The organism is Anaeromonas frigoriresistens (genome assembly GCF_016820655.1).
Lineage (GTDB): Bacteria > Bacillota > Clostridia > Tissierellales > SIT17 > Anaeromonas > Anaeromonas frigoriresistens.
Map to the genome: position 1 here is coordinate 55,354 of NZ_WSFT01000029.1, position 46,724 is coordinate 102,077.

44 protein-coding genes are annotated in these 46,724 nt (G+C 30.3%); 32 read left to right on the forward strand and 12 right to left on the reverse strand.

Features of this window, described 5'->3' with window-relative positions; genetic code table 11:
• Window positions 1–147: 147 nt before the first annotated feature.
• Window positions 148–2,109: a copper-translocating P-type ATPase gene (locus GOQ27_RS07215; RefSeq protein WP_203366171.1), complete on the forward strand. Its 1,962-nt coding sequence runs from the start codon at window positions 148–150 to the stop codon at window positions 2,107–2,109.
• A gap of 38 nt (window positions 2,110–2,147) precedes the next feature.
• Here the strand turns inward: GOQ27_RS07215 and GOQ27_RS07220 are convergent, their stop codons facing one another.
• The 4 genes from GOQ27_RS07220 to GOQ27_RS17095 are packed head-to-tail and all read right to left on the reverse strand — an operon-like array spanning window position 2,148 to window position 3,482.
• Window positions 2,148–2,591: a hypothetical protein gene (locus GOQ27_RS07220; protein WP_203366172.1), complete on the reverse strand. Its 444-nt coding sequence runs from the start codon at window positions 2,589–2,591 to the stop codon at window positions 2,148–2,150.
• Window positions 2,592–2,611: 20 nt separating this feature from the next.
• Entirely contained in the window at window positions 2,612–2,896 is a 285-nt protein-coding gene (locus tag GOQ27_RS07225) for a DUF2933 domain-containing protein (RefSeq protein ID WP_203366173.1), read from the reverse strand.
• 20 nt (window positions 2,897–2,916) lie between these two features.
• Window positions 2,917–3,309, reverse strand: coding sequence for a NusG domain II-containing protein (locus GOQ27_RS07230; protein WP_203366174.1), 393 nt, complete (start codon window positions 3,307–3,309; stop codon window positions 2,917–2,919).
• Window positions 3,310–3,347: 38 nt separating this feature from the next.
• Window positions 3,348–3,482 carry an LDCC motif putative metal-binding protein gene (locus tag GOQ27_RS17095; RefSeq protein ID WP_252187771.1) on the reverse strand — a complete coding sequence of 45 codons (135 nt, stop codon included), beginning with the start codon at window positions 3,480–3,482 and terminating at the stop codon, window positions 3,348–3,350.
• 442 nt (window positions 3,483–3,924) lie between these two features.
• Between GOQ27_RS17095 and GOQ27_RS07235 the strand changes: the two genes are divergently transcribed.
• The 3 genes from GOQ27_RS07235 (at window position 3,925) to GOQ27_RS07245 (ending at window position 7,517) form a co-directional block, all read left to right on the forward strand.
• On the forward strand, window positions 3,925–5,319 hold the full coding sequence (locus GOQ27_RS07235) for an ATP-binding protein (protein WP_203366175.1): 1,395 nt from the start codon (window positions 3,925–3,927) through the stop codon (window positions 5,317–5,319).
• Between the two features lie 16 nt (window positions 5,320–5,335).
• Complete coding sequence (locus GOQ27_RS07240; RefSeq protein ID WP_425475010.1) at window positions 5,336–6,691, forward strand: sigma-54-dependent transcriptional regulator; 1,356 nt, start codon at window positions 5,336–5,338, stop codon at window positions 6,689–6,691.
• A gap of 79 nt (window positions 6,692–6,770) precedes the next feature.
• The gene (locus tag GOQ27_RS07245; protein ID WP_203366177.1) at window positions 6,771–7,517 is read left to right on the forward strand and encodes a tRNA threonylcarbamoyladenosine dehydratase; all 747 of its coding nucleotides are present in this window, start codon (window positions 6,771–6,773) and stop codon (window positions 7,515–7,517) included.
• A 231-nt stretch (window positions 7,518–7,748) separates the two neighbouring features.
• On the opposite strand, the gene GOQ27_RS07250 is transcribed toward GOQ27_RS07245, so the two are convergent.
• Both GOQ27_RS07250 and GOQ27_RS07255 read right to left on the reverse strand, forming a co-directional pair.
• Complete coding sequence (locus tag GOQ27_RS07250) at window positions 7,749–8,063, reverse strand: hypothetical protein (RefSeq protein ID WP_203366178.1); 315 nt, start codon at window positions 8,061–8,063, stop codon at window positions 7,749–7,751.
• Window positions 8,064–8,109: 46 nt separating this feature from the next.
• Entirely contained in the window at window positions 8,110–9,546 is a 1,437-nt protein-coding gene (locus tag GOQ27_RS07255) for a recombinase family protein (RefSeq protein WP_203366179.1), read from the reverse strand.
• A gap of 142 nt (window positions 9,547–9,688) precedes the next feature.
• On the opposite strand from GOQ27_RS07255, the gene GOQ27_RS07260 reads away from it, so the two are divergent.
• Window positions 9,689–10,222: a hypothetical protein gene (locus GOQ27_RS07260; RefSeq protein ID WP_203366180.1), complete on the forward strand. Its 534-nt coding sequence runs from the start codon at window positions 9,689–9,691 to the stop codon at window positions 10,220–10,222.
• Window positions 10,223–10,278: 56 nt separating this feature from the next.
• On the forward strand, window positions 10,279–10,578 hold the full coding sequence (locus tag GOQ27_RS07265) for a DUF3784 domain-containing protein (protein ID WP_203366181.1): 300 nt from the start codon (window positions 10,279–10,281) through the stop codon (window positions 10,576–10,578).
• A 92-nt stretch (window positions 10,579–10,670) separates the two neighbouring features.
• Here GOQ27_RS07265 and GOQ27_RS07270 read toward each other — a convergent pair whose 3' ends face one another.
• The 3 genes from GOQ27_RS07270 to GOQ27_RS07280 are packed head-to-tail and all read right to left on the reverse strand — an operon-like array spanning window position 10,671 to window position 11,343.
• Window positions 10,671–10,859, reverse strand: a complete 189-nt coding sequence (locus GOQ27_RS07270) for a manganese catalase family protein (protein WP_203366182.1) — start codon at window positions 10,857–10,859, stop codon at window positions 10,671–10,673.
• 13 nt (window positions 10,860–10,872) lie between these two features.
• Complete coding sequence (locus tag GOQ27_RS07275; RefSeq protein ID WP_203366183.1) at window positions 10,873–11,142, reverse strand: spore coat protein CotJB; 270 nt, start codon at window positions 11,140–11,142, stop codon at window positions 10,873–10,875.
• 18 nt (window positions 11,143–11,160) lie between these two features.
• Complete coding sequence (locus GOQ27_RS07280; protein WP_203366184.1) at window positions 11,161–11,343, reverse strand: spore coat associated protein CotJA; 183 nt, start codon at window positions 11,341–11,343, stop codon at window positions 11,161–11,163.
• 119 nt (window positions 11,344–11,462) lie between these two features.
• Between GOQ27_RS07280 and GOQ27_RS07285 the strand changes: the two genes are divergently transcribed.
• Window positions 11,463–12,302, forward strand: coding sequence for a DMT family transporter (locus GOQ27_RS07285; protein WP_203366185.1), 840 nt, complete (start codon window positions 11,463–11,465; stop codon window positions 12,300–12,302).
• Window positions 12,303–12,310: 8 nt separating this feature from the next.
• Here the strand turns inward: GOQ27_RS07285 and GOQ27_RS07290 are convergent, their stop codons facing one another.
• Window positions 12,311–12,652, reverse strand: a complete 342-nt coding sequence (locus tag GOQ27_RS07290; RefSeq protein WP_203366186.1) for a hypothetical protein — start codon at window positions 12,650–12,652, stop codon at window positions 12,311–12,313.
• A 2-nt stretch (window positions 12,653–12,654) separates the two neighbouring features.
• A complete protein-coding gene (locus tag GOQ27_RS07295) occupies window positions 12,655–13,932 on the reverse strand; it encodes a DUF1576 domain-containing protein (RefSeq protein WP_252187772.1) in 1,278 nt (425 codons plus the stop codon).
• A gap of 219 nt (window positions 13,933–14,151) precedes the next feature.
• Between GOQ27_RS07295 and GOQ27_RS07300 the strand changes: the two genes are divergently transcribed.
• The 4 genes from GOQ27_RS07300 (at window position 14,152) to GOQ27_RS07315 (ending at window position 19,232) form a co-directional block, all read left to right on the forward strand.
• Window positions 14,152–14,433, forward strand: a complete 282-nt coding sequence (locus tag GOQ27_RS07300; RefSeq protein ID WP_203366187.1) for an ArsR/SmtB family transcription factor — start codon at window positions 14,152–14,154, stop codon at window positions 14,431–14,433.
• Window positions 14,434–14,547: 114 nt separating this feature from the next.
• Window positions 14,548–17,046 (forward strand): DsrE/DsrF/DrsH-like family protein, encoded by a 2,499-nt coding sequence (locus tag GOQ27_RS07305; protein WP_203366188.1) that lies wholly within the window; start codon window positions 14,548–14,550, stop codon window positions 17,044–17,046.
• A gap of 155 nt (window positions 17,047–17,201) precedes the next feature.
• Entirely contained in the window at window positions 17,202–18,566 is a 1,365-nt protein-coding gene (locus GOQ27_RS07310) for a sensor domain-containing diguanylate cyclase (protein ID WP_203366189.1), read from the forward strand.
• 114 nt (window positions 18,567–18,680) lie between these two features.
• Complete coding sequence (locus GOQ27_RS07315; protein ID WP_425475011.1) at window positions 18,681–19,232, forward strand: rubrerythrin family protein; 552 nt, start codon at window positions 18,681–18,683, stop codon at window positions 19,230–19,232.
• Window positions 19,233–19,249: 17 nt separating this feature from the next.
• Here GOQ27_RS07315 and GOQ27_RS17460 read toward each other — a convergent pair whose 3' ends face one another.
• A complete protein-coding gene (locus GOQ27_RS17460) occupies window positions 19,250–20,383 on the reverse strand; it encodes a SpoIIE family protein phosphatase (RefSeq protein ID WP_203366191.1) in 1,134 nt (377 codons plus the stop codon).
• Between the two features lie 175 nt (window positions 20,384–20,558).
• Here GOQ27_RS17460 and GOQ27_RS07325 point away from each other — a divergent pair, with 175 nt between their 5' ends.
• The 21 genes from GOQ27_RS07325 to GOQ27_RS07425 all read left to right on the forward strand — a co-directional run.
• On the forward strand, window positions 20,559–22,544 hold the full coding sequence (locus GOQ27_RS07325; protein WP_203366192.1) for a PAS domain S-box protein: 1,986 nt from the start codon (window positions 20,559–20,561) through the stop codon (window positions 22,542–22,544).
• Window positions 22,545–22,590: 46 nt separating this feature from the next.
• Entirely contained in the window at window positions 22,591–24,501 is a 1,911-nt protein-coding gene (abc-f, locus tag GOQ27_RS07330; protein ID WP_203366193.1) for a ribosomal protection-like ABC-F family protein, read from the forward strand.
• A gap of 122 nt (window positions 24,502–24,623) precedes the next feature.
• Window positions 24,624–26,318 (forward strand): MASE3 domain-containing protein, encoded by a 1,695-nt coding sequence (locus GOQ27_RS07335; protein ID WP_203366194.1) that lies wholly within the window; start codon window positions 24,624–24,626, stop codon window positions 26,316–26,318.
• Window positions 26,319–26,397: 79 nt separating this feature from the next.
• Complete coding sequence (locus GOQ27_RS07340; RefSeq protein WP_203366195.1) at window positions 26,398–27,105, forward strand: PrsW family intramembrane metalloprotease; 708 nt, start codon at window positions 26,398–26,400, stop codon at window positions 27,103–27,105.
• 56 nt (window positions 27,106–27,161) lie between these two features.
• On the forward strand, window positions 27,162–28,382 hold the full coding sequence (locus GOQ27_RS07345) for a CapA family protein (protein WP_203366196.1): 1,221 nt from the start codon (window positions 27,162–27,164) through the stop codon (window positions 28,380–28,382).
• A 183-nt stretch (window positions 28,383–28,565) separates the two neighbouring features.
• A complete protein-coding gene (gene cdaA / locus GOQ27_RS07350) occupies window positions 28,566–29,408 on the forward strand; it encodes a diadenylate cyclase CdaA (RefSeq protein WP_203366197.1) in 843 nt (280 codons plus the stop codon).
• Window positions 29,383–30,651, forward strand: coding sequence for a CdaR family protein (locus GOQ27_RS07355; protein WP_203366198.1), 1,269 nt, complete (start codon window positions 29,383–29,385; stop codon window positions 30,649–30,651). Before cdaA ends, GOQ27_RS07355 begins: the two co-directional genes overlap by 26 nt.
• A 19-nt stretch (window positions 30,652–30,670) precedes the next feature.
• Entirely contained in the window at window positions 30,671–32,386 is a 1,716-nt protein-coding gene (locus tag GOQ27_RS07360) for a sigma-54 interaction domain-containing protein (RefSeq protein WP_203366199.1), read from the forward strand.
• Window positions 32,387–32,658: 272 nt separating this feature from the next.
• A complete protein-coding gene (gene buk / locus GOQ27_RS07365) occupies window positions 32,659–33,750 on the forward strand; it encodes a butyrate kinase (protein ID WP_203366200.1) in 1,092 nt (363 codons plus the stop codon).
• Window positions 33,743–34,648, forward strand: coding sequence for a phosphate butyryltransferase (gene ptb, locus GOQ27_RS07370; protein WP_203366201.1), 906 nt, complete (start codon window positions 33,743–33,745; stop codon window positions 34,646–34,648). Before buk (GOQ27_RS07365) ends, ptb begins: the two co-directional genes overlap by 8 nt.
• Window positions 34,649–34,663: 15 nt before the next feature.
• Window positions 34,664–35,740 (forward strand): butyrate kinase, encoded by a 1,077-nt coding sequence (buk, locus tag GOQ27_RS07375; RefSeq protein WP_203366202.1) that lies wholly within the window; start codon window positions 34,664–34,666, stop codon window positions 35,738–35,740.
• A gap of 19 nt (window positions 35,741–35,759) precedes the next feature.
• Window positions 35,760–36,434, forward strand: a complete 675-nt coding sequence (locus GOQ27_RS07380; protein ID WP_203366203.1) for a nucleotide-binding protein — start codon at window positions 35,760–35,762, stop codon at window positions 36,432–36,434.
• Window positions 36,435–36,490: 56 nt separating this feature from the next.
• Window positions 36,491–36,721, forward strand: coding sequence for a 4Fe-4S dicluster domain-containing protein (locus GOQ27_RS07385; RefSeq protein WP_203366204.1), 231 nt, complete (start codon window positions 36,491–36,493; stop codon window positions 36,719–36,721).
• A gap of 15 nt (window positions 36,722–36,736) precedes the next feature.
• A complete protein-coding gene (locus GOQ27_RS07390; protein WP_203366205.1) occupies window positions 36,737–37,798 on the forward strand; it encodes a 3-methyl-2-oxobutanoate dehydrogenase subunit VorB in 1,062 nt (353 codons plus the stop codon).
• Entirely contained in the window at window positions 37,798–38,544 is a 747-nt protein-coding gene (locus GOQ27_RS07395; RefSeq protein ID WP_203366206.1) for a thiamine pyrophosphate-dependent enzyme, read from the forward strand. The genes GOQ27_RS07390 and GOQ27_RS07395 overlap by 1 nt, the downstream gene beginning before the upstream one ends.
• 1 nt (window position 38,545) lies before the next feature.
• Complete coding sequence (locus tag GOQ27_RS07400; protein ID WP_203366207.1) at window positions 38,546–39,082, forward strand: 2-oxoacid:ferredoxin oxidoreductase subunit gamma family protein; 537 nt, start codon at window positions 38,546–38,548, stop codon at window positions 39,080–39,082.
• Window positions 39,083–39,438: 356 nt separating this feature from the next.
• Complete coding sequence (locus GOQ27_RS07405; protein ID WP_203366208.1) at window positions 39,439–40,335, forward strand: YitT family protein; 897 nt, start codon at window positions 39,439–39,441, stop codon at window positions 40,333–40,335.
• Between the two features lie 406 nt (window positions 40,336–40,741).
• Entirely contained in the window at window positions 40,742–42,088 is a 1,347-nt protein-coding gene (gene glmM, locus GOQ27_RS07410) for a phosphoglucosamine mutase (protein ID WP_203366209.1), read from the forward strand.
• Between the two features lie 323 nt (window positions 42,089–42,411).
• Window positions 42,412–44,238 (forward strand): glutamine--fructose-6-phosphate transaminase (isomerizing), encoded by a 1,827-nt coding sequence (gene glmS / locus GOQ27_RS07415; protein WP_203366214.1) that lies wholly within the window; start codon window positions 42,412–42,414, stop codon window positions 44,236–44,238.
• A gap of 948 nt (window positions 44,239–45,186) precedes the next feature.
• Complete coding sequence (locus GOQ27_RS07420; protein WP_252187773.1) at window positions 45,187–46,122, forward strand: tyrosine-type recombinase/integrase; 936 nt, start codon at window positions 45,187–45,189, stop codon at window positions 46,120–46,122.
• A 140-nt stretch (window positions 46,123–46,262) separates the two neighbouring features.
• Window positions 46,263–46,724 (forward strand): uracil-DNA glycosylase family protein (locus tag GOQ27_RS07425; protein ID WP_203366210.1); only part of this gene is annotated, 462 nt, incomplete at its 3' end.

Genomic DNA, 46,724 nt, shown 5'->3' on the forward strand with positions numbered 1-46,724 from the left:
GGCTCCAAACTTGATTTGTTTATATCAAAGGAACTAAGGGTAAAAATCCTATATAGAAGTATTTACATAAAGTAAGAATAAAAAACAAAAGATATGATTAGATATTTTATAATTATTATAAACTTTTATATTAAGGAGTGTGATTGAATGAATAGTGAAAATGATCATCATGATCATCACAAAATGATGATTGAAGACTTTAAGAAAAGATTTTATATTTCATTGATTGTTACAATACCAATACTTATACTTTCACCTATGATTCAAGAGTGGGTAAATATAAGCGTAGATTTTACTGGTAGTAAATATATATTATTTGCTTTAGCTACCTTTATTTATTTTTATGGAGGATGGCCATTTTTAACAGGATTTATAGATGAGATCAAGATAAAGAAACCCGGGATGATGACCTTGATAGCTATGGCAATATCTGTAGCCTATCTATATAGTAGTGCAACGGTCTTTGGGTTGGAAGGTAATGACTTCTTTTGGGAGTTAGCCACCCTTGTTGACATAATGTTACTTGGACACTGGATCGAAATGAAATCTGTATTAAGTGCATCCAAAGCCCTTGATAAATTAGCGGAATTAATGCCAGATGAAGCCCATCTATTTAAAGACGGTGATGTGGTAGATGTGGATGTAAAGGAATTAAATTCAGGAGATAAAATATTAATAAAACCGGGAGAAAAAATTCCCGCTGATGGAACTATTGTAAAAGGGAGTAGTTATATAAATGAATCCATGTTAACAGGAGAGTCTAAACCTGTAGAGAAGAATAAGGGTGATGAGTTAATAGGTGGTTCAGTTAATGGTGAAGGTTCTCTAGAGGTAAAGGTAGAAAATTTAGGAGAAGATTCTTATCTATCTAAGGTAATTAATATGGTAAAACAAGCTCAAGAATCTAAATCAAAAACTCAGAACCTTGCAGATAGAGCAGCCTTTTGGCTTACTATAATTGCTTTAACACTAGGTTTTGCTACCCTTATTGTTTGGCTATTTTTAGGAAGAAGTTTTACTTTTGCGATTGCTAGAATGGCAACTGTAATGGTAATTACTTGTCCTCATGCATTAGGTCTAGCAACTCCCCTAGTAGTTGCCACTTCTACAGCTTTGTCGGCTAAAAATGGACTGCTTATAAGAAATAGAACAGCGTTTGAGAATTCAAGAAAAATTGATACTATCGTATTTGATAAAACAGGAACATTAACTCTAGGAGAGTTTGGTGTAAATTTTATAGAAATATTTAATGAAAATTATGATGAACAGAGAGTTATTCAATTAGCGTCAGCCTTAGAAAATAACTCAGAACACCCCATTGCTACTGGAATTATAAGAAAAGCTAAGGAAATGGATATAGAACCTTTAGATATGAATGATTTTCAAGCTATGAAAGGTAAAGGTGTAAAGGGGAAAATAGAGAATAAGGATGTTATGGTAGTAAGTCCTGGATATCTCAAAAATAATGACATATCTCTTCCTTCTGATTTACCAGATCATGATATATCTACTAATGTATTTTTACTAGTAAATGATGAGTTAATCGCAGCTATAGGTCTTGCTGATAAAATTAGAGAAGAATCCTACGAAGCTATCGAATCCTTAAAAGAACAAGGAATAAAATGTTGGATGTTAACGGGAGATAATGAAAAAACAGCTGCTCAGGTATCAAAGGAGTTAAATTTAGATGGTTATTTTGCAGAGGTTCTACCGGATGAAAAACAAGATAAAATAAAAGAATTACAAGAAGATAAAAAGTATGTAGCCATGACCGGAGATGGAGTAAATGATGCACCTGCTTTAGCTCAAGCCGATGTAGGTATCGCTATAGGCTCTGGAACAGATGTAGCTGCTGAAACTGCCGACATAATTCTAGTCAATAGTAATCCTCAAGATGTAGTGTCTCTAATTAAATTTGGTAAAGCTACTTATAAGAAGATGATTCAGAACCTTATATGGGCTACTGGATACAATGTAATTGCCATCCCATTAGCAGCTGGAGTACTTTATAGTGTAGGTATAGTAATATCACCAGCAGTTGGAGCAATACTAATGTCCTTAAGTACAGTGATAGTAGCAATTAATGCCAAGCTTTTGAAAGTAAACTAATATAATACCCTCTGGAATTTATTCCAGAGGGTATTATATTAGAAACTATTCATCATAGAAGAGGTATTTTCATCATTTCCATGACAAGCTTCAGCACCACCCATGGAATTATGCATCTCAATCATTTGATCTTTATCCATAGTTTCCATCATACTTGCCATATGTTCATAGCCACTTTCTTTCATGATTTGAGTCATTTTCTCATAGTCTTCATCAGTTAAATTATTCATGAAATCATCTACTACTTCATAGTTTTTCTTTTCTAGAGCTTTGGCTACATCTTTATATCCATTTTTTCTCATAATTTTTAGCATATCTTTATAATTAGACTTTTGATCTTTAGATTGCAGATTTTCTTCGACTTTTTCATTGCTTATAATATTATTTGCTAATGTTTTTTCTTCATCTCCATATACAAAGCCGCTTAGAACTCCTATTGCTAATAAACCAACAATAAAGAATACGATACCTTTTTTCTTCATATTTATTACTCCTTTATATTTTATTTTTGTCCTTCTAACTCTTTATTTTCTCTATTACCATGGCAACCACCAGAATTTCCATTTCTCATCATTACTACCATCATTCCAATATGAAGTAAAGGACAAAGTAATAGGATAAAGGTTGCCCCTATAGACTCTGTAAATCCTAGCAATGGTAAAGAAATGGCTAATACAATTGGTATTAGACAACATAACATCATCATTTTTCCATGTTTTTTCTTATGTTTACCATCATTATTAGTTTGATTTTCTTCATGACAGGATGTACTTTGATTATCTTTCATTGATATTCCCCTTTCAATTTTTAAAATGATACTTCATCAATATCTGTTTTATTTACTTCTTTAAAATTCTCTATATTAATTGAGATTTTATTAGGGAGACATACTATTGTTTCATAGCGGTTATTAATCCACCCTGTTTCTGAACAAATTTTTTCAGGACAAAACAATTCATCCATTTCTAGCATTCTAATCTTTCCATCTTTTATCTGTAGATAACCTAACTCATTCTTAAATTTAAATTCAATAGTTTTGTCTGTGGTATCTTCTATTAATAGTTTTTTTATTACTTCTTTATCTATTTGAACAATAACATATTTTTTACTCGAAGTAGAATTTAAGTTATTAATAAACATATTGATAAAAAGAGCTAAAGTTAGAATAATAAAAATTATTAATATATCACCTTTTTTCATAGGTAGGTCCTACTTTCTAATAATAAACTCAGTATTATTTATTTCTTCTTACTTTTAGAATAAGAACCATTGCTTTGCTGATTTACTTCACAACAATCCATTCTTCCTGATCCGAAATTTTCTTTATTTGTATCAGCTAATTTTTCAAGAAATTTTTTAAACCATTTTTTCACTTCTAATCTCTCCTTTAATTCTATTTATATCTTTATATATTATTAATGCAATCTGTATGCCAAATATAGATTTAGTTAAACTAAATCTAAAAAAATAAAAGGAATGATACTTGTAACCTCATAGTAAAAGTAGCACAGTCAGTATTAGGATATAAAACTGTAAGTATGATGAAGTATTAAAAGATAGAGATATGTAGCATATGGTACTGTGGATGTAGCATATACTACAGTTAAGTTTATTCGATTTTTAATTATTAGGTAAATATAAGATTTTAAAACTTGGTATATATATTGCAAGTTTATATAATAACATTAATAGTCCCCCTTGGAATATATGGGTAAGCTAGCGAGAACTTATCGCTAGCTATTTTTTTATTATGATAAAATATAATTAAGAAATAATAAAGATATAATTTAAAATTTTTATTAAGGATGGATTAATATGAAACTTAACGAAGATAAAAGGGATATACTTTTTATAGGCATTAATATTTTAATTATTACATTTCTTCACTATTTTACTGTCTCAACCCATTGGGGTATACATGACTTTTATAGAAGGCTATATTATATTCCAATTATAGTTGCAGCTTTTAGATTTAGATTAAAAGGAGGCTTAATTACCTCAATTATTGTATCTAGTGTATATGCTCCTCATATATTTATATATTTTAATGATATAGATATAGCTATATTAAATCAGATTTTAGAAATTTTCATGTTTTTAATAGTTGGAGTAATAACAGGATATTTGGTTGAATCAGATTTTAAGAAAAAAGTTATGTTGGAGTTACAAATTAAGAAACTAATTGGGTTAGAGAATTATACAAGGAATATTTTAGACAGTATAACCAATGTGGTGATTGCAGTAGATAATGATTTGAATATCAAATCTGTCAACAAAGAAGGTAAGAATCTTTTCTATTCAGATAATAAGAACGAAAAATTAAATGAAATTTTTACTGATTATAAAGAGGTTAATGAAAAATTGAAGGACGTTATTAAGTATAATAAGAAGTATTTAAGTATTGAAACTCAATGTAAGTCTGAGTGGGGTGAAATTCTATATGTAAAGCTACTAGCATATCCTTTGCGTAATATTGCAGGTGATATTGAAGGTCTAGTTATTGTACTAGAGGATATATCTGAAATCAGAAAATTAGAAAACCAAATAAGAAGAGCAGAGAAACTCTCTGCAGTGGGAGAACTTGCCTCAGGAGTTGCCCATGAAATAAGAAATCCATTAGGAATAATAAAAACAATATCTCAAACTCTTTACAGTGAAGTTAAAGATGAAGATATGAAAGAAGGACTAGGCATTATTAGTCAAGAAATAGATAGAGCAAATTTAGTTATTCAAGGCTTATTAAACTTTGCAAAGCCTGGAATGAAGGAAGTCAAATTATTTAATATCAAAGAACTAATAAAAGAGGTTGTTTTGATTATTAGAAAATATGCTGAACAGCATAATGTAAGACTTAATCTTGAATCTCAAATAAATCCTCAAGTATTAATAGATAAAGATAATTTAAAACAATCTTTTATAAATATTATATTCAATGCAATACAAGCTATGCCTAAGGGTGGAAAACTAGATATTGAAGTCACCATTGATAAGGGTTGGGTAAAAACTACTTTTTATGATACAGGAGTAGGAATTCCAGAGAAAAAGTTAGAAAAAATATTTGAACCATTTTATACTACAAAGGATACTGGAACTGGATTAGGATTATCAATTACTCATAGAATAATAGAAGAACATAAGGGATATATAGAAGTGGAAAGTGAATTAAACAAAGGAACAATAGTTCATATTTATTTACCCCTTAAAGGTTAGAAGGGAGAGTTGTATGATGAAAAGAATTTTAATAGCAGATGATGAAAGAAATATGGTATGGGCTCTTAAAAGAGCATTAAAAGATGAAGACTATCAAGTGATATCATCAGAAAATGGTGAAGAAGCAATAGGAATAATAAAACAATCTGAACCTGATTTAGTACTGTTAGATATGAGAATGCCCAAAATGAATGGTATGGAAGCATTAAAGAATATTAAAAGAATTAATAAAGATATTCCGGTGATTATGATAACAGCCCATGGAACAATGGGAAGTGCTATTGAAGCTATGAAAATAGGAGCTTTAGATTACATATCTAAGCCTTTTGATGTAGAGGAATTAAAGATAATAATACGAAAAGCTTTAGATATTAGAGATATGACAAGACAAATAGAGTTTCTTACTGATGAATTACGAAATGAAACGGGAAAAGAAATTATTGGTGAGAGTAATAATATGAAACAAGTGTTAGATATCGTAAACAGGGTAGCTACAAGTAATGCAACGGTATTGATAACAGGAGAAAGTGGTACAGGGAAGGAATTGATAGCTAATGCAATTCATTATACTAGTGATAGAGCAAAAATGCCCTATATAAAAGTGAATTGTGGAGCTCTTCCAGAGAATCTCCTTGAGAGTGAATTGTTTGGTCATGAGAAAGGATCATTTACAGGAGCTATTAGTAAGAAATTAGGTAGATTTGAAAGAGCTGATGGTGGAACTATATTTTTAGATGAAATTGGAGAAATAAGTCTTTCTATGCAAGTGAAGTTATTAAGAGTACTTCAAGAAAAAGAACTAGAAAGAGTTGGAGGAACAGAAACCATAAAAGTTGATGTTAGAGTTCTTGCAGCAACTAATAAAGATCTTGAAGAAATGATCAGAGAGGGTAGTTTTAGAGAGGATTTATATTATAGACTTAATGTTATACCTCTAGAATTACCTCCTCTTAGGGATAGAAAAAATGATATTCCTTTACTGGTTCAATACTTTTTAGATAAATATTGTAAAGAAATAGGGAGAAGTAAAATGGAGATAACTGAGGGTGCCTTAGAAATTTTAACTAAATATCAATGGAAAGGTAACATAAGAGAACTTGAAAATATTATAGAAAGACTTGTAATATTAAGCAGAAGTAATATAATAACTAAAAGAGATTTACCAAAAGAGTTAATATCTTCTGATAATCATCCAGTAGAATATACGTTACCCGAAGAAGGTATAAATTTGGATAAAGTAGAAAAGAGCCTTATAATTCAAGCACTAGAGAAGGTGAATTTCAATCAAACACAAGCTGCCAAACTACTGGGTATCTCTAGGCATACCTTGCTTTATAGAATAGATAAACATAGTATTAGAAATGAAAAATAATAGAAGATTATAAATATAGCTGTTTATATACTAAACTACCAAAAAAATAATAATTTTAAAATAGCATAGGAGTGATGACATGTTACATGAATTTTCAAGAACAGAAATGGTTATAGGAACTGAAGGGTTAAATAAATTAAGAAATAGTACAGTGGCAGTATTTGGTATAGGTGGAGTAGGGACATTTGCAGTAGAAGGACTAGTAAGAAGTGGAGTAGGAAAGTTTATATTAGTAGATGATGACGATGTTTGTCTTACTAATATTAACAGACAAATTCATGCCACACTGAAAACAGTTGGTAAACCAAAGGTAGAAGTTATGAAGGAAAGAATACAAGAAATAAATCCTAAAGTGGAGGTTATAACTTTCCAAGAATTGTATAATAGTGAAAGTGCAGAGAGACTTTTATCAGAAGACTATGACTATGTAATTGACGCTATAGATATGGTTTCTGCGAAACTTGATTTGATAGAGAGATGCAATAAAATGGGTATCCCAGTTATCAGTAGTATGGGAGCAGGAAATAAATTGAATCCTACTATGCTAGAAGTTGCTGATATATATGATACTTCTACTTGCCCACTTGCAAGAGTAATGAGAAAGGAATTAAGAAGAAAAGGAATAGATAAACTGAAAGTAATTTACTCAAAGGAGAAGCCAATTGAGCCAAAGGTAGTAGAAGGAGACTGTAAGACTAATTGCATATGTCCTAATAAAGATAGAACCTGTGTGGAAAGAAGACAAATTCCAGGGAGCACCTCCTTTGTTCCATCAGTAGCAGGACTTATAATTGCTTCAGAAGTAGTTAAGGATATTATAAAATAATAAGGGCTATAATTTTTTAGTTTTATTTAGGGCTAGTATTTTATAAGAAAAAAGCATTTACGATGATTGAAACATATATAAAGAATAATTAAAGGTCAAGTCCTCGCTTGACCTTATTTCTTTTGTTTTTTTTCTCGTTCTTTGATTATAATTCTTTCGATGATTTCATAAATGATTTTATAAGCATCCATAGTAATATATATGATTTTGATAAATAAGCTATGAGTATAATTAAGATTTTCCTCTGATTTGATTTTGATCTGCAATTATCTTTAATGCTTGATATTCATCATAGTCTAATTCCATTACAAAGGAACATTGGGGACAACTAATATAATATCTAGTTTTTCTAGGTACAAGTAGTCTGAAGAAATTTTTATTTCCTTCATAAACTTTCTTTTTATGAATAAGATAGGAATGATTTTGACCACAACCTTCACAAGTAGGATTTATTCTATCCAATAAAGGAGATTCTTTTATTTGATTAATTAAAGCTGTTCCTTGTGATGTTGGTTTACTATGATCCTTATTATAGAATTCTTTCATATTAGAATGTCCTCCTTATAGTTTAATATTAAATAATTCACTTACATTATAAAATATCCTTCCATTTAATAGAGATATCATCATTCTTGATATATATTTTATCAATAAAGTCTTTTAATAAAATCCTTTTCTCTTCAAAATTAGCTTCTTTCCATATAAGGTCTATTTTATCAATATATTCTAATATTTCATCTAAACCTATATTAGTGGTACTAACTATAGGTTTGCAATTTTTTTGTAGAGTTTTTTGAATTTTGTCTTTATCTTTGTAGAGAGGCTCAATTCTCTGTGAAAGTTCAATAGATGGTATATGTTCATATTGATAGAGATTCATAAGTTTCGAGATTTGATTTTCTATAGATTTGATCTTATCCTTTAATATCTTTGTATCTACAGATTGAGTTTTAGATTTTTGATGTTTATTATGAATATTAATTAGTTTATTTCTATCAAGATGAATATTTTTGAAATTACTTATAATATATTCATCCACTTTCTCCATTGGTATATGCTTTCCTGGGCAGTCTGGATCTTTTATCATGTAAGTTGGAGTACCAGATGAGGAATAGCAAATATAATAATAATGTTTTGGACCATTTTTATACCTAGTAATCCAAGTTCCTTTCATTCTAGCACCACAATATCCACACCAGATCATACCTCCTAATAGATACTTAGAGCTAGGAAAGGAATTAGTACTTCGCTTCTTTATCAAGATTTGTGTTTCATCATATAGTTTTTCATTAACTATACCTTTATGATTTCCTGGGTAAACTTCTCCTTTATATTTTATAAATCCCTTATATACAGGATTAGTTAATATTCTTTTAATGGCATTAATATGCCACATACCACCATTTTTCTTTCTATAGCCTTGGGCATTAAGTATATCTGCAATTTTTTTATATCCTTTGCCCTCCCCATAAAGGTGAAATATTTCTTTAATTTGTAGGGCTTCATATTCATCTACTTTTAATTCTTCCTTATCCTCTAAATATATATACCCAGTAGGTACATGGGCGCCTCCACGCCATAGACCTTCTTTAGCTCGGCGCTCTTTACCAAGTTTAGCTCTTTGCTTTATAGTTTCTCTTTCAAGTTGTGCAAATACACTAAGTATTCCTATCATAGCTTTTCCAAAGGGACTTGTGGTATCAAATGCTTCCAACAGACTTACGAAGTCTACATTTTTATTGAGGAACTCATCTTCTATGAGATGTAGGGTATCTTTCTGACTTCTAGAGAGACGATCTAGTTTATAAACTAGAACAATATCGAAATTATCTAAATTATCTAGGAGTTCTTTAAGGGCAGGTCTATTTATGTTACCTCCAGAAAACCCACCATCTATATATACATCATAAATTGACCAATTTTTAGCTGTACAGTAAGCTAGAAGTTTATCTTTTTGAGCAGGTATAGAGTAACCTTCTTTAGCTTGTTCTTGAGTAGAAACACGAATATATATAGCTACTTTTTTCATGGTACCACCTCTATATAACTTATATGAGAAACAGAAATAAAATAGACGAGGTCTTAATATTTTCTCTTTAATATATTTACATATAATGGGTTCATTGATAATATATACTTAAATGAAATATCATACATAGAGGGGGATGAATATGTTCAAAAAAGTTCTTGTGTTGATTGCAATTTTATCTTTACTATTGATGGGATGTGATGATTTAGATTCTACAAATTCACAAACAACTGACTCAGATGATGACGAAATTTACACTATTGATCTTTTAGAATTAAGTGAAGAAGAGATGGGAATCTACGATGAATTTAAGAAGAATTATGATGAATCTGAGCTCAAAGGGGTAGAGCCACTATCAATATGCAAGATGTATTTACATGCTGGATATAATAAAGATTATGAAACCCAGTATGAACTATATATTAAAGATGAAGAATATGTTCAATGGTCTAAGGAAGAAGACATGGAATTCCCAGAGAAGGATAGAATGAAGTCATATGAGGAATTCCAAAGTGTAGAGAATTTAAAAGTAGACATTACGGAACAAAAACATGCAAATATTAATTGGGACCATCCTGAAGAGGTTGATTCAGATGGAAAGCCTTATAGATTTGGTTTTAATCTTGTGAAAAATAAAGATGGAATATGGAAAGTTCATTTTATGCCATTACAGTAATGAGTAAAATTCATATTAGAGTTAAAGGATAAATCACTACAAAGGAGTTGGAGCTCTTGTTTCTTATCAATATTATATTTACGTTAGTTGGTGGAGTATTTATAATTTTAGGGTATTTGATATGGATTAATAAAAGCCTATGGTTAATAGCAGGCTATGATGAAAGAAAAGTATTAGATAAAGATGGACTTGCAAAATATGAAGGATTACATCTATTTATTATGGGGATTTTTGTTATAGCAATTTCTATATTAGGATTAATTTTTAATAAGAGTAATATAATATGGCAAACAATATTAATATTATTGATGAGTATAAAAATGGCTGTTGGCTATAAGAATTTTCAAAAAAAGTAGGCTTAAATAAGTATTAAATATATAACACTTAGATTATTTTTATCTAAGTGTTTTTGTATTGAATTTATTAAAATTTAACAGAAATAATAAAACTATGAAGAGTAGAAATAAAAACCAACAACCTGATCCGTTGGTACAGTCCACCTTTGAGTTAAATATCTAATACCTGCTGATAACTCACCATCTGCTCCTCCAAATTGTTCTATTATTAAAGCAGCTAGAGCAGGATTACAGGAGTCTACTCTTACAGGATATTGTATTTTTTTTTCATAAATCCACATAAACTAACCTCCTTTAATCATAACGACATTTTTCATACTCGATATCCCAAGGCCAAGGACCTTGTATATATTCCCATGGACACATGGACATACCAGTATAAGTTAATGGTCCATACTTTGAACTATAAAGTGTAGTTAAATCTTTATATTTTTTAGATAGTGTATTATGAAGCATTAATGCTCTTTCATCAGTAGGGTGAGTATCTAGATAAAGGTTAGTCTCTACTAAAGAGAAACCTACTTCCATTAAATCTTGTAATAATTTCATTTGATTAGAGTCCATTAAAACACCTCCAGCAATCTAACATTTTTTCTTTTTATCATATACTTTATATGGCTTATATAATTCAGGGAATATAGTGCCTTTGCATAAACCTTCACCAGGCTCATAAACCTTACACATTTTTTGATAAGGAACATAAGCATGGGCTAATTCGTACTCAGGACATTTATATTCATTTTCAGGATACATTTTCTTATCCATATAAACCCTCCTTCAAACTTTCTATTCACTATATAGTACGTAGATTTATAGATTACTGTGATAAAAATATAATCTTGAGGCATAAATTTCTGTTATTATATATAAAGAGGTGATTAAATATGATGAATGGATATTTTATGGTAATAATTTCAATGTTGATTTGGGGAAGTATAGGTGTTTTTGTGAGATATATAGATTTAGATTCTGAATTGATAGTGTTTTATAGAGTACTTATTGCTGGGATTTCAATACTCTTAATTAAAGGAAAAGTATTTATAGAAAATAGAAGGGATATTCTAGGGAAGGAATACTTTTTATTAGGAGTAGGAGGAATATTTTTATCCCTAAATTGGTTATTTTTCTTTAAGGCCATAAAGGTTACCACTATATCTTCGGCTACACTAAGTTATTATACAGCTCCTGTATTAGTTACGGTAATGAGCATTTTTATTTTAAAAGAGAAGATAAAGATTAAAGAGATATTTGCCGTTTTATTAAGCTTCATAGGAATAATAATAATGGTTTCAGGGCCTAATATGCTATCTTCTGAAGCCACATCAATAGGAATAGGATATGGATTAACTGCTGCAGTATTTTATGGGCTAGTAACCATAACTGGGAAATTATTAGAAAATGTATCTTCATATTCTATAGTACTTATACAAACTCTTGTGGCATCTTTATTTTTTATGCCTTTTATAAATGATTTTCATGTGATAAATATTAAGAATTTCATATTATTATTAGTTGTTGGATTAGTGCATACCTCTTTAGCTTTGACATTATATTTTGAAGGTATAAAAAAAATAAGGGTTCAATCTATAGGAGTTTTATCCTATATTGACCCTCTTAGTGCAGTACTATTTGCTTTTATATTTTTTCAAGAGATACCTAGTATTATGACAATTGTAGGAGGTATCCTTATACTAATATCTACTTATATAGTAATAAATAAATAAATAAATAATTATTTATATCTATATAGAGTTAATTTTAATGAGTTTTCTTCGAACACTATATCAGCTTTATCTACCATCATACCAACTATACTCAATTCTGAATCATGATCTGACTCACCTGTTAATTCCCAGTAAAATTCTTCCATTTCAGCTTGTCTAGGGCAATTAAGTAATTTTTCTAGACGAGATACTTTTTTATTACTATAGTCTAAGTTATCCATTTCTAATATTATTTTGAAATGATCTTTATTATTCTCTACAGACATATTCATAAGTTTTGCACCATGTAATAGACAGAATGTAGATAATTCATCAATAATTTTGCTGATTTTTTTTATTTCATGATTCAATATTAATCCTCCTTTGAAAATGCATCAAGTATTGGAACAAGTACAGAGGCAACGATACCTCCAGAGAAACCATTATTATATAAATTTACTCCTCCATGGAGAGATCCAATATTCATAACTACTGAAAGATGGATAAATCCACTAATAAATCCAGCAAAGACACCATATTCTCCTGCTATAGGAGCTAAGGTTGTGCCGAATAGACCTGCTATAATTACTAAGGTAGAGTCCACATCCCATATATTTATAAACCCAGCTGTCAGTACTCCTAGTAGAACAGGTATAGTATTTTTAGGGTGTTTACCAAAGGCAGAAAATCCTATTATCGTTAATATACCACCGACGATAGGTCCGTTAATTGCTCCATCAGATATTATAACATATAAAATCGAAATTAGTCCCATAATACCCATATTTATAAAAGTATTTCCTATGCCAATAAGCATAACGAAGTCTGTAACTAGTCTTCCAGAAAATTCAAAGATGTCTAAGAATCCTTTGAAAGATTTGTTGTTTAAGAAATAACCAATAACAAACAAAATAATGCTAAATGAGATTAAAATATATTTTAAAATATTATGATACTCATGGGATAATATTAATTGAGTATTTACATCCATACCAAAACCTCTTAGTACAGAAATTAATATAGTGCCAATAAAACCTGCTGTAAATCCTACATTATATATATTGTACCCATCATGAGCTCTAACTAAATGGGCTGACAAAGGAGTTACTACAAATCCTATTACAGTACCAAACAGAATTCCAAGAGCTAGACCTTGTTGAATAGGAAGTCCTAATCCAAAGGATAACTGACTTACAATTGGAGATAGAGCGGTGGCAAACATAGTGATATACAATACACTTCTATAGCTTCGTTTTTGATACCTTGAATATAAATATGTTCCCAAATATATCGGCCATACATTAAATATGTTTTTACCAAAAAATGCAAAACCAGCTACTATAAATACTCCAGCAATAGCAGTACCATTTATAGGTACTTTAAGTTTATGGAGCAGGTAGATATTAAAGAAACTAAGAATAGCTGAATTTATAAAGGTAGCACCAATCCCACCAATAACCAAGTAATCGGTTAATAATAAATCTTCACTTAGTACTATATTATAAAGGCCACTTAGTATTTGATTTATGTCATCTAAAATGAATCCCAATATAAACATTGTAATAGGTAATATTAATAAAACATATTTCTTTATTGAATTCTCTGATTTATCTACATTACAATATAGATTTTTCACAAAATCTTTCTTCAACGGGTCACCTCCGAAATTTTATTTTTAATTATTTTTTACCATATGAATAATTTGTATGTGGAATACTAAAAGATAAGAGTAAATAGACAGGTTTTTAATGTAAACACTTTTTTTATTTTACCACATTCGATAAAAAAATAAAATAATTTATAATAAATCCTTGATAAATTTACGATTATATCGTAAAATCATAATATAACGATTTTAGGAGAGTTTAGAATGAATATTGATAAAATAGATTTATTTAATGAAAAATCAGAAGTATTAAAAGCTTTAGCCCATCCTATCAGATTGTGCATTGTACAAGGTTTAATAGAGGAAGAGGGAAGAAACGTAACTACAATGCAAAACTGCTTGAATGCTCCTCAGTCTACAGTATCTCAGCACTTAAGTAAGCTAAAAGCTGCAGGTATTATAGAAGGTAGAAGAAAGGGTACAGAAATCAATTACTATGTAGTAAATGAAGATGCGAAAAAAATAATTAGTTCTATTTTAGATTAGTAATTGGATTGATTTAAGGGCGAAATAATTTCACATGTTTAAATATGTATTTATTTTAACAAAATAATCGTATAATTATAATATATTGATATAACGTTATAGGAGGGATTGTATATGTCAAAGAAAGTGCTAATAGTCGGAGGGGTTGCTGGTGGAGCTAGTACCGCTGCAAGACTTAGAAGAATGGATGAAAACTCAGAAATAATCATGTTTGAAAGGGGAGAATATATCTCCTTTGCAAACTGTGGATTACCATATTATATAGGTGGAACTATTGAAGAGAGAAATGCTTTATTACTTCAAACCCCAGAGGCTATGAATGCAAGGTTCAATATTGATGTTAGAGTTAATAATGAAGTCTTAAGTATTAATAAAGATAAGAAGGAAGTTATAGTTAAAGATCTAAAGGAAAATAAAGAATATAGAGAGTCTTATGATGTATTAGTACTTTCGCCAGGGTCAACTCCATTAAGGCCTCCAATTAAAGGTATAGATGCATCAAATATCTTCACATTATGGAATATACCAGATACTGATAGAATAAAGGGATATGTGGATGAGAAGAAGCCTAAAAGAGCAACTGTTATAGGTGGAGGATTTATAGGTCTTGAAATGGCTGAAAATCTACATGATAGAGGATTAGATGTTTCAATAGTTGAGATGGCAGATCAAGTTATGGCACCAATTGACTATGAGATGGCTCAAATAGCTCATAATCATATAAGAAGTAAAGATGTAAATCTAGTATTAGAAGATGGAGTTAAGGAATTTAAACAAAACAATGATGGATCTACTACTGTTGTATTACAAAGTGGTAAAGAAATAGTATCAGATATTATTATTCTTTCAATTGGTATAAGACCAAACTCTTCTTTAGCTAAAGTAGCTGATCTAGAAATGAATAAAAGAGGCGGAATAATAGTAGATGAGTATCTAAGAACTTCCGATAAGAGTATATATGCTTTAGGAGATGCTATTGAAGTTATTGACTTTAACACTAAAGATAAAACAATGGTTCCTTTAGCAGGGCCAGCTAATAAGCAAGGAAGAATAGCTGCTAATAATATTGCAGGTAGAGAAGAGGCATATAAAGGAACTCAAGGAACTTCAATTGCTAAGGTATTTGACTTAACAGTTGCTAATACTGGTATAAATGAAAAGACACTTAAGAGAAATGGAAAGAGATATAGAGAAGATTACTTTACTTCTATAATTCATTCAAAATCAAATGCTGGATATTATCCTGGAGCTATACCTATGACAATAAAACTTATTTTTGATAAGGATGGTAAAGTATTAGGTTCTCAAATAGTTGGGTATACTGGAGTAGATAAGAGAATAGATGTATTAGCTACTGCAATTAGATTTAATAGTACAGTGTATGACTTAAAAGAACTTGAATTAGCCTATGCACCACCATATTCGTCAGCAAAAGATCCAGTTAATATGGCAGGATTTACAGCTGAAAATATTCTAAAGGGAGATGTAGATGTTATCCATTGGCATGAAATGAAAGATCTAGATATGGATAAAACTATAATCCTTGATGTAAGAGAAGCTATAGAGAGAGAACTAGGATATGTAAAAGGCTCAATAAATATAGAGGTAAATGAATTAAGAAATAGATTAGATGAGCTAGATAAAGATAAACTTATAGTAATATATTGTGCAATCGGAGTTAGAGGATATATCGCTACTAGAATATTAAAACAAAATGGATTTAATAATGTTAAGAACTTAAGTGGTGGATATACAACATATAGCTGCATGTTCTGTCAAGAAGATGGAGATATGTGTGGAGGACATACGTGTGATGCAGAAGTTGAGTATGATGAAGCAGGAAATCCGGAGCATATAGAAGATATTCATCAAGAAGAAATTGGAGAGACAGTAAAACTTAATGCTTGTGGTCTACAATGTCCAGGGCCAATAATGCAAGTATTTAAGAAAATGAAAGAAATGAAGGATGGAGATGTATTAGAAGTAGAAGCTACAGATCCAGGTTTCATGTCAGATATAAAAACATGGTGTAAAAGAACAGGAAATACTCTTATTAGTACTGAAAAAAGAGATAAATCTTTTGCAGCAATAATAAGAAAAGGTGTGAAGAATAAACCTACTACAGCACCAGTGGCTAATCCAAGAGAAGATAAGAGTATGGTAGTATTTAGTGGAGATTTAGATAAAGCTATTGCTTCATTCATTATAGCTAATGGTGCAGCAGCAATGGGAAGAAAGGTAACAATGTTCTTTACATTCTGGGGACTTAACGTCTTAAGAAAACATGACAAAATAAATGTAAATAAAGGATTCATGGATAAAATGTTTGGAGCTATGATGCCAAGAGGTAGTAGAAGATTAGGATTATCTAGAATGAACATGGCTGGTATGGGTTCAAAGATGATAAGAAGAGTAATGCAAGATAAAAACATAGATTCATTAGAAGATTTAATCTTAAAGGCTCAAGAAAATGGAGTAAGAATAGTAGCTTGTGCTATGAGTATGGATGTTATGGGAATCACAGAAGAAGAATTAATTGATGGAGTAGAAATGGGTGGAGTTGCAAACTACCTAGGAGCAGCAGAAGAATCAGATGTAAATCTATTTATATAACTTTTAAAACTGGTGATAATATCACCAGTTTTTTTATTATTCATTATAAAACTTATTTTTTAAAAATTTGTTACACGCTTTATGAAATGGGTAGAAATAACTATATAAAAATAGGAATAATTACCTAATAAATCTACTTTGGAGCGAAAAAAACTATGGATATAAAAATAGAACAACTAAACAAACAGGGAACTTCTTATAAAAAAATAATAAAAAGTGGAGTTTTACTTTTTATTGTTTTACTTGGATTTGTGTATACTTCATTTACAAACTACTTATTTTTTCATACTTTAGCTGAACTTTTTACTGTTATTATAGGTATGTCTATAGGAATAATAGCGATAAATACTCATAAAATATCTAAGACTCAATATTTTACTTTTTTAGGTTTGAGTTATAGCTTTGTTGCAGGTTTTGATATATTACATACATTGACATATGAAGGTATAGGCATATTTGACTATGGTCTTAATGTTACTGCTCAATTATGGTTAATTGCTAGATATATACAGGGGATATCTCTTCTAGTATCATTTTTATTCATAAAATATAAGTTTAATATAAGAGTATTTATGGTCTTATATGTATCTGCTAGTATATTAGCTTTATCTAGTGTGTTTGTAAGTGAGAGTTTTCCCATCACATTATTGGATGGGGGAGGTATGACAAGGTTTAAAGTAATTAGTGAACTTATTATTACTGTATTTTTAATATTAAGTATAATACTGATGGTAAAGTTTAAGAATTTTTTTCATAAAGATGTATATATATTATTGATTTGTTCTATGATTACTATGGTCATTTCTGAATTGTTTTTTGTTTCTTATAGTAGTATTCAGGATGATTTTAATATGCTTGGACATATCTTTAAGACAATATCTTTTTATCTATTATATAAGTCTATTAATGGTATAAATTTAAAACAACCCTATAAATCACTTTTTTATCAATTGAGCCAATATAATATAGAACTTAAAAGAAAGTCTCTACAATTAGAAATAGCAAATCAAAAATTGAAAGTATTAAGCTTAAAAGATTCCTTGACTGGATTATATAATAGGTCTTATTTTGAAGAGGAGATTAAATTAATGGAAGATATGGATTATGAAACGTTAATAGTTTTGATTGCAGATTTAGATGGACTTAAACGAGTAAATGATACCTTGGGACATCATATAGGAGATAAATATATAAAAGAATCAGCTGCTATTTTAAAAAAAACATTGAGATCAGATGATATACTAGCCAGGATTGGAGGAGATGAATTTGCTATTATACTATATGATTTCAATGAAAATGAGATGGAAAAATTAGTAGAGAGAATTAGGGAATCAATAGAGAAATTTAATCTTAATTTCAATAAATTTGAAATAAGTATATCATTAGGTTGGGATATTACAAGGAAAGGGGAAAAAACAGTTTTAGAAGTAATGAAGAAAGCTGATTCTAATATGTATGCAGATAAAATAAAGCATAAAAACAAATCATCAAGGCTCTCTAGAAGTTTATATACATCTTAATGTTGGGATGTTTTTCTAAAAAACACAAAGATTTTTAATATTATTGTTTCATAATAATATATTGGGGTAAATTTTTATTGGCAAGATATCATATATAAAGGGAGGATGTTAATTATGAATGAGATGACAGCAGCTAATCTTAGATCTGCTTTTGGAGGAGAATCAAAAGCACATATGAGATATAAAGTATGGGCTACAAAAGCTGAGAAGGAAGGTTTTCCAAATGTTGCTAGATTATTTACAGCGGTAGCATATGCTGAAGAAGTACATGCATCAAATCATTTTAATGCATTAGGGGATGAAAAAGGAGAATATTTAGTTGCATCTATGGCAGGGTTTGGAGTATCTGATACTTCACAACATCTAGAATGGGCTGCAGAAGGAGAACATTTTGAAATTCATCAGATGTATCCTGCATATCTTGAAGTAGCAAAGATGCAAGGAGAAAAATCTGCAATAAGATCAATGCATTATGCTATTGAAGCAGAAAAAATCCATGAAAAATTATATATTGAGGCTAAAAAATCAGTTGATAATGGAGAAGACTATGATATAGAAGATGTACATATTTGTGATGTATGTGGATATACCGCTATAGATGGAGTACCAGATGTATGTCCAATCTGTGGAGCTAAAAAAGAAAAATTCACATCGTTTATAAAGTAAAGAAGTAAGGGACTCCCTTACTTCTTTTTTATTGTTAATATCGCTATATCATCATTCTTAGCTTTATTCATCGTAAGTCGTTCTAATATCTTGTTAATAAATCTCACTGGGGTTGGAGAGAGTAAACTCTCGTAAGAATGTAAATAATTCATTACAGTATCAATGCTATGCATTGATTTAGATCTCTCATAAAGACCATCAGTATATAAGAATATCAAGTCTTCAGATTCTATATTAACTTTGGAATCATGAAAGGTTGTATCTGAAGAGATACCCATTAGGGTATCATTTCTTTTTAAAAAAGAAGCTTCTTTTTTAGACTTTTTATATAGTATAGGATAAGGGTGGCCGGCAGAAGAATAAATAAGTTCATCATTATGTATCGTTCCAACAAATATAGAAAATATAATTTCATTATACTTTTCCATCATACTACAATATGTAGCATTCATAGATTCTAATAAATCTTTTGGAGATAGGTCATAGGTTGCTAATTGATTAAATAGAGCTTTTACCATAAAAGATACCATAGCAGAAGCTACTCCATGGCCCATTATATCAGCTATCATAAACCAAGTTTTGTCTTTAATAGTTATGGTGTCATAACAATCTCCGCCCAATCCAGTAGAAGGTAAGTACTTCCCATAGACTTCGACATTATCATCAGTTTTATGGTTAAACATTAAAGAGTTTTGTAGAATTTTAGCTAAATCAATTTCTTCTTTATTTATTTTATCTTTAGTTAATAGATATTTTTTATGAGTATAGTATTCCAGTGCATTTTTAATTTTAATAGGTATAAAAAAATCAATATCTTCTGATTTTAATGGTTTTATAAAATAATCCATAGCTCCTATTTCTAGAGTCTTTTTAATTACATCTTTATTACTAATGCCAGAGTGAACAATTACAGGAATATCTTTATGATTTTCACTGGATTTAATTTCAGATAATACTTCTAATCCATCTTTTTTAGGTAAAGCCAAATCAAGGATGACTAGATCAATATCATTATTATAGATAACTTTTAGAGCTTTAATTCCGTCATCTGCTTTATAAATATTTATATCTTTTAGTGTAGAACTAACTATTGCCGATATCAACTCAACATTTCTAGGTAAATCATCTACTATAAGGATATTTCTTTTCACTAAATTTACCCCCCAATTTAATTTTATGGTGTATATACAGCCTTATTCATATGGTATAATTAATTTAAGAATCAGATATATTCAGAAAATTATGTCGAATATATCTTAATTATAGCACTTAAATAATGTTTAATAAATATCATTATTTAGTGTATTTATTTTAGGGGGTGTATGAATGGAATTATTGAAATTGAACATTCAAAAGGATATACCTAAAATTGAAAAAGAAGTACTAAAGGGTTATGAGTTAATCCCTGATCCTATATTAATTCATGCAGGTGAAGAGATTATCTACTGTAACAATGCATTTATTCAGTTCTTTGAATTTAAAAATAAGAATAATGCTATGAGATATCGAATAATATCACTTATTCATCCCGATAGTGTTGAAGAAATTCTAAGACTTAATGATGAAATAACATTTAATAAAGTTGAGCCTCTAATAGAATTAAAAGTGAATACAATAAACGGTAATGAGAAAAAAGTAGAAATTCATAGAAATATGATATCAATTAATGGGAGAATAGCTACATTAGAAGTGTTAAGAGATATTACATCAAGAGCTTACTTAGATGATTATATTAAAAAAAATGAAGAAAAATATAGAAATATGTTAGAGAATTTACCCCTAGCTGTTATAAGGTTTCAAGACAATATAATCACATATGCAAATCAAGCGGCTGTTGAATTATATGGATTTAATAGCCCTAATGAACTTATAAATATGCCTATGAGTACCTTTAAACATCCTGATTATGAAAATGAATATTTAAAGAGAAGAAAAGCACTATTAGATGGAAAAAAAATTAATCCTATAAAAGAAGTTAAGATAATAAGGATAGATGGAAAGGTTTTGGATGTGGAGATTGTATCTAGTATTATTGAAAGTGAATACGGGCAAGAATTTATAATGTTAGTTAGAGATGTAACTGATAGAAATCGACTAAATGAAAAATTACAAGAAGTACAAAATCGATTCAATGCAATTACAGAGAGTACTAGTGATTGTATTATTGTTCATAGGGATTTTAAAATAGAATATGTAAATAACAATATGCTCAATTTATTGGGTTATGAAAATAAGGAAGATCTTATAGGGAGAGGAATAGAATATATAGTACCTAAAGAATACCTTAAAACTATAAAAGAAAGATTAGAAAATGAATATGTTAATGGTATAGACTATAAAAATACTCAATCAAAGGTGATATCTTCTACTGGAGAGATAATAAATTTAGTTATTTCTACAATACAATTTGATTTGAATAATAAACCAGCTACTATGGTAGTTGCTAACAGGATTGATAAGCAAGAGATATTAAAATTAGCTAGTGAACTAGAAGAAAAAGAAGAAGAATTAAAGCGACTTAATAGTTTTAATAAATCTAAATCAGAATTTTTTGCTGTTATGTCCCATGAATTAAAGACTCCTCTAAATGTAAACCTTAGCACAATTCAACTTTTAGATTTATATATGAATAATGATCTATGGGAAGATAAGTTTGAGAGTATCAAGAAGCATCTCTATACTCTAAAGAAAAATTGTTTTAGACAATTAAAGATAGTAAATAATTCTATCGATATATCAAAAGTTTCTTTAAATGATTTTGAAACAAGATTCAAATATTATGATATTGTGGATATATTAATACAAATAGTAAACACGATAAATCATACTATACACTATAAAGAAATTAAGACTTGTTTTAATACCACATTTAATAAGAAGATAGTAAAAATAGATCCCAATGTTATACAAAAGGTAGTGTTAAATCTGATATCAAATGCTTACAAAGTAAGCAAAGAAAAGGACATAGTAAATGTTACATTAACAGAAGTAGGTGGACAGGCTATTATTACTGTGGAAGATAATGGTCCAGGAATATCTGAAGAATATGTAGATAGTATATTTGAACCTTTTTCCCAAATGGGTTCTATACTTACTAGACCCCATGAAGGAGTTGGGCTAGGATTATCCTTAGTGAAGTCATTACTTGAAATACACGGTGGTAAATTAGATATTCAAACAAATATAGGATTAGGAAGTAGATTTTCAGTTATACTACCTAAAGAAGATTTCAAGATTAAAGTCTTGAATCTTAATAAACATGAAGTAGAAAAACAGATAGTCCAAGTGAATTTTTCTGATCTATTTCTATAATAAAGGTCTTACTTTATCCCTAGTCCTTTTTAGTGGAGGTAAAAATATGATAGATATAAGTGTAAATAATATAGAAAAGTATTTTGGAGTACATAAAGTTTTAAATGGAGTTTCCTTTGAGGTGAATACAGGAGATAGGGTTGCCATAATAGGAGAAAATGGTTCAGGAAAGACCACCCTATTTAAAATATTAAATAAAGAGGAAAACTATGATAACGGAGCTATACATACAAGAAAGGATATAAAAGTTGGTTATTTAAGTCAGATTCCTCAATATGAAGACAACACTAAGGTCAAAGATGTATTATATTTAGCTTTTAATGAAGTATTAGATATAAAAAAACAATTAGATAAAATTCAGTATAGTATGGTAAAGGCTAAAGAGGAGGAATTAGATAGGTTAGTAACAAAATATGGTGAATTACAGAATAAATTTGAATTTCTAGGTGGATACAGAATAGAAGATAAAATAAACAGAGTTACTACTGGACTTAATATGAATGATGATTTTTTAGAATGTGACTTTAACCAATTAAGTGGTGGAGAAAAGACTAAGGTAATGTTAGCCCAGATATTAATAATAAATCCGGATATATTATTATTAGATGAGCCTACAAATCATCTAGATATTCAATCTGTAGAGTGGCTAGAAGAATATATTAAAGATTATGATGGATCTGTTCTAATAATCTCTCATGATAGATATTTTTTAGATAGAACAGTAACAAAGGTACTAGAATTAGATAGAGGAATTATAAAAGAATACATAGGTAATTATACAGGCTATATAGAAGAAAAAGAAAAATTTCTTGAAATCCAAATGAATCAATATCAAAATCAACAAAAAAAGATAAAACAGATGGAAGAAGCTGTAAAACGCTTTAGAGATTGGGGAGATAGAGCTGATAGTGAGGCTTTCTTTAAAAAAGCTAGAAATATGGAGAAAAGAATTGAAAGAATGGATAAAGTTGATAAACCACTAAAAAATAAAAAGAAAATATCTCTTAATTTTGACTCTGTTCATAGATCTGGAAAAGATGTTTTAGTTGGAGAAAATATATGCAAATCCTTTGACGGAGATATTATATTAAATAATATAGATTTCAAAGTGTATTTTGGTGAAAAAATAGGACTCTTAGGAGATAATGGCAGCGGTAAATCCACATTATTCAAAATTATTATGGGGGAATATGCAGAAGATTCAGGAATTCTTAATATAGGAAGTAGAGTAAAAATAGGATATTTATCACAGGAACCAGTGTTTGAGGGAGAAGAAAAAAGTCTTTTAGATTTTATAAGGTATGATTTTAATATAGGAGAAGAAGAAACTAGACGGATATTAGCCTCATTCAATTTTATAGGAGATGATGTATATAAGACAATATCAACATTATCTGGAGGAGAGAGGATAAGGCTAAGACTATGTCAGTTAATGAATACGGAGACAAATCTTCTATTGTTAGATGAACCTACAAATCATTTGGATATTCCATCTAGAGAAAAATTAGAAAAATCTTTAATAGAATTTGATGGAACTATATTCTTTATATCCCATGATAGATACTTCATTAATAAATTAGCCGAGAAAATATTACATATATATAATAAGAAAATAATCGAATATGTGGGGGATTATGAATATTATAGGATGAAAAGAAAGGATCTAGAGGATAAGGAAGTTGTAAGTAAAGCTGTTATTAATGAGAAAACAGCAGAAATTAAAAAAGCAACAAGTAAATCTAAACCTAGTAAAAACAAGATAAAAAAAGTTAAAGAGTTAGAAGAAAATATACTAAAATTAGAAACTGTAATAAAAGATAAAGAACATCAAATGAGTAATAATGGCTCAAATATTGATGTTTTAGGGGAATTGTTTAAAGAAAAAGAAAACTTTATAAAGCAATTAGATGAAATAATGGAAGAATGGCTAATTCTAAAGGAAGAAATTGAAGGGTAAAGTTCTATTATTCGAAATAGGTCTGTTGATATTATTCATAATCTGATATAATATAACATAATAAACGAAAATATAATATTAAAATTGTAAATACGACAGGAACCCACAAAAGGGGTGTGATTATGATTAATAAAAGAGTGTCTGATTTTAGGTTAAATAAAGACTATTTCCAATTAATATATACTCTTATTTTTGGTATAGCTGCTATATCATTAGTGAGTTTCACTAATTTTTTTCATCTAGTATTAGATAAAGAGCTGTTTTTAGTGTTTCATACATTACTAGAAATATCTAGTGTTTTGATAGCTTTTTCTATATTTTTAGCACTGTATAATATATATGATTATTCTGATAGAATAAGAAATATTATATTTGCTAATACATTTTTTATAGTAGGTGTTCTAGATACGTTTCATTTATTATCCTATAAGGGAATGCCAGATTTTATAACCACAAATATAGCACAGAAGGCTACTGCTTATTGGATATTTTCTAGACTTATTATGGCTTTAGGAATACTTTTAGCATCACTATTTTCCGATGAAACAAGAACGGATTTAAATAAGAAATACTTTCTTTTAGTAAGTGTTATTATTTCAGTAGGTTTAGGATATTTAATAGTTTATGAGAATAATATTATTCCAGCTTTATTTGTTGAGGGATCTGGACTTACAATGACAAAGATTGTTTTAGAATATATAATTACCTTATTATTCATTATATCCATACTGTTAATTGGAAAAAGAAATGCTAGAGTTTCTCATAAATTAAATATAACTATGATATCAGCCTTAATACTTTCAGTATTTTCAGAAGTGATGTTTACCGCATATATAAATGTCCATGATGGTATTAACGTATTGGGACATGTATTTAAGACTTTATCTTATTTTATTATTTTTAAGGTTCTATTTATTGAAAATATAAGAGACCCTTATATGAGAGTTTCGAAAATGAGAGAAGACCTTAAATCTTATGTGGACAAGCTAGAAGGTGCAGTTAAGGAAAAGACTGAAGAAATGGCAATTACTAATTACAAATTAAAAGACATGAATAATCGAATGCTTAATGAATTGGAGTCTGCTAAGCAAATTCAAATGGCCCTTATTCCTAAAAAAGATGTAAAACATCTAGGGGTTGAATTTAACTCTGATTATATTCCTTGTGGAAAATTAAGTGGAGATTTTTATAAATACTTTAAAATAGATGATAAGCATGTAGGTATGTTTCTTATTGATGTATCTGGACATGGAGTATCTTCAGCAATGCTAACAATTTTCGCTGACAGAGTATTAACTCCATTTGATGATGAGGTAGATAAAGACTTTTATTTAAATCCAGGAGAAGTATTAAAAGATTTCTATGAAGTATTTAACGAATCTGATTTTCCTGATGAGACCCATATGGTGCTAGTATATTCAGTATTAAATATAGAAACTAATGAATTTGTTTATTCTTCAGCAGGGCATAACTGTAAACCTATCCATATTAAGAATAATGGTGAAGTAGAAATACTTGAACTTAAAGATGGATTCCCTATATGTAAATTAGGTGATGTATTTGTTCCAGAGTTTACAAACCAAAAAATCAATCTAAGTAAGGGAGATAGAATATTACTCTATACTGATGGGGTTATTGAAATACAAAACAAGGATAAAGAACAGTATGGTATAGAGAGGCTATTAGAATTAACAACAAGAAAGAAATACCTAACTTCTAGAGGGATACTGAATAAAATATCGGATGATTTAAATAGATTTAGAGGAAAAATTGACATTGATGATGATATAACAATGTTTATTATGAATATAGACTAAAAGCAGAACCTATTGTTCTGCTTTTTTGGTATACAAATAAATAGAAGTGACAATAATATCTCCTGATAGGGGTGATATATTGTTTATTAGAATTTTGATTATAGCTATTACACCAGCTATATCTATTGGTCTAGCTGTATATTTAACTGATAGATATGATAGAGAACCAATTAGTTTGTTAGCTAAATCCTTTGTAGGTGGAATGATAATAGTATTACCTACTATAATTGTAGAAAGGTTATTAGTACGATTTAATATATTTGGAGGAGTTTTAGGGATTTTATATACTGCTTTTATAGTAGCAGGTTTTACAGAAGAATACTTTAAACGTTATACTGTATTAAAGGTCGCCTATCATAAAGAAGATTTTGATGAGAAATTAGATGGTATAGTCTACTCTGTATTTGTATCATTAGGCTTAGCTACGGTGGAAAATATAATGTATCTATTAAGATTTAGTAATTTCAATCCCTATGTAGGTTTATATAGGGGAGTTCTATCTGTACCAGCACATGCTGTATTTGGAGTTACAATGGGGTACTATCTTTCTTTAGCAAAGTTTTCAACATCGGAAACTGAAGAAAAGAAAAATATAAGAAAAGCGTTATATATGCCACTTGTACTTCATGGGATATTTAATTTTATTCTTATGCTAGGGATACCACAAACTACTTTGATATTTATTCCCTATGTATTTTATTTATGGAAAACCAATCAAAAGAAACTTAATAAATATATTTATGAGTCAAAGGTCAATTTTTTAGATAAGGATAATTTTGATAATTGAAATAGTGATAGGGTATATGAAATAATACAATTAAACTAATAAAGTGGGGGATTAATTTGAAGAGGTTAATTACGAGTATTTTTATAATAATTTTTATAGTTCTAGGAGTATTTATAGGATCTTCATTTATAGATAATTATTTTGATGATGATATAGTAGAAGATAGTGACAATATACAAGATGAACCTAAAGATGAAGAAGATGACATAGTGATAGAGGAAAAGCCCGAGTATTCTTTTCTTTCATTATCAGCAACAGGAGATATAATGTTTCATAGCAGTCAATATAAAGCGGCTTATGACTCTAGTACTGGTGAATATGATTTTAAAGAAGTATTTGAGCCTGTAAAAAAACATCTTGAACAGGCAGATATTGCTATTGGAAATTTTGAAACGACTACAGCTGGGGATGAGTATGGTATAACTAGTTATCCTTCCTTTAATAGTCCCACGTCAACTATGGAGGCTATAAAGTATGCAGGATACGATATATTAGCTACAGCAAATAATCACTCAGTAGATACTGGAAGAAAAGGTATAGTTAACACAATAGATAATATTAAAAATAATGATTTAGATTATGTTGGGACAAGTAAAGATCCTGGAGTAAGATTTTTATTAAAAGAAGAAAATGGTATAGTTTTATCCTTTTTGTCTTATACCTATGGTTTAAATGGAAACGAGAGTAGATTAACGGCAGAAGAACTAACATATATGGTTAATTTGATTGATGAAGAAAAGATAAAAGAAGATATAGAGAAGGCGAAAAATGTATCGGATAAAGTAGTTGTATTTATTCACTGGGGAAATGAATATAATAGAGAACCTAGCACATTTCAAATGGAATTAGCAGATAAAATGTTTGAGTGGGGAGCAGATGTGATATTAGGTAGTCATCCTCATGTGATCCAACGATCAGAAATGATTAAAAAGGATGGAGAAGATAAATTTATTATTTATTCCATGGGGAACTTTATATCAAATCAAAGAAGAGAGACTTTACCTTCTACTATGAATAATATTTATACTGAAGATGGAGTAATTGTAAATATAGACTTTAAGAAAAATTTAGATACAGAAGAGGTAATAATAGATAAAGTTAATTATATACCTACATGGGTCCATAAATATTCCGCAGCAGGTAAAAATGAATTTAGAATTCTTCCTGTACCAGATTATGTAGAAAATGAAGAATTATCCAGTGTTGTAAGGGATAAATTGAGAAATTCTTATACTCATACTATGGAGTTAATGGAAGAAGTTGAAATAGTAGAATAATAGATTTTAAAAACTGAGGTATCACTGAGATACCTCAGTTTTATTAAATTAATTAACAATTAATAATATTTAATCGACTTTTGAGGTTTTAAAAGAATCCTTAATATTATATAATTCTATTAAAGGATTAATTAAATCTATACAGAAATATATAATATAATTTATAATGCAGAGGTGTTGGATTTGGAGTATTTTAAGGGACTGTTTTTAAACATAGGGCTAAGAGATCTGATTGATATGACTATAGTGGCCTTTGCCTTTTACAAAATTTATACTTTGGTCAAGGAGACTAGAGCTGAACAGCTTATTAAAGGTATAATAGTGCTATTAGTAGCCACTAAAATGAGTGAATGGCTAAGGCTATTTACTACCCATTGGATTTTACAAAAGACAATGACTGTAGGAGTTATCGCATTACTAATAGTATTTCAACCTGAACTTAGAAGGGCGTTGGAGTATATTGGTAGGAGTAGATTTTTCACTAAATCCTTTATTGAGATAAAGGAAGAAGATATTACTAATGTTATAGAAGAGATAGTAGAGGCATCTGCATCACTATCAAGGCAAAAGATAGGTGGACTTATAGTTTTTGAAAGGGAGACGGGATTGGGAGAAGTTGTTGAAACTGGAAGTGTGATAAATGGTACCGTATCCAGTGGTCTATTAATAAACATATTTATTCCTAATACACCCCTACATGATGGAGCAGTAATAATAAGAGATGATAGGATTAGAGCAGCAGGATGTGTACTTCCTTTAAGTGAAAGTATGAATATAAACAAGGAACTAGGAACAAGACACAGAGCGGCCTTGGGAATATCTGAGAAATCAGATGCATTAGCAATAGTAGTATCAGAAGAGACGGGAGCTATATCTATTGCTGATAGAGGAAAGCTTTCTAGATATGTGGATATCAAAACATTACGTCAAATTCTTCAAAATATGTATAGCTCGAATACTAAAAAGAAACAAGGACTTCTATTAAGATGGAGGAATAAGAATGAAAAAGATAGATCTGACGGATAGAAATTTTACAATGAAGATAATCGCAGCATTCTTTGCCTTTATTATGTGGACCTATGTAATGAGTGAAGTAAATCCTCGAATAGTAAAAGAAATTCCAAATGTACAAGTTACTATACTAAATGAAGAGAGTTTAAGTCAGAACAATCTTTCTCTTATGGGTTTAGATGATAATAGCATTACGGTCGAAGTGGAAGGACGAAGAAACGATATAATAGGCATAACTCAAAAAGATATCATTGCCCGGGTAGACTTAAAAGGGTATAGAGAGGGTGTTAATAAAGTTCCTATCAAAATTTCTGGGGTGCTTAATGGGGAAATAGTAGACTATTATCCCAAAGAACTTGCTGTTAATATTGATAGGATTGTAGAAAGGCAGATGCCAACATCCGTACAGTTAATAGGAAATCCTGTAGAAGGATATGCTAGTGGAGACCTCAATTTGTCGCCTGCTGAAGTGTTGGTAAGAGGACCAAAGAGTATAGTTAATACTGTGGATAGAGTTTTAGCAACTGTGAATGTAGAGGGGATTAAAGATGACATCTCTACCACAGTGCCTATGAAGCTATTAAATGATGATAATAAAGAAATAACTAGCCTTAAAAAAGAGCCTAATACTGTAAGTATAGATGTTTCGATTTTAAAGCTTAAGAAAGTATCTATCGAACCCGTAATTAATGGTGATCCTTTAGTAAACCATCAGTTGACAAACATCAAAATTAACCCTGAAACAATAACTATTAAAGGACCAGAAGAAGTAATATCCGGAATCGATAAAGTAAAAACTATGCCTATAGATATTTCCTATGAAAGTAAAAATATAAAAAAAGCAGTGGAGTTAGATTTGCCTGAGGGAGTATATATAGTAGATGATATAAAACCAGAAATAAGTATTAATATTTCTAAAGAAGAAAATAAAGTCTTGGAATTTGAGAAAAAAGAAATAATAGGAGAAAACATTAATGAAGCATATAATTTTATATTAGATGAGTCAGAAAATGAAAATAAAATTATAGAAGTATCTTTCATAGGATTAGAGGAGGAAGTTGAAGATATAAAAAAAGGTGATTTTAATTTATATCTTGATTTAAAAGACCTGTCACCTGGAGAGCATACAGTAGATATAAAAATAGAGAGTCCAGAAGGGATATTAATAGATGAAATAAAGCCTAAATCATTAAAGATAATAATAAAAAATAAAAGTGATGATGAGGAAGAAACAGACCCACCGGAAGAATCAGAGTAACTTATAGGGGAGGTTAAAATTGAGAAAAGAGCTGGAGGTAATCCTAAACTCAACCCATGATGCAATGATAGCGGTAAATAAATATGGAATAATCACTTTATTTAATAAAGCTGCAGAAGATTTAACTGGCATAAATAAGGATTATGCTTTAGGTAGAGAAGTAGAGAAGGTTATTTTAAATACGAGACTGATGTATATATTAAGGACTGGAGACTTTGAACTTAATAAGCAACAGGACCTAGGTAATATAAAGATAATTACTAATAGAATGCCAGTAAAAAATGAAAAACAAGAGATAATAGGAGCAGTAGCTGTATTTAGGGATATTACTGAGATTAAAGATTTAGTAAGCCAAGTTACAAATTTAAAAGAGATTCAAAGCATGTTAGAAGCAGTTTTTTATTCTACCCAGGATGCAATATCAGTAGTTGATCAAAATGGAATAAATTTAATGATTAACCCGGCATACACTAGACTTACGGGATTGAGTCAAAGGGATGTTATAGGAAAAATTGCAACAGCAGATATAGCTGAAGGAGAGAGTATACATTTAAAAGTATTAGAAACTAAAAAGCCAGTAAAAAATGCAAGGATAAAGGTAGGTCCAACTAGAAAAGAAGTGATAGCTACAGCTGCTCCCATAATGGTAGATGGCGAGTTAAGAGGTAGTGTAGGTGTGCTTCATGATGTGTCTGATTTGATGCAAGTAACAAACGAGTTAAACTTAGCTAAAGAGATAATAAGAAAACTAGAGGCTAAATATACATTTGAAGATATAGTAGGGGACAATATTCTTATAAAAAGATCTATAGAAAAAGCAAAAAAAGCTGCTGAAGTTCCTGCCACAGTTCTATTAAGAGGGGAGAGTGGTACTGGTAAAGAGCTTTTTGCCCATGCAATTCATAATTTAAGTAGTAGAAAGTTCAATCAATTTGTGAGAGTTAATTGTGCTGCATTAAGTGAAAGCTTACTGGAAAGTGAATTGTTTGGATATGAAGAAGGTGCCTTTACTGGAGCTAAAAAAGGTGGGAAAAAAGGTCTTTTTGAACAAGCCTCCGGAGGGACAATTTTTTTAGATGAAATAGGAGAAATAAGTACAAATATTCAAGTCAAACTATTAAGAGTATTACAAGAAAAAGAAGTAGTTAGAGTTGGAGGTACTGAGTCAATTAATATAAATGTAAGAATAATAGGTGCTACAAATATGGATTTAGAAAGAGCTGTAAAGGAAGGTCGTTTTAGAGAGGATCTATATTATAGACTGAATGTAATACCTATAAACATACCATCTTTAAGATACAGAAAAGATGATTTGAAATTCTTAGTATTTAATTCTATAAGAAAGCTTAATCAAGAATATGGTAGAGTAATAACAGATATCTCTCAAGAAGCTTTAGAAGTTCTAAAAGAACATGATTGGCCAGGAAATGTTAGAGAATTAGAGAATGTTATAGGTAGAGCTATAATAAATATGAAACTAAATGAAAATAAAATTGAAAAAAGACATCTTCCAAAGATCCATGAAAATTATATTGAAAAATATCCTCCTATAGATGAAACTTTAGTAGAGCAAAAAATAACAGAAGATTTAAAAGAAGTTATAGAATTAGCGGAAAAAGATCATATTCTTAGAACTTTAGAGAGATATAATAGAAATAGAACAAATACAGCTAGAGCTCTAGGAATCTCAATAAGAAGTTTGTATTATAAAATGGAGAAATATGAAATAGAATAACATGCAAATTATTGCACGAATGGAACTATATATGCATTTTCTTGCATGCATAATATTGCAATGGTATAATTATAGAAGGGTATAAAAAAGATTTATATCCTTTTAACTATATTTGCAGAGAATAAGTAATTAAAAACTAATAAATCAATTCGAGTAATAGAGCGAATTGGGAAAATGTTTTCATAGGTAGTAAGGACGAGCCTTTATTATTTGTAAAATTGGCATGTATTTTGCAACATTAATAAAATAGAAAAAATAATGGGAGTGAGTAAATGAGTAAAGAACTTATTTTAACAATCAACCCGGGATCGACTTCAACTAAAATCGGTATATTTAAGGATAAAGAAAAGATTTTAGAACAAAAACTTGAACATAATACAGATGAATTAGAAAAGTTTGAAAAGATTACAGATCAGTATGAATACAGAATGGACTTGATTCAGGATGTATTAGAAAAAGAAAATATGAAGTTAGATAAATTTAAAGCTGTAGTAGGTCGTGGAGGACTATTAAGGCCAATGCCAGCAGGAACCTATGAGATAACTGATAAAATGGTCGAAGATTTAAAAATAGGTATACAAGGTGAACATGCATCAAATCTTGGTGGTTTGATAGCAAAAGGTTTAGGAGATAGGGTTAATATTCCATCTTATATCGTAGACCCTGTTGCTGTAGATGAATTTGAAGACATAGCAAGAATCTCTGGAATTCCTGAGATTCCAAGAAAGTCTTTATTACATGCTTTAAACATAAGAGCTGTATCTCATAGATTAGCTGAAGAAATAGATAAAGATTATAGTTCATTAAATTTAATAGTAGCTCATCTAGGTGGAGGAATATCGGTAGCTTCAATTGAAAAAGGAAGAATTACTGATGTAAATAATGCTAATGAAATGGGACCCTTCTCTCCAGAAAGAGCAGGAGAAGTACCAGTAGGAGATTTAGCTAAACTCTGTTTCTCAGGTGAATATACATTAAGTGATATAAAGAAGAAATTAAGAGGAAAAGCTGGATTAGTTGGTTACTTAGGTACAAATAATGCTAAAGAAGTAGTAGATAGAATTAATTCAGGAGATAAAAAAGCTCAATTAATATTTAATGCTATGGCTTATCAGATAGGAAAAGAGATAGGTAAGATGGCTGCAGTATTAAAAGGAAAAGTTGATTATATCATCCTTACTGGTGGGGTAGCTTATTCAAATATGCTTACCTCTTATGTGAAGGATATGATAGATTTTATTGCTCCTGTGGAGGTTTATCCAGGAGAGGATGAATTAGAAGCATTAAACGAAGGCGCTCTTAGAGTGTTAGAAGGAAAAGAGAAAGCAAAAGTATATGAAGAAGAGGTGAATATTAATGATTAGAAATTTTGATGATATATTAAATTTAGCAAAGAAAAAAGGTCCGAAGACTGTTTCAGTTGCAGTGGCTCAGGATAAAGAGGTACTTCTTGCTGTAAAAGAAGCTAAAGAAAGAGAAGTAGCAGATGCTATCTTAGTAGGAGATAAAGAAGAAATAGTAAAAATAGCAAAAACTATTGATCTTGATGTGGATAAATTTGAAATAGTTGATGTTAAGGATAATAAAGAAGCATCTTTAAAAGCTGTTGAACTTGTAAGTATAGGAAAAGCTCATATGGTGATGAAGGGTTTAGTAGACACTTCTATAATTCTTAAAGCAGTATTAAATGATGAAGTGGGACTTAAAACTGGCAAAGTATTAAGTCATGTGGCAGTATTTGATATGCCTACCTATGAAAAAGTACTTTTAGTAACAGATGCTGCTATGAATATAGCACCTTCACTAGATGCTAAAAAGGAAATCTTAGAAAATGCTACTTTTGTAGCTCATTCTTTAGATATTGAAGAGCCAAAGGTTGCAGTTATATGTGCTAAAGAAAAGGTTAACCCTAAGATGCCAGATACAGTAGATGCAGCTAGTCTTACTGAAATGAATGAAAATGGTGAAATCACTGGTTGCATGGTTAAAGGTCCATTTGCCCTAGATAATGCAGTATCTAAAGAAGCAGCAAAGCATAAAGGAATTGACCATCCTGTAGCTGGGGATGCAGATATACTATTAATGCCTGATATTGAAGCAGGTAATGTATTGTATAAGGCTTTAGTATTTTTAGCAGGAGCTGAAAATGCAGGAGTAATAGTTGGAGCAAAAGCACCAGTAGTATTAACATCAAGAGCAGACAGTGATGCAGCAAAATTAAACTCTATAGCTCTTGGAGTATTAATGGCATCAAAAAATTAGAGAGGAGCAAGAAAAATGACTAACCCATATAGATTATTAGTAATAAACCCAGGATCCACATCCACAAAAATAGCAATTTATGATAATGAGAAAGTAGTATTAGAAGAGACATTAAGACATTCAACAGAGGAATTAAAAGGATATGAAATGATCTATGATCAATATGAATTTAGAAAAAATATAATCCTTGAAACATTAAATAATAAAGGAATAAATATAACGAAGTTAAGCGCAGTAGTAGGTAGAGGTGGACTTCTAAAGCCTATAGCTGGAGGAACATATAGTGTTAATGAGCAAATGGTTAATGATTTAAAAGTAGGAGTATTAGGAGAGCATGCATCAAACCTTGGTGGAATCATAGCTGAAGAGATAGCATCTCAATTAAATATTCCAGCATTTATAGTTGATCCAGTAGTAGTGGATGAAATGAATGATGTGGCAAGAATATCCGGAATGCCTGAATTAGAAAGAAAAAGTATATTCCACGCATTAAATCAAAAAGCTGTAGCAAGAAGAGCAGCTGAGGAGCTTGGGAAATCCTATGATGAATTAAACGTTATAGTAGCTCACCTTGGTGGAGGGATATCTGTAGGAGCACATAAAGAAGGTAAAGTAATAGATGTTAATAATGCTTTAGATGGAGATGGACCTTTTTCACCAGAAAGAGCAGGAGGAGTACCAACAGGAGATTTAGCTAAACTTTGTTTCTCTGGAAAATACACACTAAATGATATAAAGAAAATGATAAAAGGAAATGGTGGTTTAGTAGCATATCTTGAAACAAATGATGCAAGAGAAGTTTCAGGTATGGCAGCTGAAGGAAATGAAAAAGCTGAATTAGTATATAAGGCTATGGCATATCAAGTAGCAAAAGAGATAGGAGCTTGTGCTGCAGTATTAAAAGGTAAGGTAGATGGAATAATAATCACTGGTGGTATAGCTTATGATAAAGAATTCATTTCTTGGATTACAGAGAGAGTTGACTTCATCGGAAAAGTATTTGTTTATCCAGGAGAAGATGAACTTATTGCTTTAGCTCAAGGTGGACTTAGAGTACTAAGAGGAGAAGAACAAGCACAAGAATACAAATAAACTCTTAAAGGATGGTTATATGTTAAATGACAAGAGGATAAGAGTAATAACAGGGCACTATGGAAGTGGAAAAACTGAATTTGCTGTAAATTATGCAATTAAATTAGCAAAAGATAATAATAAAGTAGCCATAGCTGACTTAGATGTAGTAAATCCTTATTTCAGAAGTAGAGAAAAGGAAGAAGTGTTAACAAACCTAGGTATTAGAGTGATTGGTAGCTCTATAAAAGGTTCAGGTTCTGATTTACCAGCTATTTCAGGAGAAGTGTTAACTCCTTTACAGGATGAGAGCTTTGAAGCTGTTTTAGATGTAGGAGGAGATCCAGTAGGTGCTAGAGCTTTAGGTAGATATCATAGCTATTTTAAAGAAGATAAATATGATATGTTTTTTGTTATAAATGCAAATAGACCTGAAACTCAAACAAAGCAAAAGACTATTGATTATCTTAGAAGTATTGAGTTCCAATCTAGAGCAAAGATTACTGGCCTTATCAATAATACTCATTTGCTTAAAAGTACTACTGTAGAGGATGTATTAAGGGGTCAGGAACTCTGTAAAGAAGTATCAGAGGAATTAAATATTCCGATTAAATATATATCTTGTATAGAAAGTGTTGCAAAGGAATTACCAGAAGATTTAGATGGAGAGATTTTCCCTATTAAGATGTACATGAGAGAAGATTGGATGAGTTAATAAGCTGTATTTCAGCTTAAAATAAAAAGCATTAATTATATGAGGGAGGGTTATTAATGGCAAAGGCAAAAGGTACTGTTACTTTTAGAGAGGATAGATGTAAAGGTTGTGAGTTATGTACAACTGTTTGTCCTGTAAATATTGTTGTTATGAATAAAGATAAGATAAACGTAAAAGGATATCATCCTGCTACTGTATCTGATATGGATAAATGTATTGGATGTGCAAATTGTGCAACGATTTGTCCTGATACTGTAATTGAAGTTGAGAGAATAATAGAGAAATAATAGGAGGGGTATTTAATGGCTAAAGTATTGATGAAGGGAAATGAAGCCATAGGAGCAGCTGCTATTAAAGCAGGATGTAACTACTTCTTTGGCTACCCAATAACACCACAAAATGAATTACCAGAGTATATGGCAAGAGAGCTTCCTAATATAGGAGGAATATTCTTACAAGCAGAGAGTGAAGTAGCTGCAATAAATATGGTATATGGAGCAGCTGGAGCTGGAGCAAGAGTTATGACATCTTCTTCAAGTCCTGGTATTGCATTAAAGCAAGAAGGAATATCTTATATTGCTGGAGCTGAGCTTCCATGTGTTATCGTTAATATAGTTAGAGGAGGCCCTGGACTAGGTGGTATCCAACCTGCACAATCTGACTATTATCAATCAACAAGAGGTGGCGGAAACGGAGATTATAGACACGTAGTTTATGCTCCTGCTACTATTCAAGAAACAGTAGACTTAGTTATGGAATCTTTTGATGTGGCTGAACAATATAGAATGCCTGTTATGGTAGTAGGTGACGGTATGATTGGTCAAATGATGGAGCCTATAGAGTTCAAAGAGCCTAAGAAAAGACCTCTTGAGCCTAAAACATGGGCAACAGATGGTACAAAAGGTAAAAGAAAGCCAAATATAATCAACTCATTATTTATAGATCCACAAGAGCTTGAAGATCATGTATTAAAGCTTGAGAGAAAATATGATGAAATAAAAGAAAAAGAAGTAAGATATGAGAACTATAACGTAGAAGATGCTGATGTTGTAGTAGTAGCTTATGGTACTACTTCAAGAATAGCTAAAAATGCTATAGCTAAATGTGAAGAGGAAGGAATGAAGGTAGGACTTATTAGACCTATAACTTTATGGCCATTCCCAGATAAAGCATTTGATGAAATCACAGATAAGACTAAAGGAGTACTTACAGTAGAGATGAGTACTGGTCAAATGATAGATGACGTTAAGATAGCATTAAACGGAAGAAAACCTGTTCATTTCTATGGAAGAACCGGAGGAATGGTTCCAACTCCAGATGCTATAGTTGACGAAATTAAAAAGATTGCAGGGGGTGTAAAATAATGGCAAAGGTATTTGAAAGAACAAACGGATTAACAGATAAGCCCTTCCATTATTGTCCAGGATGTACCCATGGTGTTATTCATAGATTGGTTGCAGAAGTACTAGAAGAGCTTGATGTATTAGGAGAAACTATAGGAGTTGCTCCAGTAGGATGTTCAGTATTTGCATATGATTATTTCAACTGTGATATGCATGAAGCAGCTCATGGTAGAGCACCAGCAGTTGCTACAGGAATCAAGAGAGTTCATCCAGATAAAGTAGTATTTACTTATCAGGGAGATGGAGACCTTGCTTCTATAGGTGCAGCAGAAATAATTCATGCAGCAGCAAGAGGAGAAAAAATAACTACTATTTTCGTAAATAATGCTATATATGGAATGACTGGTGGACAGATGGCACCTACAACATTGGAAGGACAAAAAGCTACAACTTCTCCATATGGTAGAGATGTTTCTCATGCAGGTATGCCTATGAGAGTATCTGAAATGCTTGCAACTCTTGATGGAGCTAAGTTTGTGGAGAGAGTTTCTGTTCACAATGCAGCAGCAGTAAGAAAGACTAAGAAAGCTATAAAGAAAGCTTTTGAGTTACAGTTAAGTGGAGAAGGATTTGGTATAGTTGAGGTATTATCAACTTGTCCAACAAACTGGGGATTAACACCAGTAGAATCACTTAAGTGGTTAGAAGAAAATATGATTCCGTACTATCCATTAGGAAATATATGTACACCTGAGGAGGTAAAATAATATGCAAGAAAGAGTTATAATGGCGGGATTCGGTGGACAGGGAGTTATGTCTATGGGACAGCTTTTAACTTATGCTGGAATGATTGAAAACAAGAATGTTTCATGGTTACCTTCTTATGGTCCAGAAATGCGTGGAGGTACTGCGAATTGTAATGTTATGGTTTCTGATAATCTTATAGGTTCTCCTATAGTTACAGAAGCTACAGCAGCTATAGTAATGAATAGACCATCATTAGATAAATTTGAAGATGATATAGAAGCTAATGGTAATTTATTAATAAACAGCTCTCTTATTGATAGAAAAGCTAACAGAGATGACGTTAATGTATACTATATACCTGCAAATGAAATAGCTGTGGAATTAGGAAATGCTAAAGCAGCTAATATGGTTATGTTAGGAGCATATTTAGAATTAACTAAAGCGGTAGGAGTTGAATCAATAATAGAAGCATTTAAGAAAGTATTTGGTGAATCAAAGGCTCATTTAATACCACTAAATAAAAATGCTTTAGAAAAAGGTGCAGAAGCAGTTAAATAATAAAAAATAATCAGTTGATTAATTAAGCCTCGAGTTAATACTCGAGGCTTTCCTTATGTATTCAATCTTTTTACATAATATTATATTTGTGTACAAATATATGAATTTATCTACAATTTTGAAAATTATAAAAATGAAAGTGTTAATAAATTACCTTCATATTATTACACGTATTTACTCTTTAAAGCATAAGTATGAATAATAAAATAAGTAAAAATGCCGTATTTAAAATAGTCAGATATATTACTTTTTCTTAATAAAATACTTTGAAATATAGATTGCAATATATATATTAGCTAGTTATAATTAAAGTGAAAAATAGGTTAGAACCTAGAATAAGAAAAGGGGTCGTATAAGTGCAACTTGCAAAGAAAGCAAATCTTAAAGAAAAGTCAAAATCTGACTCACAGGATTTGCCCCACTCGATAAGGTTGGTTTCGATATTGGTAGGAGGTCTATTATGTGCAATAGCTATTAATGGTTTCTTTATACCAAATCAATTACTAAGTGGAGGAGCTAGTGGTATAGCAATAATGGCACATTATTTAACAGGATTACCGACAGGATTATTGATTTTTTTAATCAATATACCTATATTTGCAGTTGGTTTTAAAATAGTTGATAGAGATTTTGTTTTTTACAGCTTTATATCAATGTTTGCTATGTCTCTATTACTAAATTTTACAGAAGGAATTGGAAGCTATATACAAGTAAATGATTTATTATTAGAATCAGTTTTTGGTGGTGTATTAAATGGTATAGGTATGGGTATGATGTTTAGAAATAAAGCCTCCCAGGGAGGAATGGACATTATAGCAGCTATACTTAAAAAGAAGTTAAATATGAATATTGGCTCAGCTTTAATGGGAGTTAATATAGTGGTAGTTGGAATATCTTCAGTATTATTTGGGATAAGACCAGCTATGTACACGTTGATGGGACTATATATAGCATACAAGATATTAGATAAAGTGCAAGCTGGATTAGATACAAATCAATCAGTGATGCTAATATCAAATAAGCCTGATGAAGTAGCAAAAGAGATATTTGAACAATTAGGCAGAGGAGCTACTTTCTTAAAAGGAGAAGGAGCATATACTCGTGATAATAAGAAAGTAATATATTGTACCGTTACATCAACTCAAGTGGGAAAATTAAAAGAAATAGTTAAAGGTATAGATGAAGATGCTTTTATTAATATAAGTGATAGTAAAGAAGTCAAAGGACGCGGCTTTAGAAATATAGAATTTTAGTAGCGAGATTCGAAAGAATCTCGCTTTTTATATTTTTTATTATCTAAGAAAGGTAATTTAATAAATTTTACTAAAAATTGAATTTGGTTTTATGTGAATCCCTTAGTTTCTTCTATCAGCGAAAGAGCACATACTTTTAATTCATATTTTAAGGATGAATTTTTATTTTAATATTATATGGGTAAAACTAAAAATAGGTTGCTAAAGTGAAATAATGATAGTATTATATATAAATATGCTATAATTGACATAATAAGTGTATTAAAAGTTTATGATATAAACAATAAATCTTATCATACTACAAGATTCGACAAAAATCGCTATAGTTCTGTTATAATCTAAGCTTGAGTATAATTTAGGACTGTGGTATTATAGTAAGGTAACTGACTTTCGGGAGGGTTAACAAATGGGACAATTATTTGGAACTGATGGAGTAAGAGGAATAGCAAATAAAGACTTAACAGTAGAATTAGCATATAAACTTGGAAGAATAGGTGGATATCTATTAACAAAAGGAAAAAATCGACCTAAAATAGTAGTAGGTATGGATACTAGAATATCTGGGGACATGCTTGAGGCAGCCCTTATATCTGGTATATGCTCAGCAGGAGTAGATGTATTATCAGTAGGAGTGCTACCTACACCAGCAGTAGCACATTTAACTAGAAAATATAATGCAGATGCAGGAGTAATGATATCAGCATCTCATAACCCAGTTGAATATAATGGTATTAAATTTTTTAATTCTGAAGGATATAAATTGAGCGATGAAATAGAAAATGAAATTGAAAGCTATATCTTAAATGGAGAAGATATTCCAGTATTCCCTACAGGAGAAGATGTGGGAAGGAAAAAGTTGATAGTAGATGCTTTAAATGACTATACTGAATTTTTAAAGACTACATTAAATATTAAATTTGATGGGTTAAAGATAGCGATAGACTGTGGGAATGGAGCAGCCTATATGGCAGCACCAATACTATTAGAAGAATTAGGAGCAGATGTATATGTAATACATAATGATCCTGATGGTACTAATATAAACGTAGAATGTGGATCAACAAAGCCAGAAGAAGTTCAAAAGCTAGTAAATGAAATTGGTGCAGATATGGGATTTGCCTTTGATGGAGATGCAGATAGACTTATAGCTGTGGATGAAAAGGGTCAAATTGTTGATGGAGATCATATAATGGCTATATGTGGGGAATACCTTAAGAATAAAGGGTTACTTACGAATAATACTATAGTAGGAACAGTTATGAGTAACCTAGGACTTGATATTTGCCTAGAAGAAAGAGATATGAGTCTTATAAAGACAAAAGTTGGAGACAGATATGTATTAGAAGAAATGGTTAAGCATAACTATAAACTAGGTGGAGAGCAATCTGGGCATATAATATTCTTAGATCACAATACTACTGGGGATGGACTGTTAACAGCCCTTCAATTAGCAGCAGTAGTAAAAGAAAATAAGAAATCATTATCAGAGTTATCTGGAATAATGACATCTTTACCCCAGGTACTAGTAAATGCTAAAATAGATAATGCAAAGAAGAATAGTTATTTAGAAGATGCAATCATTAAAGCTGAGATAGACAATTTAGAAAAAAGATTCCATGGTGAAGGAAGAGTATTAATAAGACCATCAGGAACAGAACCTTTAGTAAGAGTTATGATTGAAGGGAAAGATAAAGAAGAAATACAAACAATAGCTGAAAAATTAGCTGAACTAATAGAAGAAAGATTAAAATAATAGGGAGGATTTAATCCTCCTTAGAAAATTTTTGAAAGGGGTGATGCGTATATAGAGAAGAAGAGAAAATTAAATAAGTTACAAAAGCGCCAGGGCATAAAGTAGGAGCGGTCTACTTATGCAGACGAGGACGAGGTTTATCGAATTAATCGGCGGATGCCTCGGGGTGAGCCACCACCCAGAAAGATGGGACAAAACAGATAAGTAATTATCTGTACAAAGCCTATCAGGTGGAGAAAAACTCACTATGTAAGTGGGTCTATTTGTCATGTGAAAATTAATTTATGAATGAATGAATGAAATTGAAAGTGAGGAATGTAAAAATGTGTGGAATAGTAGGATATATAGGAAAACAGCAAGCATCGAATATATTAGTAGAGGGTTTATCTAAACTAGAATATAGAGGATATGACTCTGCAGGTGTAGCAATATTAGAAAATGATAATTTAGATGTAAGAAAATATAAAGGAAGACTTGCGGTACTACAAGAAAATTTAGAGAAAGTACCAGTTAAAGGGAATATTGGTATAGGTCATACAAGATGGGCAACTCATGGAGAACCATCTGATGTGAATAGTCATCCTCATGCTAATAATTCTGGAAATATAGCAGTAGTTCATAATGGTATCATAGAGAACTATATAGAGATAAAAGAAAGATTAATAATGAATGGGTACAAATTTCTTTCTGAAACTGATACTGAGGTAGTAGCTCATCTAGTAGATATGTATTATGAAGGAGATCTAATAGATGCTGTACAAAAGGCAGTTAAGGACTTAGAAGGAGCTTATGCTCTAGGAGTAATAAACAAAGAAAACCCTGATAAGTTAATAGCTGTAAGAAAAGATAGCCCATTAATTATTGGTATAGGTGAAGATGAGAATTTTATAGCATCAGATATACCAGCAGTATTAAAATATACAAGAAAAATATTTATAATGGAAGATGGAGAGATGGCAATAGTAAAAGAAAATGACATCACTCTAATGAAAACAGATGGAACTCCAGTTGAAAAAGAAGTATATACAGTTAACTGGGATGTAGAAGCAGCAGAAAAAGGTGGATATGATCACTTTATGTTAAAGGAGATATATGAACAGCCTAAAGCAGTAAAAGATACACTATCTCCAAGATTAAATAGACACAATGAAATTAAATTAGATGATATATCTCTTACAAAAGAAGATTTAGAGAGATTCAACCAAGTATATATAATAGCCTGTGGTACAGCTTACCATGCAGGACTATTAGGAAAAAGCTTGATTCAAAAGTATGTAAATGTACCAGTAATAGCTGAAGTAGGTTCAGAATTTAGATATAACGATCCATTTATAGATGAAAAATCTCTAATGATAGTAGTAAGTCAATCAGGAGAAACAGCTGATACTCTAGCTGCATTAAGAATGGCTAAAGAAAGAGGAGCAAGAACACTAGCAGTTACAAATGTAGTAGGAAGTACAATCTCAAGAGAAGCTGATGATGTATTCTATACTTGGGCTGGACCTGAGATAGCAGTAGCATCAACTAAAGCATACACTACTCAATTAGTGTCTTTAGCACTAATAGCTCTAGATATGGCAAATAAAAAAGGAACAATCTCAAAAGAGAAGTTTAATGAGTTAATAGAAGAACTTAGAGCTACTCCAGCACAAATAGAAGAAATCTTAAAAATGGATGAGTCAATTAAGGATGTAGCAAAAGTAATAACAAAGGCTGAGCATATATTCTATATCGGTAGAGGAATAGACTATGATGTGGCAAGAGAAGGATCATTAAAACTTAAGGAAATATCATATATTCATTCAGAAGCAATGGCAGCAGGAGAGCTTAAGCATGGAACAATAGCATTAATAGAAGATGGCACTCCTGTTATAGCATTAGCTACTCAAGATAGACTATATGATAAAACAGTAAGTAATATAAAAGAAGTAAATGCAAGGGGAGCAAAAATAATCTCCTTAGCAAAAGCTAAAAACACTGAGATATCAAAATCATCAGACCATGTAATGTATATCCCAGATATATCAGATGATTTATCACCAATACTAAGTGTGGTACCTCTACAAATTTTAGCATATCATGTAGCAACTTTAAGAGGTGCGGATGTGGATAAACCAAGAAACCTTGCAAAATCAGTTACTGTAGAATAGTAATATTTCCGGGGAAATATGTTGTCGAAAAAAAGAAATGAGATGAAGGAGAGCCATATAAAATGGTTCTTCTTTTTTTGAAAAAAAGAAGAGTTTTATTTAGAAACAAACCTAGATACATGTCATACTGAATAAAGTGAAGTTGTCGAACGAAAAAAAACACTTACTGTCGAAAAAAAACTTATTCAGAAGAAAATAAACTTGGTAAGAAAAGTGGAAGAAAAAGTAAATAACTCTCCTGCTTTTTTTATTGTTACTTCAGGCAAAGATAACCTATATTTTTAAATTGAAAAGAAAATGTATTAAAGAGAGAAAGGATATGAAGGAATTATAAAAATGAGGTTGAAATTATTGAAAATAGAAGGATTGAGGGAAGGATTGAAAAAATTCTCTCAGTCTTTTTTTCTACATGCATCCCTCTAGTTTTTTTATTTAATACTTGTATTTACTCCTTATATTTCACTCTTAACCCTGCCTCTCTTCTTACCGACTTTTTTTGCATAGATTGAATAATAATTGTAAAATACAGGAAATGAAAATTTGATATTTCAGGAAGACTTTATTTGCTTGAAAAAAATGGGAGGTTGAAAAGTAGGTGTTTTTAAGAGATAGTTCTTACCGAGTTTTTTTTGATATGACAGAAGTATCTTATCTTTTAAATACTTTTATTAGGAAAACACTTTGTTTTATATAAAAATTTGGGAAAAAAAGAAAATAATAAAAGGAATTATCATAATAAATAGAGAATTATATATAGAATATTCAATTAATAAAGTGAGATGATGTCATGGGATAAATATAAAAGAATTAAACAAAGTTGATATAGTTATTATATTTGATTATGATCCTGAAATAATAAAAAGAATTAGAAAAATCCATGGGCGTAGATGGGAATCAAAAAAGAGATATTGGATTATACCAAATGATGCTAAAAGTAAAACAAAGCTAATGGATGTATTAAGAGATTATGATATTAATTGGAGCAATATATTTAAATTCACTATAATAAATTTTGATGATTTATCTAATTTTGACAGAGAAAAAGTTATAAATGAAATGAACAAACAATTAACATTAAAGGGATTTACTTATAAAACAAAAAGAACATATATAGGACATATTAAAAGATTTTTAGACTATGTAGATAAAAAAGAAACTGAATTGAATAAGCAGGATATAGAAATATATATGTACTACCTATTAAACAATTGTGATTGCAGTCATTCCTATGTGAATCAAGCTATTAGTTCAATTAAATTTGTATACAAATACGTATTAAAGAAAGGTAACGTAGTGTATGAGCTACCAAGACCTAAGAAGGAGAAGAAATTACCAAATGTACTATCTGAAGAAGAGGTTTTAGAGATTCTGAATGCAGTTTCAAATTATAAGCATAAAGCTATACTTTATTTGATTTATTCTCCAGGACTTAGAATAGGAGAGGTAGTAAGGCTAAAAATAGATGATATAGATAGTAAACGAATGCTTATACACGTTAAGCAAGGTAAAGGGAGAAAGGATAGATATACAATATTATCTCAAGTTTCATTAGATATGCTAAGAAAGTATGCAAGTATAGAAAAACCAAAAGATTGGTTATTTCCTGGAGGGAAAGAGGGAACATTTCTAACTGAAAGATCAGTACAAAAAGTATTTAAAAATGCCTGGAAAAAAGCCAATATAAATAAGGAAGCTTCAGTTCACACATTGAGACATTCCTTCGCAACACATTTATTGGAAGGAGGAACCGATCTAAGGTATATTCAAGAATTATTAGGACATAAAAGCTCAAAAACAGCAGAAATATATACTCATGTAAGTAAAACCAATCTAAATAAAATAGAAAGTCCATTAGATAGGTTATTGAAAGGGGGAGATAAATAACAGAAATAAGCAGATATTACCGAACTAGGATTCGGGAACACCTATATATAAGTATAAATGACGAAATATTGGTTCGGGAAGATATTGTTATGTGAAATTTTTGCAGTTGGTTTAATGAGTAAGCAAAGGAGGAAAAGCAAGTGAATATTAACGAGTGTATAAACTGTGACCATCTTTCGTGTAGTGATATAAATGAAAGTGGGTTTTTAGTACCTACGAAAAATATAAAAAAGGAAAAAATAAAGATTTTGATGATATCTGAAGTACCACCAGATAAAAAGAAAGATTACTTTTATTCATCCGATAAATCTGACTATATGAAAACTACTATTCAGGCTTTTAAAGATGCGGGTGTAGAAGTTAACAGATTAAATGAACTAGAAGAATTAGGAGTATATTTAACAACTGCTGTAAAATGCCCTAAACTTCAATATAGGATATCAGCTAAAACTATAAAAAATTGTTCAAAGATTCTTGAAAAAGAAATAAGTTATTTTCCAAATATTCAAGTCTATTTATTAATGGGGGATGTAGCTATAAAAGCTATGAATTATATATGGAAAAGAAAAAGTGGTGAGAAAGTAATTCCTAATGGTTCAACT

Coding starts and splice junctions, on each gene's coding strand:
- GOQ27_RS07215 (WP_203366171.1), top strand. CDS start 148: ATGAATAGTGAAAATGATCATCATGATCATCACAAAATGATGATTGAA.
- GOQ27_RS07220 (WP_203366172.1), bottom strand. CDS start 2,591: ATGAAGAAAAAAGGTATCGTATTCTTTATTGTTGGTTTATTAGCAATA.
- GOQ27_RS07225 (WP_203366173.1), bottom strand. CDS start 2,896: ATGAAAGATAATCAAAGTACATCCTGTCATGAAGAAAATCAAACTAAT.
- GOQ27_RS07230 (WP_203366174.1), bottom strand. CDS start 3,309: ATGAAAAAAGGTGATATATTAATAATTTTTATTATTCTAACTTTAGCT.
- GOQ27_RS07235 (WP_203366175.1), top strand. CDS start 3,925: ATGAAACTTAACGAAGATAAAAGGGATATACTTTTTATAGGCATTAAT.
- GOQ27_RS07240 (WP_425475010.1), top strand. CDS start 5,336: ATGAAAAGAATTTTAATAGCAGATGATGAAAGAAATATGGTATGGGCT.
- GOQ27_RS07245 (WP_203366177.1), top strand. CDS start 6,771: ATGTTACATGAATTTTCAAGAACAGAAATGGTTATAGGAACTGAAGGG.
- GOQ27_RS07250 (WP_203366178.1), bottom strand. CDS start 8,063: ATGAAAGAATTCTATAATAAGGATCATAGTAAACCAACATCACAAGGA.
- GOQ27_RS07255 (WP_203366179.1), bottom strand. CDS start 9,546: ATGAAAAAAGTAGCTATATATATTCGTGTTTCTACTCAAGAACAAGCT.
- GOQ27_RS07260 (WP_203366180.1), top strand. CDS start 9,689: ATGTTCAAAAAAGTTCTTGTGTTGATTGCAATTTTATCTTTACTATTG.
- GOQ27_RS07270 (WP_203366182.1), bottom strand. CDS start 10,859: ATGTGGATTTATGAAAAAAAAATACAATATCCTGTAAGAGTAGACTCC.
- GOQ27_RS07275 (WP_203366183.1), bottom strand. CDS start 11,142: ATGGACTCTAATCAAATGAAATTATTACAAGATTTAATGGAAGTAGGT.
- GOQ27_RS07280 (WP_203366184.1), bottom strand. CDS start 11,343: ATGGATAAGAAAATGTATCCTGAAAATGAATATAAATGTCCTGAGTAC.
- GOQ27_RS07285 (WP_203366185.1), top strand. CDS start 11,463: ATGATGAATGGATATTTTATGGTAATAATTTCAATGTTGATTTGGGGA.
- GOQ27_RS07300 (WP_203366187.1), top strand. CDS start 14,152: ATGAATATTGATAAAATAGATTTATTTAATGAAAAATCAGAAGTATTA.
- GOQ27_RS07305 (WP_203366188.1), top strand. CDS start 14,548: ATGTCAAAGAAAGTGCTAATAGTCGGAGGGGTTGCTGGTGGAGCTAGT.
- GOQ27_RS07310 (WP_203366189.1), top strand. CDS start 17,202: ATGGATATAAAAATAGAACAACTAAACAAACAGGGAACTTCTTATAAA.
- GOQ27_RS07315 (WP_425475011.1), top strand. CDS start 18,681: ATGAATGAGATGACAGCAGCTAATCTTAGATCTGCTTTTGGAGGAGAA.
- GOQ27_RS07325 (WP_203366192.1), top strand. CDS start 20,559: ATGGAATTATTGAAATTGAACATTCAAAAGGATATACCTAAAATTGAA.
- abc-f (WP_203366193.1), top strand. CDS start 22,591: ATGATAGATATAAGTGTAAATAATATAGAAAAGTATTTTGGAGTACAT.
- GOQ27_RS07335 (WP_203366194.1), top strand. CDS start 24,624: ATGATTAATAAAAGAGTGTCTGATTTTAGGTTAAATAAAGACTATTTC.
- GOQ27_RS07355 (WP_203366198.1), top strand. CDS start 29,383: ATGAAAAAGATAGATCTGACGGATAGAAATTTTACAATGAAGATAATC.
- buk (WP_203366200.1), top strand. CDS start 32,659: ATGAGTAAAGAACTTATTTTAACAATCAACCCGGGATCGACTTCAACT.
- ptb (WP_203366201.1), top strand. CDS start 33,743: ATGATTAGAAATTTTGATGATATATTAAATTTAGCAAAGAAAAAAGGT.
- buk (WP_203366202.1), top strand. CDS start 34,664: ATGACTAACCCATATAGATTATTAGTAATAAACCCAGGATCCACATCC.
- GOQ27_RS07380 (WP_203366203.1), top strand. CDS start 35,760: ATGTTAAATGACAAGAGGATAAGAGTAATAACAGGGCACTATGGAAGT.
- GOQ27_RS07385 (WP_203366204.1), top strand. CDS start 36,491: ATGGCAAAGGCAAAAGGTACTGTTACTTTTAGAGAGGATAGATGTAAA.
- GOQ27_RS07390 (WP_203366205.1), top strand. CDS start 36,737: ATGGCTAAAGTATTGATGAAGGGAAATGAAGCCATAGGAGCAGCTGCT.
- GOQ27_RS07395 (WP_203366206.1), top strand. CDS start 37,798: ATGGCAAAGGTATTTGAAAGAACAAACGGATTAACAGATAAGCCCTTC.
- GOQ27_RS07400 (WP_203366207.1), top strand. CDS start 38,546: ATGCAAGAAAGAGTTATAATGGCGGGATTCGGTGGACAGGGAGTTATG.
- glmM (WP_203366209.1), top strand. CDS start 40,742: ATGGGACAATTATTTGGAACTGATGGAGTAAGAGGAATAGCAAATAAA.
- glmS (WP_203366214.1), top strand. CDS start 42,412: ATGTGTGGAATAGTAGGATATATAGGAAAACAGCAAGCATCGAATATA.
- GOQ27_RS07420 (WP_252187773.1), top strand. CDS start 45,187: ATGGATGTATTAAGAGATTATGATATTAATTGGAGCAATATATTTAAA.